General features: G+C 57.5%; 48 protein-coding genes and 1 tRNA gene. 24 read left to right on the top strand and 25 right to left on the bottom strand.

Annotated elements, in window-relative coordinates; all coding sequences use genetic code 11:
* Window positions 1–140 precede the first annotated feature (140 nt).
* The 4 genes from ACTG4M_RS07230 to ACTG4M_RS07215 all read right to left on the bottom strand — a co-directional run bounded on the left by ACTG4M_RS07230 (window position 141) and on the right by ACTG4M_RS07215 (window position 3,611).
* Window positions 141–1,442, bottom strand: a complete 1,302-nt coding sequence (locus ACTG4M_RS07230) for a HupE/UreJ family protein (protein ID WP_439122976.1) — start codon at window positions 1,440–1,442, stop codon at window positions 141–143.
* A 91-nt stretch (window positions 1,443–1,533) separates the two neighbouring features.
* Window positions 1,534–2,055 (bottom strand): gamma carbonic anhydrase family protein, encoded by a 522-nt coding sequence (locus ACTG4M_RS07225; RefSeq protein ID WP_439122975.1) that lies wholly within the window; start codon window positions 2,053–2,055, stop codon window positions 1,534–1,536.
* Window positions 2,052–2,693, bottom strand: coding sequence for a guanylate kinase (gene gmk / locus ACTG4M_RS07220; protein WP_439122974.1), 642 nt, complete (start codon window positions 2,691–2,693; stop codon window positions 2,052–2,054). Before gmk ends, ACTG4M_RS07225 begins: the two co-directional genes overlap by 4 nt.
* Window positions 2,694–2,696: 3 nt before the next feature.
* On the bottom strand, window positions 2,697–3,611 hold the full coding sequence (locus ACTG4M_RS07215) for a YicC/YloC family endoribonuclease (protein ID WP_439122973.1): 915 nt from the start codon (window positions 3,609–3,611) through the stop codon (window positions 2,697–2,699).
* A 156-nt stretch (window positions 3,612–3,767) separates the two neighbouring features.
* On the opposite strand from ACTG4M_RS07215, the gene ACTG4M_RS07210 reads away from it, so the two are divergent.
* Window positions 3,768–4,349, top strand: coding sequence for a PAS domain-containing protein (locus ACTG4M_RS07210; RefSeq protein ID WP_439122972.1), 582 nt, complete (start codon window positions 3,768–3,770; stop codon window positions 4,347–4,349).
* 50 nt (window positions 4,350–4,399) lie between these two features.
* Here the strand turns inward: ACTG4M_RS07210 and ACTG4M_RS07205 are convergent, their stop codons facing one another.
* Entirely contained in the window at window positions 4,400–5,770 is a 1,371-nt protein-coding gene (locus ACTG4M_RS07205; protein ID WP_439122971.1) for a class II 3-deoxy-7-phosphoheptulonate synthase, read from the bottom strand.
* A 169-nt stretch (window positions 5,771–5,939) separates the two neighbouring features.
* Between ACTG4M_RS07205 and ACTG4M_RS07200 the strand changes: the two genes are divergently transcribed.
* The 3 genes from ACTG4M_RS07200 (at window position 5,940) to ACTG4M_RS07190 (ending at window position 9,242) form a co-directional block, all read left to right on the top strand.
* Window positions 5,940–6,944, top strand: coding sequence for a GlxA family transcriptional regulator (locus tag ACTG4M_RS07200; protein WP_439122970.1), 1,005 nt, complete (start codon window positions 5,940–5,942; stop codon window positions 6,942–6,944).
* A 204-nt stretch (window positions 6,945–7,148) separates the two neighbouring features.
* A complete protein-coding gene (locus ACTG4M_RS07195; RefSeq protein WP_439122969.1) occupies window positions 7,149–8,324 on the top strand; it encodes an ammonium transporter in 1,176 nt (391 codons plus the stop codon).
* 288 nt (window positions 8,325–8,612) lie between these two features.
* Window positions 8,613–9,242: a Hint domain-containing protein gene (locus tag ACTG4M_RS07190; RefSeq protein WP_439122968.1), complete on the top strand. Its 630-nt coding sequence runs from the start codon at window positions 8,613–8,615 to the stop codon at window positions 9,240–9,242.
* A 51-nt stretch (window positions 9,243–9,293) separates the two neighbouring features.
* Here ACTG4M_RS07190 and ACTG4M_RS07185 read toward each other — a convergent pair whose 3' ends face one another.
* Window positions 9,294–10,418, bottom strand: a complete 1,125-nt coding sequence (locus ACTG4M_RS07185; RefSeq protein WP_439122967.1) for a PQQ-dependent sugar dehydrogenase — start codon at window positions 10,416–10,418, stop codon at window positions 9,294–9,296.
* Between the two features lie 256 nt (window positions 10,419–10,674).
* Here ACTG4M_RS07185 and ACTG4M_RS07180 point away from each other — a divergent pair, with 256 nt between their 5' ends.
* The 9 genes from ACTG4M_RS07180 (at window position 10,675) to ACTG4M_RS07140 (ending at window position 20,482) form a co-directional block, all read left to right on the top strand.
* Window positions 10,675–11,871 (top strand): ABC transporter substrate-binding protein, encoded by a 1,197-nt coding sequence (locus ACTG4M_RS07180; RefSeq protein ID WP_439122966.1) that lies wholly within the window; start codon window positions 10,675–10,677, stop codon window positions 11,869–11,871.
* A gap of 96 nt (window positions 11,872–11,967) precedes the next feature.
* Window positions 11,968–12,744, top strand: coding sequence for an ABC transporter ATP-binding protein (locus ACTG4M_RS07175; RefSeq protein ID WP_439122965.1), 777 nt, complete (start codon window positions 11,968–11,970; stop codon window positions 12,742–12,744).
* Window positions 12,744–13,574: an ABC transporter ATP-binding protein gene (locus tag ACTG4M_RS07170; RefSeq protein ID WP_439122964.1), complete on the top strand. Its 831-nt coding sequence runs from the start codon at window positions 12,744–12,746 to the stop codon at window positions 13,572–13,574. The genes ACTG4M_RS07175 and ACTG4M_RS07170 overlap by 1 nt, the downstream gene beginning before the upstream one ends.
* 1 nt (window position 13,575) lies before the next feature.
* Entirely contained in the window at window positions 13,576–13,944 is a 369-nt protein-coding gene (locus tag ACTG4M_RS07165; RefSeq protein WP_439122963.1) for a hypothetical protein, read from the top strand.
* Window positions 13,944–14,954, top strand: coding sequence for a branched-chain amino acid ABC transporter permease (locus tag ACTG4M_RS07160; protein WP_439122962.1), 1,011 nt, complete (start codon window positions 13,944–13,946; stop codon window positions 14,952–14,954). The genes ACTG4M_RS07165 and ACTG4M_RS07160 overlap by 1 nt, the downstream gene beginning before the upstream one ends.
* Complete coding sequence (locus tag ACTG4M_RS07155; RefSeq protein WP_439122961.1) at window positions 14,951–16,240, top strand: branched-chain amino acid ABC transporter permease; 1,290 nt, start codon at window positions 14,951–14,953, stop codon at window positions 16,238–16,240. The genes ACTG4M_RS07160 and ACTG4M_RS07155 overlap by 4 nt, the downstream gene beginning before the upstream one ends.
* A 122-nt stretch (window positions 16,241–16,362) precedes the next feature.
* Window positions 16,363–17,046 carry a response regulator gene (locus tag ACTG4M_RS07150; protein WP_439122960.1) on the top strand — a complete coding sequence of 228 codons (684 nt, stop codon included), beginning with the start codon at window positions 16,363–16,365 and terminating at the stop codon, window positions 17,044–17,046.
* Window positions 17,047–17,088: 42 nt separating this feature from the next.
* The gene (locus ACTG4M_RS07145) at window positions 17,089–18,285 is read left to right on the top strand and encodes an FIST N-terminal domain-containing protein (protein WP_439122959.1); all 1,197 of its coding nucleotides are present in this window, start codon (window positions 17,089–17,091) and stop codon (window positions 18,283–18,285) included.
* Window positions 18,272–20,482 carry a PAS-domain containing protein gene (locus ACTG4M_RS07140; protein WP_439122958.1) on the top strand — a complete coding sequence of 737 codons (2,211 nt, stop codon included), beginning with the start codon at window positions 18,272–18,274 and terminating at the stop codon, window positions 20,480–20,482. The genes ACTG4M_RS07145 and ACTG4M_RS07140 overlap by 14 nt, the downstream gene beginning before the upstream one ends.
* 2 nt (window positions 20,483–20,484) lie before the next feature.
* Here the strand turns inward: ACTG4M_RS07140 and ACTG4M_RS07135 are convergent, their stop codons facing one another.
* Together ACTG4M_RS07135 and ACTG4M_RS07130 are read right to left on the bottom strand one after the other, a co-directional pair.
* Complete coding sequence (locus ACTG4M_RS07135) at window positions 20,485–20,847, bottom strand: acyl-CoA thioesterase (protein WP_439122957.1); 363 nt, start codon at window positions 20,845–20,847, stop codon at window positions 20,485–20,487.
* Between the two features lie 249 nt (window positions 20,848–21,096).
* A complete protein-coding gene (locus ACTG4M_RS07130; protein WP_439122956.1) occupies window positions 21,097–22,395 on the bottom strand; it encodes an ATP-binding protein in 1,299 nt (432 codons plus the stop codon).
* Between the two features lie 93 nt (window positions 22,396–22,488).
* On the opposite strand from ACTG4M_RS07130, the gene ACTG4M_RS07125 reads away from it, so the two are divergent.
* The 3 genes from ACTG4M_RS07125 (at window position 22,489) to ACTG4M_RS07115 (ending at window position 25,855) form a co-directional block, all read left to right on the top strand.
* Window positions 22,489–23,400: an MBL fold metallo-hydrolase gene (locus ACTG4M_RS07125; protein ID WP_439122978.1), complete on the top strand. Its 912-nt coding sequence runs from the start codon at window positions 22,489–22,491 to the stop codon at window positions 23,398–23,400.
* Window positions 23,401–23,470: 70 nt separating this feature from the next.
* Window positions 23,471–23,545, top strand: a tRNA-Asn gene (locus ACTG4M_RS07120).
* Window positions 23,546–23,809: 264 nt separating this feature from the next.
* The gene (locus ACTG4M_RS07115; RefSeq protein ID WP_439122955.1) at window positions 23,810–25,855 is read left to right on the top strand and encodes an FAD-dependent oxidoreductase; all 2,046 of its coding nucleotides are present in this window, start codon (window positions 23,810–23,812) and stop codon (window positions 25,853–25,855) included.
* Between the two features lie 16 nt (window positions 25,856–25,871).
* Here the strand turns inward: ACTG4M_RS07115 and ACTG4M_RS07110 are convergent, their stop codons facing one another.
* From ACTG4M_RS07110 to ACTG4M_RS07065, 10 genes are all read right to left on the bottom strand, one after another.
* Window positions 25,872–26,822 carry a LysR family transcriptional regulator gene (locus tag ACTG4M_RS07110; RefSeq protein WP_439122954.1) on the bottom strand — a complete coding sequence of 317 codons (951 nt, stop codon included), beginning with the start codon at window positions 26,820–26,822 and terminating at the stop codon, window positions 25,872–25,874.
* Between the two features lie 3 nt (window positions 26,823–26,825).
* Window positions 26,826–27,476 carry an aspartate/glutamate racemase family protein gene (locus tag ACTG4M_RS07105; protein WP_439122953.1) on the bottom strand — a complete coding sequence of 217 codons (651 nt, stop codon included), beginning with the start codon at window positions 27,474–27,476 and terminating at the stop codon, window positions 26,826–26,828.
* Window positions 27,473–28,921: a dihydropyrimidinase gene (gene hydA, locus ACTG4M_RS07100; RefSeq protein ID WP_439122952.1), complete on the bottom strand. Its 1,449-nt coding sequence runs from the start codon at window positions 28,919–28,921 to the stop codon at window positions 27,473–27,475. Before hydA ends, ACTG4M_RS07105 begins: the two co-directional genes overlap by 4 nt.
* Before the next feature lie 30 nt (window positions 28,922–28,951).
* Entirely contained in the window at window positions 28,952–29,887 is a 936-nt protein-coding gene (locus ACTG4M_RS07095) for a dihydrodipicolinate synthase family protein (RefSeq protein WP_439122951.1), read from the bottom strand.
* On the bottom strand, window positions 29,884–30,528 hold the full coding sequence (locus ACTG4M_RS07090) for a flavin reductase family protein (RefSeq protein WP_439122950.1): 645 nt from the start codon (window positions 30,526–30,528) through the stop codon (window positions 29,884–29,886). Before ACTG4M_RS07090 ends, ACTG4M_RS07095 begins: the two co-directional genes overlap by 4 nt.
* A complete protein-coding gene (locus tag ACTG4M_RS07085) occupies window positions 30,525–31,454 on the bottom strand; it encodes an N-carbamoyl-D-amino-acid hydrolase (RefSeq protein ID WP_439122949.1) in 930 nt (309 codons plus the stop codon). Before ACTG4M_RS07085 ends, ACTG4M_RS07090 begins: the two co-directional genes overlap by 4 nt.
* A gap of 19 nt (window positions 31,455–31,473) precedes the next feature.
* Window positions 31,474–32,139 (bottom strand): amino acid ABC transporter permease, encoded by a 666-nt coding sequence (locus ACTG4M_RS07080; protein WP_439122948.1) that lies wholly within the window; start codon window positions 32,137–32,139, stop codon window positions 31,474–31,476.
* Window positions 32,140–32,142: 3 nt separating this feature from the next.
* The gene (locus tag ACTG4M_RS07075) at window positions 32,143–32,826 is read right to left on the bottom strand and encodes an amino acid ABC transporter permease (protein ID WP_439122947.1); all 684 of its coding nucleotides are present in this window, start codon (window positions 32,824–32,826) and stop codon (window positions 32,143–32,145) included.
* A gap of 1 nt (window position 32,827) precedes the next feature.
* Window positions 32,828–33,574, bottom strand: a complete 747-nt coding sequence (locus ACTG4M_RS07070; protein ID WP_439122946.1) for an amino acid ABC transporter ATP-binding protein — start codon at window positions 33,572–33,574, stop codon at window positions 32,828–32,830.
* Window positions 33,575–33,652: 78 nt separating this feature from the next.
* The gene (locus tag ACTG4M_RS07065; protein ID WP_439122945.1) at window positions 33,653–34,486 is read right to left on the bottom strand and encodes a transporter substrate-binding domain-containing protein; all 834 of its coding nucleotides are present in this window, start codon (window positions 34,484–34,486) and stop codon (window positions 33,653–33,655) included.
* A gap of 347 nt (window positions 34,487–34,833) precedes the next feature.
* Here ACTG4M_RS07065 and aroQ point away from each other — a divergent pair, with 347 nt between their 5' ends.
* Window positions 34,834–35,271, top strand: a complete 438-nt coding sequence (gene aroQ, locus ACTG4M_RS07060) for a type II 3-dehydroquinate dehydratase (protein ID WP_439122944.1) — start codon at window positions 34,834–34,836, stop codon at window positions 35,269–35,271.
* 3 nt (window positions 35,272–35,274) lie between these two features.
* Here aroQ and ACTG4M_RS07055 read toward each other — a convergent pair whose 3' ends face one another.
* A complete protein-coding gene (locus ACTG4M_RS07055) occupies window positions 35,275–36,387 on the bottom strand; it encodes a Ppx/GppA phosphatase family protein (RefSeq protein WP_439122943.1) in 1,113 nt (370 codons plus the stop codon).
* A 273-nt stretch (window positions 36,388–36,660) separates the two neighbouring features.
* Here ACTG4M_RS07055 and ACTG4M_RS07050 point away from each other — a divergent pair, with 273 nt between their 5' ends.
* From ACTG4M_RS07050 to ACTG4M_RS07035, 4 genes are read left to right on the top strand one after another with little or no spacing between them, the layout of a single operon-like run.
* Window positions 36,661–36,957 carry a virulence factor gene (locus ACTG4M_RS07050; protein ID WP_439122942.1) on the top strand — a complete coding sequence of 99 codons (297 nt, stop codon included), beginning with the start codon at window positions 36,661–36,663 and terminating at the stop codon, window positions 36,955–36,957.
* A 27-nt stretch (window positions 36,958–36,984) separates the two neighbouring features.
* On the top strand, window positions 36,985–37,920 hold the full coding sequence (locus ACTG4M_RS07045; RefSeq protein WP_439122941.1) for a methylenetetrahydrofolate reductase: 936 nt from the start codon (window positions 36,985–36,987) through the stop codon (window positions 37,918–37,920).
* 10 nt (window positions 37,921–37,930) lie between these two features.
* Window positions 37,931–38,590, top strand: a complete 660-nt coding sequence (locus tag ACTG4M_RS07040; protein ID WP_439122940.1) for an HAD family hydrolase — start codon at window positions 37,931–37,933, stop codon at window positions 38,588–38,590.
* Window positions 38,587–39,669, top strand: coding sequence for a methyltetrahydrofolate cobalamin methyltransferase (locus ACTG4M_RS07035; RefSeq protein WP_439122939.1), 1,083 nt, complete (start codon window positions 38,587–38,589; stop codon window positions 39,667–39,669). Before ACTG4M_RS07040 ends, ACTG4M_RS07035 begins: the two co-directional genes overlap by 4 nt.
* Before the next feature lie 231 nt (window positions 39,670–39,900).
* On the opposite strand, the gene ACTG4M_RS07030 is transcribed toward ACTG4M_RS07035, so the two are convergent.
* The 4 genes from ACTG4M_RS07030 to ACTG4M_RS07015 are packed head-to-tail and all read right to left on the bottom strand — an operon-like array spanning window position 39,901 to window position 42,372.
* Window positions 39,901–40,725 carry an ATP-binding protein gene (locus tag ACTG4M_RS07030; RefSeq protein WP_439122977.1) on the bottom strand — a complete coding sequence of 275 codons (825 nt, stop codon included), beginning with the start codon at window positions 40,723–40,725 and terminating at the stop codon, window positions 39,901–39,903.
* Between the two features lie 8 nt (window positions 40,726–40,733).
* Window positions 40,734–41,687: a twin-arginine translocase subunit TatC gene (tatC, locus tag ACTG4M_RS07025; protein ID WP_439122938.1), complete on the bottom strand. Its 954-nt coding sequence runs from the start codon at window positions 41,685–41,687 to the stop codon at window positions 40,734–40,736.
* A 1-nt stretch (window position 41,688) separates the two neighbouring features.
* Window positions 41,689–42,141 (bottom strand): Sec-independent protein translocase protein TatB, encoded by a 453-nt coding sequence (tatB, locus tag ACTG4M_RS07020; RefSeq protein ID WP_439122937.1) that lies wholly within the window; start codon window positions 42,139–42,141, stop codon window positions 41,689–41,691.
* 6 nt (window positions 42,142–42,147) lie between these two features.
* Window positions 42,148–42,372 (bottom strand): twin-arginine translocase TatA/TatE family subunit, encoded by a 225-nt coding sequence (locus tag ACTG4M_RS07015; RefSeq protein WP_439122936.1) that lies wholly within the window; start codon window positions 42,370–42,372, stop codon window positions 42,148–42,150.
* Between the two features lie 175 nt (window positions 42,373–42,547).
* Between ACTG4M_RS07015 and ACTG4M_RS07010 the strand changes: the two genes are divergently transcribed.
* Window positions 42,548–43,213: a helix-turn-helix transcriptional regulator gene (locus ACTG4M_RS07010; protein ID WP_439122935.1), complete on the top strand. Its 666-nt coding sequence runs from the start codon at window positions 42,548–42,550 to the stop codon at window positions 43,211–43,213.
* Between the two features lie 56 nt (window positions 43,214–43,269).
* Window positions 43,270–46,470 (top strand): 2Fe-2S iron-sulfur cluster-binding protein, encoded by a 3,201-nt coding sequence (locus ACTG4M_RS07005; RefSeq protein ID WP_439122934.1) that lies wholly within the window; start codon window positions 43,270–43,272, stop codon window positions 46,468–46,470.
* Between the two features lie 67 nt (window positions 46,471–46,537).
* Here ACTG4M_RS07005 and ACTG4M_RS07000 read toward each other — a convergent pair whose 3' ends face one another.
* Window positions 46,538–46,789, bottom strand: a complete 252-nt coding sequence (locus ACTG4M_RS07000) for a hypothetical protein (protein ID WP_439122933.1) — start codon at window positions 46,787–46,789, stop codon at window positions 46,538–46,540.
* 224 nt (window positions 46,790–47,013) lie between these two features.
* Between ACTG4M_RS07000 and ACTG4M_RS06995 the strand changes: the two genes are divergently transcribed.
* Window positions 47,014–47,472: an RNA polymerase sigma factor gene (locus ACTG4M_RS06995; protein WP_439122932.1), complete on the top strand. Its 459-nt coding sequence runs from the start codon at window positions 47,014–47,016 to the stop codon at window positions 47,470–47,472.
* 221 nt (window positions 47,473–47,693) lie between these two features.
* Here ACTG4M_RS06995 and ACTG4M_RS06990 read toward each other — a convergent pair.
* The coding region (locus tag ACTG4M_RS06990) for a TSCPD domain-containing protein (protein ID WP_439122931.1) at window positions 47,694–48,896 on the bottom strand (1,203 nt) is incomplete at its 5' end.

Genomic DNA, 48,896 nt, shown 5'->3' with positions numbered 1-48,896 from the left:
GGGGGTATCAGCCAGATGGCCAACCGGTGGACGTTTGAGGATGTCTCCCCCAAAGGCCCGACCCCGCCTGTGGTGTCAGTGGCGCGCGTATAGCGGGGGTTTGCGGAAGGTGCAAGTCCGTTTGGATACGTCGGATGCGCTTACAAAAATACCCGTTCGACAAACCAATACGCGCCTACCAAAGCGATGGCCGCCGACGCAGGAACGGCGACATAGCGGCGGTAGGCATCAAGTTGGTCGACCAAGGTGGCGGACACGGCACATAGCACTGACAGTACAGCCAGCGGCCAGAAGAAGATCATCGCGGACGCGCCCATCACGTCCTGGAAGGCGGGCGTGTTCATTGCGATCCCAAGCCCCACAAAAACCACGGCCAGCATTCCGTAGATACCCTGCGCCGGGGCTACGTCTGCGTCACCTCGATCTACGCGAATGGCGTACCAGACCAGAATGAACGCAATCGCGATCACGGTCAGTTGGCCGAACTCCACGCCAATGTTGAAGCCGATCAGCGCGGGCACCACCTGCCCGTCCGGCAAGCCGAATTCTCCCAGAACGCTGGCAAAGCCCAGCCCATGCAACAGACCAAAGCCAAAGATCACGAACGGTCGCCAGCGCTGCAATTTGTCTGACACGATGTTTTCGACCGCGACATAGACAATCGACGCAGCGATCAACGGTTCAACGATGCTGCCAGGCACAGTCACGATCCCAAGAACCGCCATTGCAAGCGTGATCGTATGTGCGAGCGTAAAGGCCGACACCTGCCATAGTAGCGGCGCCATGCGTGTGGAGAGGAAAAACAGGCCCAGAACGAACAGGATGTGATCCAGACCTTTGGGCAGAATGTGGTCGAAACCAACCGGGATGTAGGCGCCAAACGTAGTCCAGCCGCTTGCTTCGTCACCACCGCCAATCTGGATGTCGCCGCTGGTCTGACCTCCTTCAAGGTAGCCGGTATAGGGTTCTTCGACGCCCTGCTGCCGAAGCACCAGCGCACCATATGCAGCAGGCCATGTGAGCGAGATTGCGTCCGCATCTTGAGGCAATGCACCGGTCATTTGGAGGACGGTGTCGCGTGGCAGATCTGTGTTGCCCACTTCCGCCACGTCGATACTGGTCACGGACAAAGGCAAACTTGCACCACCCGCTGTCACTTCCAGGCTTTCGGTAAAGCTCGGCATGCGCGGTTCAAGTTCTGCCGTCATCGCATCAGGTTCCAGCGCGCGGATGCGGTCCACCTCGTCTGATGCATCAAGCGCATCTGTGTTTTCGATCCCCTCAAGGCTAACGTCCGCGACAATCGCTTCTCCGTTGAGCGTCAAGGTCAGCAGCACCTGCCCATCCACCACCTCAAGATCACCAATCGCCGGACGCACCTCATGGGCAGAGGCAGCAATCGCAACGAACATCAAACAAAGACTGGCCCAAAGCACTTTCATTACGCACATCCTTTAACTAATTGACGCAACACTGATGCAGTCACGCGCAGCTTCAAGTAAAAGTTTCAAGAAAACCGACGGTTTGGACTGTTTAAATCGTCTGCAGCCCGGCACGGAAGCGCCGCATATTGGTCTGATAACCCAGCGCGCTTTTACGCAGACCGTCTATGACAGCTTCGTCGAGGTCACGCACGACCTTTCCAGGTATTCCCATGACCAACGACCCATCGGGGATCTCTTTCCCTTCGGTGATCAAGGCCCCTGCCCCAATCAGGCAGTTCTTGCCGATCTTTGCACCATTCAGGACGGTCGCACCCATACCGATCAGGGAATTGTCGCCGATGGTGCAGCCGTGCAGCATCACCTTATGCCCAATGGTGCAGCCCGCACCAATGGGCAGCGGATAGCCCATGTCAGTGTGCAGCACGCAGTTTTCCTGAATATTACTGCCCGCCCCGACGGTGATCGTTTCGTTGTCACCACGCAGCGTCGAACAGAACCAGACACTGGCGGCCTTCTCGACCACTATGCGCCCAATGAGGTTCGCATCAGGTGCGATCCACGTATCTTCTGCGATGTCTGGGGCGATCCCGTCCAGAGCGTATAGTGTCATGTCAAATCCTCGAATTCCTGCTGCAATTTGCGCACATGATCGACCAGCCCTGGTTGCTGCAATCGACGCAGACGCGTGGCTGTGACAATGGTTTGCAGATCGGCAAAGGTCTGGTCCAGATCATCGTTGACGAGAACGTAGTCATAGCTGCCCCAATGGCTGATCTCGTCCCAGCTTTTGAGCATGCGTTTGCCAATGGTTTCGGGGCTGTCCTGCCCCCGGCTTTCCAGACGGCGGCGCAATTCTTCAATTGACGGCGGCAAGATAAAAATCGATAGCGTATGCGGTCCAAGTGACGAATTCACAATCTGCTGCGCACCTTGCCAGTCAATGTCGAACAGCACGTCATTGCCCGCGTCGATGGCCGATTGAACAGGCTTTCGCGGGCTGCCGTAAAAATTGCCGAACACATGCGCATGTTCGAGCATATCGCCATCATTTACATCGCGCTTGAACGTGTCTTCGCTCAGGAAATGATAATGCTCGCCGTCCACCTCACCGGGGCGCGGGGCGCGGGTGGTGGCTGAGACCGAAAAACTCAGGCTCGTGTCCCAATCCAACAGCCGCCGCGACAAGGTGCTTTTGCCTGCGCCCGAGGGCGAAGACAGGATGATCAGTAATCCGCGCCGATTGATCATGGGTTACTCCACATTCTGAACTTGTTCGCGCATCTGTTCGATCACCGTCTTCAACTCCAGCCCAACGGCAGTTAGCGGCGCTGATTGTGCCTTAGAACACAGTGTATTGGCCTCGCGATTGAATTCCTGCATCAGGAAATCCAACTTGCGTCCGACCGCGCCATCCGTCCCAAGCAGGACGCGCGCAGCATCGACATGTGTGCGGAGGCGATCAATTTCCTCGGTCACGTCTGCCTTGACCGCGATAAGGGCCAGTTCCTGCGCCACGCGTTGTTCATCGACGCTGTCCTGCGCCTCCATCACTCGTGCCATTGCAGCGCGCATCCGATCGGCCTGTTCGTCTTTGCGAGCTTCTGCCACATCGGTGGCGCGAGTCACCAGTTCCGCGATCTGATCAACCTGCCCGGTCAACACGCCGACCATCGCGGCACCTTCGCTTTGGCGCGACACGATAAAGCTCTCTAAGACAGCGTCGAAATCGGCCAGCAGTTTAGTGCGCACCTCGGCAGGGTCAGTCTGGTGTTGTGCCACATCCATGACACCACGCACGGTTATCAGGTCGGCAGCTGAGGACGCAGTCAGGGACAGCCCCCGTGTCATTGCTTCGGCCTCGATCCGCATCATGGCTGTCAGCACACGATCAAGCTGGGCTTCGTTCAGTTCCTGCACCGTTTCCACCCCAGAAGAATGAAGCCGCAGCGATACCGTCACACTGCCCCGTCCAAGGCGTTTGGTCAGCAGACCGCGCAAGGCTTGTTCCAAGCCATCGATCCAGTCAGGCACCCGCACCCGGATATCAAGACCACGCGCATTCACACTGCGGACATCCCAGGACCAGGCTAACCCCATCGCTTCGCCCTGCCCCGAGGCAAAGCCCGTCATGGATTGGCGCATCGCTTTCCCCCCGCTCACCCGCATTCGGGCCTTGGGTTACGCTGTGCGCCTGAATGATGCAAGCCGCAGCCCGCGTCATGGACACCACTGAAGGTATTAACCATTTGTTAAGATCCACGTCCAAATTGCGGCGCCATCGTGCTACCTCCCTCTTGGGTGAGAGCGATGGGACGACACGGAATGCACATCACATCATTGACGCAAGAAGCGCTGAAACATCACGGTGCGCGGGCGCTGGGTATTCTTGGGACATACTGGACGGGGCTGGCCACCCAGGGCGATGCGCCGCTTTGGTCCGACATCGATCCGGCACATATCCAGGACGCGCTGGAATATGCCTTTATGGCGGATCGCGTCGGGCGCACACACGCCCGCTTGCGCATCGCCGGAGGAACGATCAGCGCCGAACTGGGCCAGGATTGTCATGGTTTACCGCTGTCGATGCTGCTCATGCCCGGAGCCCGCCACGAGTTCGGGGCTGCACTTGCTACCTGCTTCGACACCCGCACCGCTCTTGATTTAACCCTATCCAAACGACGCAATTCGACCAACCCACCGATCCCAGCGCGTATGGTATTGTACCCTTTGAGAAATGACAGTGACGCGGTCACCCGGTTGTTGGGCGGGTTGGCCGCATTTGGCGACACTGGGTCAAGTCCGTGTCAGTTTGACCTGACCGACATCCGTGGCACGCCGCTCACCCGGAAAGGGCATCGTCCCACGTACAAAGATCACCTGAGACTTGTTGTGAACAATACATAAAAAAAAAGGGCGGCCCCGCAGAGCCGCCCTGTCCAAACCTATTGATCCTATTAGCCGGCCTTGGCAGCCTGCTGCGCCTCGCGACGCGCGGTCAGCTCTTCGGCCACCAAGAACGCCAGTTCCAGCGATTGGGACGCATTCAGGCGCGGGTCGCAAGCTGTGTGGTAGCGGTCGCTCAGGTTTTCTTCGCTCACCGCCCGGACACCTCCGGTGCATTCGGTCACATCTTGACCGGTCATCTCGAAATGCACGCCACCGGGAACGGTGTTTTCGGCGTTGTGGATAGCAAAGAAGTCTTTGACCTCCCGCAGCACAGACTCGAACGGACGGGTCTTGTAGCCAGTGGACGATTTAATCGTGTTGCCGTGCATAGGGTCACACACCCACGTAACGTTTGCACCTTCCTCGGCCACGGCCTTGATCAGGCGTGGCAGATGTTCACCCACTTTGCCTGCCCCAAACCGTGCGATCAGCGTCAGCTTGCCCGCCTCGTTCTCGGGGTTCAGCTTGGACATCAGCACCTTGAGATCTTCGGCGGTTGTCGTTGGACCACATTTAAGACCCACCGGGTTCAGAACACCGCGTGCGAATTCGACATGCGCGCCGTCCGGCTGACGGGTACGGTCGCCGATCCAAATCATGTGACCAGACCCTGCAAGCCACTTGCCCGAAGTCGAATCCTGACGCGTCAGCGCTTCTTCATATTCAAGCAGGAGCGATTCATGGCTGGTGTAGAAATCCACGGTCGCGAGCGTGTGCGCCCGGTCACTATCGACCCCAGCCGCCCGCATAAAGTCGAGCGTATCGCTGATGCGGTTCGCCATGTCGCGGTACTTGGCCGCTTTTTCACCTTCGGTAAAACCAAGCGTCCACTGGTGGACCTGATGCACGTCGGCATAGCCGCCTGTCGAAAAGGCCCGTAGCAAGTTCAGCGTCGCTGCCGCCTGCGTGTAGGCCTGCAACATCTTGGCCGGATCAGGAATGCGCGCCTCTGCCGTGAACGGCAAGTCGTTGATGATATCGCCACGGTAGCTAGGCAATTCCACACCATCGACTGTTTCAGTTGGTGCCGAACGCGGCTTGGCAAATTGGCCAGCCATACGGCCGACTTTGACCACCGGCACCTTGGCACCAAAGGTCAGAACCATCGCCATTTGCAGCATCACCTTGAACGTGTCGCGAATGCCATTTGCACTGAACTGGTCGAACGCCTCGGCACAGTCGCCGCCCTGAAGCAGAAACGCCTCGCCGCGCGATGCTGCACCCAGCTCTTTTTTGAGCTTGCGCGCTTCGCCTGCAAAAACCAGCGGCGGATACTTGGAAAGCTGCGCCTCGACGGCCTCCAGCTTTGCTTCATCCGTATAGTCAGGCATCTGTACCCGCGGTTTCGCGCGCCAGCCTGATTTTTGCCACTCGGTCATCGTCTCTACTCCGGTCAATCCAAGTAAGTTAGCGTTAGCGGGCCCGCTATACAGAAACGACCCCGGTCTGACCAGTAAGGAATTGCTTTCGGACGCTTGACCCGGCGCGCCACTTCTGACCTTGTGACCGGCAACGTGCCGCAGAGCACATGCGAAGGTCAGATTCCCAATGTTACCGACACGACAGACCGTTGAACTCGATCATGTTCCAAGCCGCCCTCGCCGGTTTGTCTTTGTACTATTGCCTGAATTCACGATGCTGTGCTTTGCGGCAGCGGTCGAATCCTTGCGCATCGCGAACCGTATGGCAAACCGCAAGCTGTACGATTGGACCATCATCGGCGAAGGCGGCGAAGAAGTGACCTGTTCGGCAGGTGTGTCGTTCAAACTAGATTCGGATCTGGTCGAATTGGTGCGCGATGATGTGGCCCTGCTCTGTGGCGGTATTGACGTGCAAAAGGGCACCACCAAACGCGTCGTCAATTGGCTACGCCGCGAAGCACGGCGCGGATTGTCGATCGGCGGTCTGTGCACTGCCGCCTATTCACTGGCCACTGCTGGACTATTGGACGGCAAACGCGCAACGATCCATTGGGAAAACCAGGACAGCTTTACCGAGGAATTCCCTGAAGTGACGCTGACCAAATCCATCTTTGTTGTCGATGGCAGCCGCATCACGACGGCGGGCGGCACCGCATCGGTGGATCTGATGCTCAAGATCATCGCTGACGATCATGGCGAAGAACTGGCCGGGGCCGTTGCCGACCAGTTGATCTACAACTCCATCCGCACCGATCAGGACACACAACGCCTCTCTGTGCCGACGCGCATCGGCGTACGGCATCCCAAGCTGTCCAAGGTCATCCAGATGATGGAACAGCATATCGAAGAACCGATCAGCCCGTCGGTGCTGGCACAACAAGTCGGCATGTCGACCCGCCAGCTAGAACGGTTGTTCCGCCGCTATCTGAACCGCAGCCCCAAGCGGTACTACATGGAATTACGGCTGCAAAAAGCGCGAAACCTTCTGATGCAGACCGATATGAGTGTGATTAACGTGGCGCTGGCTTGTGGCTTTGCGTCGCCGTCGCATTTTTCGAAATGTTACCGAGCGCATTACGAAACCACGCCATACCGCGAACGCGGAGCGCACGCATCGCGCTTGTCGGTGTAAAACAAAAATCTTAAAAACCTCTACTAGACGCTCCATTTATTGGAGGATCTATTGCGCTGGCGAATGATCAACCAGCGCGGAAACAAGACATTCGAGAATCTTGTGGATAACTCTGCCCCTACGTCAATTTACCACTATTCTTAGGCACGGACGCGCCATACCATACCACATCTAGGTGTGCATTAATAAGTATGGGAGGTACGAATGGATCACATCGATACCGTGTGGATTCTGATCGCAACTGCGCTTGTGTTCTTCATGACAATACCGGGCCTGACGCTGTTTTATGGCGGAATGGTGCGAGCGCGAAACGTCGTCAATATGTTCATGCAGTGCTTTGCAACCGCCTGTCTGATGGTGGTGCTATGGTATGTGGCGGGCTATTCGATCGCCTATGGCAACGGGAATGGCTATTGGGGCGGTCTTGGTAAGATGTTTCTGAACGGCGTCACCCTCCAGACAACCGTCGGCACGCTGCCTGAAATCCTGTTCTTTGCGTTCCAGATGACTTTCGCGATCATCACGCCGGTCATCATTTTGGGCGCCTGCGCCGAGCGTGTGAAATTCGGCTTTGTGCTGCTGTTTTCGGGCCTCTGGATGCTGCTGGTCTACGCACCCGTCGCGCACTGGGTCTGGGGTGGAGGCTTCTTGTCCGATGGCGGCATCTTTGGCGAGCTTGGCGTACGTGACTTTGCCGGCGGACTGGTGGTGCATGAAACCGCAGGGATCGCCGGATTGGTTCTGGCCATCGTGATCGGGCCCCGCCTGAACACAAACAGCAACCCTCACAGCCCTGGCCTCGTGATGATTGGAGCAGCGATGCTTTGGGTGGGCTGGCTTGGCTTCAACGGCGGATCAAGCCTGTCCGCAGATCCAACAGCCGCAATGGCCCTGACCGTGACTTTGATCGCCGGTGCCGCATCATCGCTGTCATGGCTGGCTTGGGAGTATATCAAGTTCGGCAAGTTCACTCTTGTCGGGATGGTCACGGGAACGTTGTCCGGATTGGCGTCGATCACCCCCGCAGCCGGATTTGTCGATCCAAGCTATGCGCTGCTGATCGGAGCGATTGCCGGGATGATGTGTCAGGAAGCCGTCTATTTGCTGCGCAAATTCGGCGTCGACGACACGCTTGATGTGTTTGCCGTACACGGAGTCGGCGGCATCTACGGATCAATGATGATTGCACCTTTGGGTATCACCCACTGGAGTGCGCAAATGGGCGGTATTGCCATCATTGGCGCATACACGATCTGCGTCACCCTTGTGCTGATCTTCTTCTGCAAAGGTGTCATCGGAATCCGTGTGTCTGAAGAGCATGAAAACTCCGGCCTCGACAAAGTACTGCATGGCCAGCGCGGATATGAACTTTTGACCTGACCCTAGGTTGGACAGCACACTGAAGGGGATGATCGCCGCAGAGGCGATCATCAACGTCTGTCCATCAGCGGTCCCTCGCGCGACCATCAACGTGGAGCCGAGGCACAAACAAAAACTCACCGGGACTAACGCGTTCGCCTGACACGTCCGTTCGGCAGCTTTGGCCTCATGTCTCGGTTTCCAGAAAATTAATGGATGCGATGCGCGGGCCATAGAACCGCTAACAATCTGCGCGACCTCGTCGTTACATAATAGGACACCTCTTGATGTAAAAACGAAGTGTGACCCATGGCGACAATTTATGACCTGATCGAGGTCACAAACATCAGCGCCAACACGACCTATTCTGCAGTTCAAGGCAATTACATTGGCGTCGTGGATGGCATGGTGTCGACCGCACTTGACGACGGTGAATTCGATCAAGGCGATGTCGTCACGATCGGTGGCACGGACTACACCATTGATCTCATTCAGGAGCCATCCAACAGCGGTCGGTTTACTCTCACAGATGGCACCAACCTAAGCTTCAATCCGCAATCCGAAACAAATCTTGATGCGGTCTTCCTGACTGTGTCCGACGGAGTGAATACGCGGTATTTTATCATCGCGAACGACAGCTACGGCGACATGTCGATCGACGAGATTCGCACGGGCAGTCTGACGGATGTCGGGGGTAGTGACGCCGCCATTATTTCGACAACGAACAATTCAGTGTCCGTTGTGTGCTTCGCCAATGGAACACTTATTGAATGCGCAGATGGCCGGATTGCTCCGGTTGAAACGCTTAAGGTTGGAGATGCGGTTAAAACGCTTGATCATGACCCTCAAAAGATTTCGTCGACCGGGTTTCGTTCTGTCGGTTCTGCGCAAATGTTTGCAAATTTGTCGCGAGAGGACCGGGCTATTCAAACCCTCTGAAAAGACCAATTTTATCCAATCACGTCCAATTGTGGATGCGGTGTTATGATCTTAAGATCCCGGGATAGACATCCGATACAACGCGCCATTACCGATACTCAGGAACCACAAATCACCACTTGGCCCTTGCCGGATATCGCGAACACGCTGGGTACTTTCGCCTTGGATCTGTTCCGCCTCGCGCAGGGGAGATCCTTCAAGCCGCGCGATGTAATCAAACTTCAACGAACCAACGAACATATCACCATTCCAACTGCCGATTGACCCGTTGTCGTAAAAGGCCATGCCTGATGGGGCAATCGACGGATCCCAGAACTTCTCGGGCTGCTGCATGCCGTCTTTGGTGGTGCCTTCGCCAATTGACCGACCAGAGTAGTGCTTTCCGTACGAAATCACAGGCCAGCCGAAATTGGCCCCTTTGGCGATGCGGTTCACCTCATCGCCACCACGCGCACCGTGTTCGTTGACCCATAGCTGTCCCCGAGCATCGATGGCTGCGCCTTGCGGGTTGCGGTGACCATATGACCAGATTTCGGGCTGCACGCCTGGCGTCTGCGCGAAAGGGTTATCAGCGGGCACATCCCCGTCCTTGGTGATCCGCAGAACTGACCCGTTGTGCAGGCTGCGGTCTTGGGCTGAAGGACGATCGCCGCGATCCCCAACAGTCACAAACAACGTACCATCAGGTGCCTCGACAATACGAGAGCCGAAATGCCGCCCACCGCTGGACCCCGGTTCGATTTCGAAAATTGTTTGATGGTTCGACAAGGAAGTGCCGTCTGCATCCAGCGTGGCCTTGGTCACGGCCGTCCCGCTGCCGCGTCCCTGACGTTTGGCATGGGTGAAAAACAGGGTCCGGCTTTGGGCAAAGTCGCGCGGCACCAAAACGTCGAGCAAACCACCCTGCCCGTCTACAGTTACCTGTGGCGGGTTGCGCAGCGTGACGGCGCTTTGGCCCGGAGTGATCAGCAGGACGTCGCCTTCTCGTTCAGTCAGCACAATTTTACCATCTGGTAAAAAACCAAACCCCCAAGGCGTATCCAGCCCAGTCACAACCGCCGAGACCTGCACCGCACCTGCGCTGGTCTGGAGCGTTTCGGACGTAACCTGGGCAGCCAATGGCGCGGCGGATACGACAAAAGTCAAAGACAATGTCAGGCGGCGTAACAAGTCCATGTAGATATCTCCGAATAAAGGATGATGATTTGAAATATGTGTGCACCTGCCCCAACGGCAAGCGTGCTTACGTAGTCGTGAGGGCACAAAACGGTGACGAAAAACTTTGCCTGAGAGGCAGCGCCACTTCCTAAGCTATTGAAAATAAATCACTAGATACAAATGCACCGCAATGCGATGGGTCTTTTCTTTTGCACGGCATCTGAATATCGTCATCGCCAGAACATCACGATGTTCCAACACGGGAGTGAAAAATATGAAAAAGTTTCTGACAGCCACTGCGGCTGGTGCGTTGATGGCGGGTTCGGCTTTTGCAGCCGGGCATTCCAACGAAATCAAGATGGGGATCATCCTTGGCTTTACCGGCCCGATTGAATCCCTGACACCGGCCATGGCGGCTGGTGCCGAGATGGCGATGGCCGAAGTCACCGAAAGCGGCAAGCTGCTTGACGGGGCCACAGTGACACCGGTCCGCGCGGATTCAACTTGCGTCGACAGCGCAGCCGCCACAGCCGCAGCCGAGCGTCTGATTACCAGCGATGGTATCAAGGGTATGATGGGCCCCGATTGTTCCGGTGTAACCGGCGCGGTTCTGGCCAACGTGTCGGTGCCAAACGGCATGGTCATGATCTCGCCCTCCGCGACATCGCCTGCTCTTTCGGCTGCCGAAGACAATGGCCTGTTCTTCCGCACAGCCCCATCTGACGCGCGTCAGGGTGAAGTGCTCGCCGGCATCATGGTCGACAAGGGCATCACAAGTGCTGCGGTCACCTATACAAACAACGACTACGGCAAAGGTTTTGCCGACGCGTTCCAAGCCGCCTACGAGGCCGCTGGTGGTTCGGTGACCCTGTCGGCACCGCATGAAGACGGCAAGGCAGATTACTCTGCCGAAGTCGGCGCGCTGGCTTCTGCTGGTGGTGATGCGCTGGTCGTACTGGGTTATGTGGACCAAGGCGGCGCGGGCGTCATCCAAGGTGCGCTCGACACAGGCGCCTTTGACATGTTCGCTATGGGCGACGGCATGATCGGCGACTCGTTGGTTGAACGTTTTGGCGACGATATTGCGGGTATGATCGGGACAGCCCCCGGTTCAGATAATGCTGGTGCGGCATTGTTCGCCGAGATGGCAACGGCGGCAGGCATCGATGGAACATCGGTTTATTCCGGTGAATCCTATGACGCAGCTGCACTGATGCTGCTGTCAATGGCCGTGGCCGGATCAATGGAACCGGCTGATTACCAGTCACACATCTTTGACGTGGCCAATGCGCCGGGCGAACAAATCCTTCCGGGCGAATTGGACAAGGCGTTGGAAATCATCGCCGGTGGCGGTGACATCGACTACCAAGGCGCAACCGGCGTCGAACTGGTCGAACCGGGTGAAGCCGCAGGTTCTTATGCGGAATTCACGGTCGAGGACGGTGCGCTGAAAGTTGTTGGCTACCGCTGATCGGTTGCGCAACCAAACAATCAAGCGGCGCGGGAATTTTCTCGCGCCGTTTCACTATCAAGAGCGGCCAAAAACACACCGCCACAGGGATATACGATGATCGAGGTGAAAAACCTTCACCGCCATTTTGGCGGCTTTCGCGCAGTTGACGGTGCGACGCTCGAGATCGAGACCGGATCGATCACCGGTCTTGTTGGGCCAAACGGAGCAGGAAAAACCACACTTTTCAATGTGGTGGCGGGCGTTCTTCCACCAACCTCAGGTCACGTCTTCATGGGTGGCGAAGACATCACCGGCCTTGCGCCACACACGCTGTTTCATAAAGGTCTGCTACGCACATTTCAGATCGCGCATGAGTTCAGCTCTATGTCTTGTCGCGAAAACCTGATGATGGTGCCGGGCAACCAAACCGGTGAGACGCTCTGGAATACATGGTTCGGACGCAAGCGCATCGCCAATGAAGAACGCGCACTGCGGGCAAAGGCGGACGAGGTTCTGGAATTTCTGACCATCGAACATCTTTCCGATCACAAGGCCGGTCAGGTCTCGGGCGGTCAGAAAAAGCTGTTAGAGCTTGGCCGTACCATGATGGTGGATGCACGCATCGTCTTTTTGGACGAAGTCGGTGCCGGGGTGAACCGAACCCTTCTCAATACCATTGGTGACGCGATCATCCGCCTGAACAAGGAACGCGGCTACACGTTCTGCATGATTGAGCATGACATGGATTTTATCGGTCGGCTCTGCGACCCGGTGATTGTTATGGCCGAAGGCAAAGTCCTGTCGAAAGGCACAATTGACGAGATCAAGGCAGACGAGCGCGTGATTGAGGCCTATCTGGGAACCGGGCTCAAGAACAAGGAAGCGGTGTGATGAGCAGCACCCCGTATCAGGACGATCGCGGGAACAAAGACGCGTCAGTTACCAATTCGCATGGTCAGGGGACGCTGACCGCGTCGGGCACGCAGCCGAATCCGATGCCCGGGAAAGACGGTCCTTTCCTGATTGGTGAGAACATGACAGGTGGCTACGGCAAAGCTGGCCCGGACATTTTGCACGATTGCACCATCGCGGTGGAGCGTGGTGAGATCGCTGTGATCGTCGGCCCCAATGGTGCGGGCAAGTCGACGGCGATGAAGGCAGTGTTCGGCATGCTCGATCTGCGCAAGGGTCGCGTGTTGCTGGACGGTCAGGACATTACGGAACTGACTCCACAAGCGCGAGTGCGCCACGGGATGGGGTTTGTACCCCAGACCTCGAATATTTTCACATCGATGTCGGTTGAAGAAAACCTCGAGATGGGCGCGTTCATTCGCCAAGACGATTACCGCACCACGATGGAGCAGGTCTTCGAACTGTTCCCGATTCTGCGCGAAAAACGCAATCAGCCCGCTGGAGAGTTGTCTGGTGGTCAGCGCCAGCAGGTCGCCGTCGGCCGCGCTCTGATGACCCAGCCAAAGGTGCTGATGCTGGATGAACCAACAGCGGGGGTGTCACCCATCGTTATGGACGAGCTGTTTGACAGGATTATTGAAGTGGCGCGCACAGGCATTTCAATCCTGATGGTTGAACAGAACGCCCGCCAAGCGCTTGAGATCGCGGATAAAGGCTATGTTTTGGTCCAAGGCGCGAATGGCTATTCCGGCACTGGCAAAGATCTTTTGGCCGACCCGGACGTGCGCCGGTCGTTCCTGGGAGGATGACATGAAATTTGCCAAATCGAAGACACTGCTAGCGGCTTGTCTCTTTGTGTCGTCAAACCCTGCTGCCGCGATGGAAACAGTATGCCGCTTTAACACCGAGTGCTTTGAGGGTGAAGACTGCACGTCGACCGAATATGATGTGACAATCACGGCGGATCCGGAAGCCGAGAGCGGGTTAGTCCTGCAAACAGGCTCGGAGACCTTGCGCGGAACCGGCATTCGGAAAGACGGTCCCGGACACACAATCTTTGTCGGCGACACCGCTCTGCACGTGATCTCGGCGTCAGACAACGGCACGGCGCGGTACACGGTTCATCTCGAAGGACCGATGACCATCACCTATCAGGGGACCTGCGAGGTCATGGAATAATGGACGTACTGAACGGCATCGTGGCTTTGGCCAATTTTGTCCTGATCCCGGCGATTGCCTATGGCAGTCAGTTGGCGCTCGGCGCGCTAGGGGTGACGTTGATCTACGGAATCCTGCGGTTCTCCAACTTTGCCCATGGCGATACAATGGCGGTGGGCACCATGTTTGCGGTGCTAACCACATGGGGTTTGCAGGCGATGGGGGTCAGCCTTGGTCCCCTCCCAACAGCTTTGCTGGCGATCCCATTTGGCATCGCGGGTGCGACAGCGCTGGTGCTTTTGACCGACAAGTACGTCTACAAGTTCTACCGCGCGCAGAAAGCCAAACCGGTGATCCTTGTAATTGTGTCTATGGGTGTGATGTTCATCTATAACGGCTTTACGCGCATCATCATCGGGCCAGACGACCACCGCTTTGCCGATGGAGAACGTTTCGTGATTTCGGCCCGCGAGTTCAAAGAATTGACGGGGTTGGCCGAGGGTTTGGCGTTGCGCACAAGTCAAGTGATCACGGTGATCACGGCCGTTGTCGTAGTGGCGGTGCTATTTTGGTTCTTGAACAAGACACGCACGGGTAAGTCCATGCGCGCCTTTTCCGACAACGAAGATCTGGCACTATTGTCGGGCATCAATCCCGAACGGGTGGTGTTTGTGACTTGGCTGATCGTCGCGTCCCTGGCCACAGTGGCGGGTGTGCTTTACGGGCTGGACAAATCGTTCAAGGCTTTCACTTATTTCCAGCTGCTCTTGCCAATCTTTGCGGCGGCCATCGTCGGTGGTTTGGGCAACCCTTTGGGCGCCATCGCCGGGGGCTTTGTCATCGCGTTTTCCGAGGTCGGGATCACCTATGCGTGGAAAAAAGTACTGGTCTATCTCATGCCCCCTGCCCTCGAACCTGACGGATTGGTGCAGATCCTGAGCACAGAATACAAGTTCGCGGTCAGCTTCGTGATCCTTGTGATTGTGCTTTTGTTCCGGCCGACCGGTCTGTTCCGGGGGAAATCGCTATGAGAACTGTTCTGCTTTTCGCGGCTGTGGCCTGTCTCATTCTGGGCACCGGATTTCTGCAAAGCTGGAACTCGGCATTGCTGATCCTGAACATGGGATTGATCAGCGCGGTAATGGCGCTGGGCGTGAACCTGCAATGGGGTCTGGCGGGACTGTTCAACGTCGGTGTGATGGGGTTCGTTGCGCTTGGCGGACTTGCAGTTGTACTGATTTCCATGCCGCCTGTGGGCGCTGCTTGGCAGGCTGGCGGCGGGAGTATCCTGCTGGGCCTCGTGCTTGGCGCTGCGACTATTGTGGCGGCGGTGCTGGTCTGGTCGCGCACTAGCGGCAAGCTGCGCGGCTGGGGCACGGCGGCGGTTCTGCTTGTGGGAATGGTGGTCTACCGCATGGTGCTGGACCCCGCCGTTCACGCGGTTGAGTCGGTGGACCCTGCGTTGGCGGGCTATTTGGGCGGGCTGGGCCTGCCGGTGTTGCTGGCCTGGCCTATTGGTGGCGTGCTGGCCGCTGGTGCAGCCTATGTAATCGGCAAAACGGCGCTGGGTTTGCGGTCGGACTATCTCGCCATCGCAACGCTTGGCATCGCCGAAATCGTAATTGCGATCTTAAAGAACGAAGATTGGCTGGCCCGCGGGGTTAAGAACGTGATCGGCCTGCCCCGCCCTGTGCCGTATGAGGTCGATCTGCAAAATGACCCAGCCTTTGTTGAGCGCGCAGCTGAGTTCGGGCTGGACGGAACGACTGCGTCCACGTTGTACGTTAAACTGGAATACGGGCTATTGTTTGCCGCTGTTCTGATCGTGCTGCTGGTCCTGTCGCAATTGGCGCTGAACAGCCCGTGGGGCCGTATGATGCGCGCGATCCGTGACAATGAGACCGCGGCGCGGGCTATGGGCAAAGATGTCACTGCGCGGCACTTGCAAGTGTTCATTCTTGGCTCGGCCATCTGCGGGGTTGCGGGGGCCATGATGACGACGCTGGATGGGCAGCTGACACCGGGCAGCTATCAGCCCTTGCGGTATACGTTCCTCATTTGGGTGATGGTGATTGTTGGCGGGTCTGGTAACAACCTTGGCGCAGTTCTGGGCGGTTTTCTGATCTGGTTCCTTTGGGTGCAGGTCGAACCGATGGGACAATTGATTATGTCATTGATCACTGCAGGTATGGCGGATGGTTCATGGCTTAAGGCGCATCTTATGGACAGCGTGCAACATATGCGTTTGCTGACCATGGGGATTATCCTGCTTCTGGTGCTCAGGTTGAACCCAAAAGGGCTCTTACCAGAGCGCTGAAGCCAGGCACGCCGGTATGAGACCTTTCGGCAAGTGACGGCGCAGAGCAAAACACCTAATCTGGAGGGACATGGCAGGTGTGCGCCGCGTCTGCCGAACGAACGACAGAAGAAAGCAGAGCAATGCGAGACATACCGACAGCCGCGCTGACCGCATTGGTGGTGGATGACCACCCGTTGTTCTGTGACGCGCTCATGCTGACACTTCGATCAATTGCGGATTTCGCGGAGATCCAGACAGCGGGCACACTCGATGCCTCTCTGGAAAAGGTAAATGCCGAAGATGAATTTGACCTGATCCTGCTTGATCTCAACCTGCCAGATGTGAACGGTCTGGACGGTCTTGTGCGGCTGCGCACAGCGACACCGAAATCGACCATCCTGATCGTGTCCTCGATGGCAGACAATCGGATGATCAGCCATGCTCTCAAGGCTGGGGCCAACGGCTTTGTGCCCAAGCATTCGCAGCGCGCAGTGTTCCGCAAAGCGTTTGATGCGGTGCGTCAAGGACAGTCTTTTGTACCTGATGGCTACATCGACCCGCAGGGACAGGACAACAATCGTGATGCCCCGGAAGAAGCGTTGTCGCGACTTGCTTCGCTCACAAACCAACAGGCGCGCATCCTGAACCTGATCTGCGAAGGCAAGCTGAATAAGCAAATCGCGTTTGATCTGTCGATTGCCGAAACCACGGTCAAAGCTCATGTCACGGCGATCATGCGCAAGCTGGGTGTTCACAGTCGGACCCAAGCCGTTTTGATCGCACAAGAAGCACGCTTTAACCGAGTCTTGCCAAGCGACGTCTGATCCTCCTATCATCCCTGATAGCCAACACTTGGGAACCAAAGAGTGGAAGGAAGCAGGGTTTTTCCTGAGACCATACGTTCTGAGACCGCCGAAGAGGTTATCGCAGTGGCGCAAGTGCGCTGTGATGATCCCGACTCTGCAGACCAAATAGCCGAACAACTTGGATTGGGACCATTCGAGCTTGTTTGTCTGTTTGTGTCTCCAGAGGCAGACTTTGATGCATTGGTCGCTGCAACTGCACACCGGTTTGGTGATGCGGATGTAGTGGCATGCACAACTGCCGGAGAAATTGGCCGTGGTGGCTATGAGGACGATCAGATCATTGCTGTGGCCTTTCGCAAAGATCACTTTAAAACTGCATCCTACGCTATTGTTGATCTTGATAAAATCGACGAACAGTCTGTTGCTGATACGTTGATCGACGCGCGTTTGACGCTGACCCAAGCAACACCTGGCTGGACATCGGAATTTGCGTTTCTCATGGTCGATGGCTTGAGCTTGCGCGAGGAACAATTGACCGCGTTCCTATCAGCCGGTCTTGGGCCGACTCCCCTGTTTGGTGGATCGTCTGGGGATGGCACACGGTTTGGACAGACATGGCTCGCACGCAATGGTGTCGTCATGAAGAACGCTGCAATCGTCGTGGTGGCGCGATGTGACAGGCCGGTGCGTGTGTTCAGCCTTGATCATCTTGTTCCAACCGACAAACGCATGGTGGTGACATCGGCCTCCCCGGACATACGGGTTGTGCATGAAATCAACGCTGAACCTGCAGCGCTTGAATATGCGCGGCTTCTAGGACTCGATCCACAGCAGTTGGATCAGTTTACCTTCGCCGAGCATCCTGTTGTTGTCAGGCTAGGCGATGCGCACCACGTGCGGGCGATCCAACAGGTCAAAGAGAACCACGATCTGGTGTTCTTTTCGGCCATCAACGAAGGCATGGTCCTGACGCTGGCCACACATGACGACATTGTCGCCCATCTGGATCGTGGGCTGACCGATTTGGCGAAACATGGTAAGCCCGAGTTCATTTTGGGCTGCGACTGCATCTTGCGCCGGATCGAAGCGGGCCGCATGCAAAAAACGCGTGCGGTTTCAGACGTGCTAAGCGCACACAACGTGGTTGGGTTTTCAACCTATGGCGAACAGATCGGCGCGCTGCATGTGAACCAGACGCTGACCGGCGTGGCGATTTATCCCCCTTTGACCGACGAGGCGACCCGTGTCCCTGATTGACCCCGGCGACAGTCTAGAACGCCAGAACGAAAAGCTGCTCAAGATTGCGGACAGTTTGATGCGGCGGGTGGAATACGGGACATCGCAGTCAGGCGCGGCCTACGCCCAGTTCGAACGTGCGGCACTGCTTGAGAAACGCGTCCGCGAACGCACGCTTGAACTTGAACGCACGCTTGACCTGCTGCATGACGCGAACGCGCAGCTTGGCCGCGCGAACGCAGAAACCGAAGCTGCACGCCGCAACCTTGCCGATGCGATCGAGACGATCTCGGAAGGGTTCGCCCTTTTTGACCCGGATGATGATCTGGTCATGTGTAATTCGCGCTTTTGCCGGGATTTCCGCGATACAGCAGGAGACCTTAAGCCCGGTTTGGCCTTTGACAGCTATGTGGACCGTGTTAGCCGATCTGCCTATTTACACCTGCCCGAGCACCAAGACCGCAATACGTGGTCAAAACTGCGCCGTCAGCGCCACAAAGACCGGCGTGTGATGTTCAATGTGCAACTGACGCAGGACCGCTGGTTACAAGTGTCAGAGCACCGCACGGCAAATGGTGGCACGGTGGTGCTTCAGACCGATATCACTGACATCATGCGCCTCGAGCGGCAGGAACAGGCCAAGCTGCGGGACAAACAAACGCGGATGATCCGCGCGACCCTGGATCACCTGAACCAAGGCGTGTGTATCTTCGACGAAAACGCGCGCCTGGCCGGATGGAACCAAAAGCTGGGCAGTCTGCTGGCGATCCCAGCACGGAGACTGCGGATCGGGGCATCGTTTATTGGATTGCTGGATGATCTGGACGACGAATTCCAGTTCACCCGCGGGATCGACCGCGCGTCTTTCCGACGCTGGGCCTTGGCAGATGGCTTGCGACAGCCCGTGTCTTTTGAAGTGCAGCGCGGCGACAGTATTGTGTTGCACATCTTTGGCCGCGCTATGCCAGACCGGGGCTTCGTGATTTCGTGCACCGATGTGACAGCAGAACGTGAAGCTGCGCAAAAACTATACGAACTGAACGAAATCCTTGAACAGCGCGTGATGGAACGCACGCTTGAGCTTGAAGACGCACTCAGCGCTGCGGAACGGGCCAACGCATCAAAATCGCGGTTTGTGGCAGCAGCCAGCCACGACCTGTTGCAGCCGTTGTCCGCTGCGAAACTGTTTATGGCGTCGCTGTCGGACAAGATTGAAACACCCAACGAACAGGCTGTGCTTGAAAAAGCTGAAACCGCCTTGGGTGCCGCTGAACAGATCATCGACGCCCTGCTGAACATTTCAAAGCTGGAAACGGACGGATTGAGTTTCGACATTCGCCCGGTCGCTCTACGCGAAATCTTTGACCCGCTGCGCGATGAGATGGAAATGATGGCTGCGCAAAAGGGCCTGACTTTACGTATTGTGGACAGCTCGCATGTGGTCGAATCCGATCCCTCGTATTTGCGCCGGATCGTCCAAAACCTGCTGACCAACGCGATCCGCTATACAGACACAGGCCGTATTGTGGTCGGGGCCCGCCGCAACGGCGATTCCGCGCGGATCGAGGTTTGGGACACCGGGCCTGGCATTGCCGAAGAGGATCAAAATTCGATCTTTGAAGAGTTCCGCCGTTTGGACACGAAGGCCAGCAACAATGACGGGCTGGGTTTGGGCTTGGCCATCGTGGAACGCGCCTGTGCGCGACTGGGCCATCCGCTTGGGCTTTGGTCGGAAGTCGGGCGCGGGTCGTGCTTTATGTTGAACGTCCCGCTGGCACGACATGCTCAGCCAAACGCTCCGGCAAAGTCGCGCAATGCGTCGTCGATGAGCTTGCTCAAATCTGGTTTGATCGTTCTCTTGGTCGAAAACGACCCACAACTCCGGCGCGCAATGTCAATTTTAATCGAAAGCTGGGGCGTCAGCGTCATTGAAAGCGAAGACGCCGAAAGCGCACTTGATCTGATGGAAGACCTGCAAATTACTCCAGATGCATTATTGCTGGACTACCAACTTGGCGACGGCGCAACGGGAACCGAACTGTACGAGGAGCTGACCCGCCGTCTGGGCCGCCTGCCCTGCGCCATCGTATCAGCTGAGCGGTCGGCCTATCTGCGGCAGGAAACCAAAAGGCTAGAGGTTGAATTGCTGCTCAAACCTCTGGACCGGACCAAAATGATCGAATTCCTTTATGCCGCCGCGCGCGAACTTGCGATCTAGGCTTACTCGGCCACTTGCCTTCCGGTCTCGGCCTCTGGTGACACCAGATAGTCTTTTACGCGTTCCGCAATCGTGTCAGGCCAGCGGCGGGTGCGCAGAGCCACTGCTTCGGACAGAACCAACGTACCCGTGACGGACACGCGCGTCTCAGCGCCGGTTGTTGCGCTGAGTTCAAGCCACATGCTGCTACGTCGCAGTTCACGCACAGACAGCCGCCATTTCAGACGGTCACCCAAACGGCTTGGTGCGGGGAATTCAGCCGTGATATTCACAAAGGGCAAGGACAGCCCATCGCTTCCCTGAATTTGGCTCATCGGCCAATCCAGCGCCTCGTCCAGCCAGTTTTCGATAACGGTGTGTACCATGTCAAAGTACCGGGGCAAGAAAACGATGCCCGAGGTTTCGCAATCGCGAAGCATTACGTCATGAACATATTTATATGCCGGCATCCCGGATCGTCCTGTACAAGTCGTCTTTTTGTGTCCTTACCAGCGGATGGCCCGCTCGGTATTCCATTGTATTCCAGAACAACCATGAACATTTCAACTTATTTTGTTAAGCTCGCCCATCATATTGGCACGACAAAAGTCGTAGATGCGCCTGCAGAATGCCGATCACCGAGCGATCACAATATCCGCACGGAGCCCGCCCATCTTGTCACTTTCACCAAGGCGCAGCACGCCGCCATGCGCACGAGCAATGTCTGCTGCGATGGCGAGGCCAAGGCCTACGCCTGATCCCTTGTCTTGGTTGCGCGCAGGATCAAGCCGTACAAATGGGCGCACAGCTGCGTCCCGTTGATCAGCGGCAATGCCCGGGCCATCGTCTTCGATCCGAATGCGTAGGGATTTTTCCGTCAAAGCAACCGATACTTCACAGCAAGAGCCATAGCGTTCCGCGTTACCAATCAGGTTCTCGATCGCGCGCCGCATTGCCATCGTCCGTAGCATCACATCACCCTCACCGACCGTTTCGACCAGTTCAACTGGCGTGCCTGCGCGTGCGCAGTCGTCAACCACCCCTTGAACAAAATCGGGGAAAGCCGTGACGACAGGCTGCGCACTGTCAGCATTGCCCCGCGCGAAATCGAGAAACGCGTCGATCAACTTTTGCATATCGTCAATATCGCGCTCGAGCGGTTCACGATCTTCATCCGACAGCATCGAAACTGCCAGACGCAAACGTGTCAGTGGGGTGCGCAGATCATGGCTGATCCCCGATAGCATCATCGTGCGTTGCTCGATCTGTCGCTCGATCCGGGCGCGCATGTCGAGAAACGCATGCCCAGCAGACCGCACCTCGACCGCACCTGAGGGCGAATAGGGCACGTTGCGGCCCCGACCAAACGCCTCGGCCGCGCCAGCAAGCCGGGTGATGGGTCGCAATTGATTGCGTAAGTAAAGATAGGCGATCAGCGTCATCAACGCGCCGAACACCACCATATTGACCAGCAACTGGTGCGGGTTCGCCGCCGATGCCCGTTCGCGAGCGAATTCGATCTTTTTGAGAGGCTCACCGTCACGTGCAACCCAGACATAGACTGTCCAATCGTCCACCAGATGGGCACGTTCGAACCCTGCAATATGGGATCGCAGCGTACGGATCAAAACGATGCCCGAAAAATCGTACCAGCGGCGCAAATCTTCGGTTGGCATGTCCCCTAACGAAGTCGGCAGGAAATCAAGGCTCAGCGATTGCGCAACAGCCGGGTCATCCACCCATCGCGGATCAAGCGCAGTGTTGATCTGCCGCGAAATCTCACGGCTCATTTGTTCAGTCACGCCTTCAAAATGGCGCTGGATGAACACCACAGACACAACGAGTTGCAATGTGACCACCGGCAAAACGAGGATCAAGGCAGCACGCCCGTAAAGCCCGCGTGGCATATAGCGTTTGAGCCAGTCAAATGTCATGCAGCCACGCTACTCCACACTCTGGGAAAACGGAATGTCCCTGCGCGACAGGGATTGCATTTCCCCGCAAGCGCTGTTGCTGTTGCCGGTATGATGCAAGATCCCCAACCCGATTTCCGCCCGGCGCCCGGTGTTGCCGAGACCATGGCCCCCGGTTTACGCCGGGTTCTGGCGCCGAACCCGTCTCCAATGACGTTTCGGGGAACCAACACCTATGTGCTGGGCGACAGCGATTTGGCGATCATCGACCCAGGCCCACAGAATGAATCACACCTTCACGCCATTCTGCAAGCTATTGGTAATAATAATGTATCCGCGATATTGGTCACGCACGCCCATATCGATCATTCCCCTTTGGCCAAGGCATTGTCCCAAAAAGTCGATGCGCCCGTGTATGCGTTCTCTGATGCATCCGGCGGACGTAGCGTGGTGATGCAACAACTTGCCAAATCCGGTTTGATTGGTGGCGGCGAAGGAGTTGATGAGAGCTTTGTTCCCGACATCTGTCTTGCCGATGGTGATGAGGTTTCCAGCACGGATTGGTCCCTGCGCGCCATCCACACACCGGGGCATTTCGGCAATCACCTAAGCTTTGCGTGGAATAAAACACTGTTCTGCGGCGATCTTGTGATGGGATGGGCCAGTTCATTGGTATCGCCCCCGGATGGTGACCTAACCGACTTCATGGCCTCATGTCGGCGTCTGCGGGCCAAGGACTGGTCAGTTTTCCATGCCGGCCACGGCGCCCCTATTTCCGCCCCGTCCGAACGGCTCGACTGGTTGATCGCGCACCGTATGTCACGGGAATCTGCAGTGCTTGAAGCACTCAACGATGGCCCCGCGACCAGCGCCACCCTCGCTGCTCGTATCTACACCGAAACTCCGGCAGCTCTTTTGCCAGCTGCCACACGTAACGTTTTGGCGCATCTTTTTGATTTACATATGAAAAATCAAGTCAAGCCAATTGGAAATCTGCACGCAGACGCCCAATTCAAACTGATCTGACACCGAACGCATTTTTTTCACAAAACCCTCTGGACGCGCCCCACCACTGTTGCTACACCCCACGTCGTGGTCCGGCGTAGCTCAGCGGTAGAGCAGTTGACTGTTAATCAATTGGTCGTAGGTTCGATCCCTACCGCCGGAGCCAAAACTTCCTAGAAAACAATCGCTTAGATTGGTCTGCGTCCGCGGATTGTGGAAGATTTGGTATATTCCTTGTTGGGAGCACGTCCCCGTTCAAACAGCACGTCGACCGCCAGGGATTGCGTCGTCGACAGGCGGTTCAAAACGTGCGTTTGGCCGGATATCCGATGCCGGGATCGCAAAACTATGCGCATCTATTGACGGCGTATCCCTTTGACATGGATGCACATTTAGGTCACCGCTTGGTCATCACCTTGCGGAGCCTCCCATGTCGAATAATCCTCTGTTGCAGCCATATCAGCTTAAACATCTGACCCTGCGCAACCGCATCATGACCACCAGCCACGAACCCGCCTACCCCGAGGATGGCATGCCCAAAGAACGCTACGCCGCGTATCATGCCGAACGCGCCAAAGCGGGGGTTGCATTGGCGATGACCGCCGGGTCGGCGGCTGTGTCCAAAGACAGCCCGCCAGTGTTCAACAACATCCTTGCCTACAAAGACGAGGTGGTGCCGTGGATCCGACAACTGACTGACGCCTGTCACGATCACGGGTGCGCGGTGATGATTCAGCTTACCCATCTCGGCCGTCGCACCGCGTGGAACAAGGGCGATTGGCTGCCGTCGGTGTCATCGTCAAGACACCGCGAACCAGCGCACCGGGCGTTTCCCAAACTGGCCGAAGACTGGGACATCGAACGCATCATCTCTGACTTCGCCGACGCCACGGAACGGATGAAAGCTGGCGGCATGGATGGGATCGAATTGCAGGTATACGGTCACCTACTCGACCAGTTCTGGTCACCGCTGACCAATGATCTGGACGGGCCTTACGGGGGCCAGACGCTCGACAGCCGAATGAAGCTGCTCATGGACGTGCTCACAGGCATCCGTAAACGAGTCGGCGGCGAGTTTCTGATTGGCCTCCGCTACACCGCCGACGAGGCCGAGGCGGGCGGGATCACTCCAGATGACGGGATCGAGATCTCGAAACGGCTGGCGGCCACCGGCATGGTTGATTTTCTGAACGTGATCCGGGGGCGCATTCATACCGATCCGGCGATGACCGACGTGATCCCCGTGCAAGGCATGAAAAACGCGCCGCACCTGGATTTCGCGGGGGCGGTCAAAGCGGCGACCGGCATGCCGACTTTCCATGCCTCCAAAATCCCTGATGTGGCAACCGCCCGTCATGCGGTGCAGGCCGGGTTGCTTGACATGGTCGGCATGACCAGAGCGCACATGGCCGATCCACATATCGTAAAAAAGATCATCGAAGGTCGCGAGGATGACATTCGCCCCTGTGTCGGCGCCACCTACTGTCTTGACCGCATCTATGCGGCGGGTGAAGCGCTGTGCATCCACAATCCGGCCACGGGCCGCGAACTGACTATGCCGCACGACATAACGCCTGCTGCAACACGCAAAAAGGTAGTGATCGTGGGTGCGGGACCAGCCGGGTTGGAGGCCGCGCGCGTCGCAGCAGAGCGCGGCCACGCAGTGACCGTGTTTGAGGCGCAACCCGATCCCGGTGGTCAGGTCCGCCTGACAGCCCAAAACCCACGCCGTCGCGAGATGATCAGCATCATCGACTGGCGTATGGCGCAATGTGCGGCGCGGGACGTGGAATTCCGTTTCAACACCTGGGCCGATGTGACCGATGTGATCGCGCTGAACCCGGACGTGGTGATCGTCGCCACCGGCGGGCTGCCCAACACCGAGCTTTTCGAACAAGGCCGCGACCAAGAACTTGTCGTGACCACGTGGGACATCATTGCGGGCGACGTCAAACCAGCTCAAAATATTTTGATCTATGACGAAAGCGGCGATCATCCCGGACTGATGGCTGCCGAGGTTGCCGCCAATTCGGGCAGCACCGTTGAGGTAATGACCCCGGATCGCACCTTTGCACCAGATATCATGGCAATGAATCTCGTGCCTTATATGCGCGCACTTCAGGACAAGGACGTGACGTTCACTGTCACCAGACGCCTTCGGGACGTGCAGCGTGAGGGCAACATGCTCAAGGCGGTGATCGGTACCGATTACAGCGACCACACATATGAAAAGACCTACGATCAGGTGGTTGTAAACTACGGGACCATGCCGCTCGATGATCTGTATTTCGACCTGAAACCGCTGTCGTCCAATAGCGGCGCAGTGGATTACGACGCGTTGATCGAAGGACGTGCGCAAAGCTTGAAGCTGGATCAAGCTGGCACGTTTCAATTGTTCCGCATCGGCGATGCGGTGAGCGCGCGCAACACACATGCGGCGATCTACGACGCGCTGAGGCTGGTCAGGGATATCTGAGAGGCACCCAACCTTTTCAGGTCGAGAACCTCTGCCCCCGGTCCCCCCAGCCTTCGGCGCTGTAGTGCACGAGCGCGGCTTCCAAAGCGTCAACCAAGCCGGACGCGAGCCGGGACAAAGGTGTATCCGGTCGCGTCAAAAGACAGGCCCCTACGCGGATCTCCGGCACAAACGGACGCACAACCAAGCTATGATCAGCCATCGACAGCGCGGTAAAGCGGTCCACTATGGCAACGCCCATCCCGACACTGCCCAAAACAGCGGATGTGTGGCAATATCGGACAATAACGCGCGGTAGATAGGGCACTCCATGGGCCTGAAACGCATAGCGAAGAAGCACGCCAAGGCGGGACACCTGATCAAGTCCGATATGCCCATGTGTGGCGCAGTCTTTGGGTGTAATCACCTCGGCCTGTGCCAACGGATGGTCGGACGGCACCATCGCGACCATCTGTTCGGATTGCAGTACCCGCACATCGACGGCCTGATGGCTTTCCATACCTAACACAAGCCCCAAGTCGGCAGAGCCAACCTCGACCTCTTCGATCACATGCTCCATCCGGCGGACGTCGTATTCTACCGTCACACCGGGTCGGTCTGCCAAATAGCTGCGCAGAACCTTGGGGATCACCGAATGCCCCAAGGGCGGTGTGGCCATGATCCGCAGATTGCCCGCAGTTCCATTGCGCAGATCCTGCACATGGGTTTCCACCGACCGCAGTTGCAGCAACACAGGCTCGACCCGCGCAAACAGGCTGCGGGCCTCTTCGGTGGGTTGAAGCCGCTGGCTGCGTCGCTCGAAAAGGCTGAACCCCAGTTGCTTTTCAAGTTGTTTGATGGACAGAGACACAGCCGGTTGGCTGACACCAAGGTCTTCGGCGGCATCCACGGTTGTGCGGTGCAACATCACCGACCCGAACACTTCAAGCAATCGCAACGACAGATCGTTCTTGCGGGTGACGCGCATCCCTCAGCCTGCAAACAGCGCGCCAAGCGCCATGGCCACAGCTGCCTGTGTAGGGTCGATCACCGGAATCCCGAGCTTGGCCTCAAGCCCAGGTCGGTGCCGCGCCATGCCCGCACACCCAAGAATGATGGCCCCTGCCCCCTGCTCTTTCAGCGTAGTTCCAACCTCGACCAGCCGTTCGAAAGTCCGTTCGCCGCGCGCGCTTTCATCGACACTCATGTTCAGCGGAATTTCACACGCCAACCGGTCGAGCACTTGCATCCGCGCCATCGTGCGGCGGTGACGCTGAACCGACGCTTCGGCAATCGCGATCACACCGAACCGGTCGGCCCGCGCCATCGCGGTAAGAACGCCGCTTTCCTGAATGCCAAACACGGGCTGCGGCACGACAGAGCGACAGGCATCAAGCCCCGGATCAGAGTAGCACGCGATCACAAAGGCCCCGGCGTCGGGACGTGATTGCACCAGTTTCGCCAGTGGCAAGACAACACTGTCAGAGTCGAGCTGGCTTTCGACGCCAAAAGGCCCTTCGGCCAACGTCAAACATTCAATGTCCGGTCCACCCGGAAGATCAAACGCCGCAAGCGCATCCTTGAGCCCATCCGTCACCGCCTGATTGGAGTTCGGGTTGATGACCACGATGGGCGCGCTCATGTCAGGATCTCCGCACCGAAATTGGTGGTTGGGTCAGTCTCAGGCAACCGCGTCCCGGTCAGCCCAGACAGATCACTGCGACCGCGTTTGACAAACGCCCCATCGCCCGGTTTTGCGACCAGTTTCCCTTGATCTACCACGCGCTGTCCGCGCGTGAGGACGGTGACTGGCCAGCCAGTAACCTCCATCCCTTCAAACGGGTTGTAGTCCATCGCATCATGCATTGCGCCCGCGATACGAGTTTCGGTCGGATCCCAGATAGCGATGTCGGCATCCGCGCCAATGGCCAAAGTGCCCTTTGTCGGGTGCATCCCATAAAGACGCGCGGCATTGGTCGAGGACAAAGCAACGAATTGATTAAGATTGATTCTGCCCTTCACAACCCCTTCGGAAAACAGCAGCGGCAAGCGCATCTCAATCCCTGGCATGCCGTTGGCAATCTTGCGGAAATCAACATCGCGCCCGTTGGCGAACTTGCCGCTGTCATCAAAGCGGTATGGCGCGTGATCCGAAGACACGACACTGAACGTGCCACCCGCGATATGCCGCCAAAGCACATCTTGCGTATGACTGTCGCGCAAAGGCGGCGAGCAGATGTATTTCGCGCCTTCCTTACCCGGACGGTCGATATCATCACGAGTCAGGAACAGGTATTGCGGGCAGGTTTCGCCGAACACGTAAGCACCGTCAGCGCGCGCTTCGGCGACCAGTGACGCGCCTTTGGGCGTGGACACATGCACGATCATCAGTGGCGCATTGGTCAACTTGGACAAGCTGATCGCCCGGTTGATCGCCTCTTCCTCGGCCAAAGCCGGGCGCGCGGGCGCGTGAAACTTTGGATCAGTATAGCCCTTTTCGGCCAAGGCCGTTGCCATCCACGTCAACATGTCGTGGTTTTCAGCGTGCACCATGGTCAACCCACCGTGACGGCGCGCAACGGTCAGGATGTCCAGAAACTGCGCATCGCTGACACGGGTGGCATAGGTCATAAACACCTTGAACGACGTGATGCCCCGGTCAAACACTTCAGGCAATTCAGCCAGCACATCCGGGTTCGGGTCCGTCAGGATCAGGTGATAGGAATAGTCGATGACCGATTTTGGCGCGGCGCGGCCATCATACGTGGCCAGCGTGTCTGCCACGCTTTGCCCGGTTTTCTGTGCGGCAAAGGGAACAAAACATGAATTGCCCCCAAACGCAGCCGAGATCGAGCCGGTTTCGTAGTCATCCGAGGTCATCAGCCCCATGCCGCTTTCCTGCGCGATATGGCAGTGCGCTTCGATCCCGCCCGGCAAAACCAGCTTGTCGGTGGCATCGATCATGTCATCGCCCGTCAGGTCATAGCCCAATGTGACGATCTTGCCGTCGCGGATACCAATATCGGCGCGAAAGGTTTCAGATGCGGTGGCCAATGTGCCGCCCTTGATCACCAGATCATGGTGCATGGTGTTCTCCTGTTGTCTGCGCCAACGGGCTTATCCCAGCGCCGCCAGTTTCCGGTCCAGCCTGTTCATCAGCCGTGTCAGTTCGTCATGATCTGCCTGTGTCATCGACGGTCCAGGCGCGCGCACCTTTGGCGCGGCCAGCACGCCGCGCCGGTGTAAAATTTCCTTACGAATTGCGAGGCCAATCCCCAGCTGCTGTTCATAGCGCACCATGGGCAGATAAGCATCGAACAGGTCTTCCGCGCCCTCCACATCTCCAGCTTTGTGCCGCGCCACCACCTGAACCAGCATCTCGGGATAGGCAAAGCCTGTCATCGCGCCATCCGCACCACGCTGCAGTTCCTGCGGCAGGAACAAGGCCGCGTTGCCCGTCAGGATCGACAAACGCGGCGTATCGGTGGTTCCTGTTTCCGCCCGCACCCGCGACAGCTTGTTAAGCCCCGGCCAATCTTCGTGTTTAAGCATGACAATCTGATCATGATCCCGGGTCAGATCGAGGATCGTCTCGACACTGAACTGCACGCCTGTGGTTTGTGGGTAATCCTGCAGGCAAACCGGCACATCCGACCCAAGCGCCGCGCAGACCTGCGCGAAATAACCCTTGAGTTTGACCTCGGTCGCAAGCCCCGGCATCGGAGCGACCATAACACCTGCGGCGCCTGCATCCATCACGCTGTGCGACAGCCGCGCCATATTATCGAGCCCCGCACCGGACACGCCGACCACAACAGGCACCCGGCCCGCGACACGTTCCAGAATATGCTTGGCAAAGGTTGCCGATTCCTCGCCAGACAGCTTGGGCGCTTCGCCCATGATGCCAAGGATGGTCATACCCGACACACCACAGTCGAGGTAGAAATCAACCATCCGGTCGGTGCTGTCCAAATCCAGCGCACCGTCGCTTGAAAACGGTGTCGCGGCGATGATGAACACGCCTTCAGACTGCCTGTCGATCCGTTGTGTCATGTGTCGTCCTCCCTTGTGGTGTTGGATCGATACGGCTCTGGTATGCTGTGCCGTTCGATATCTTCCAACCGAGCATATCGGTCCGCGAAAAGCCGCGCGACCGGATAATCATCTGCCCAATCGACATACATAGTGTTTGCGTCCACCAATCCGTCACGAGTTGCCAGGCCAACAGCACGACCCAAGAGGATCGACCGCTCTGCGCTAAGCGACAGCGCCATCATACGTTCGCATTCAATCGCAACCGGCGCATCCGCGAGCCGCGGAGGTTTGACACGACCCGACGGGGCCAGTTTCAGACCAAGCGCAGAGGGTTCGCTTTCCCCCGGATCATAGGACGCTGCCGTGCCCACCATATCCGCGACCAGAGCGGGCGTTGCCAGATTGACCACAAATTCCCCCGTCGCGTCGATGTTACGCGTGGTGTCCTTGGGGCTGCCATCGGGTTTGTGCTGCAAACCCAGAATGATCAGCGCCGGGTCTTGGCCGAACACGTTGAAAAACGAATAGGGTGCTGCATTGACAATACCTTGGGCATCCATTGTCGTCACCCATGCCACAGGCCGCGGAATGACAAGCGCCGACAGCAGCTTGTAGCGATCCTGCGCGCTGATGCTGTCCAGATCCAAAAGGTCGGTCATGCGTCGGGCAACACAACGCCAGTTTGCGTGCCAATCCGCTGATAATGCTCGATCCGGCGATGACGGCCAAAGTCAAAGATTGTGCTTTTGCCGAAATTGCACGCGTCCATATCGCAGGCATGCACGATCAGTTCATCGTTTTCACTCTCGGCGCGCGCCATGACATAGCCGTTTGGATCAACGATGATCGACCCGCCCATAAGCGGATGGCCATCTTCGTCGCCGGCCTTGGCAACACCCACAACCCAAGTGGCATTTTGATAGGCCCCGGCGGTCATCGACAGGTCAGAATGATAAAGCCGCTTATCCAAACCTTCGTCCGACATCTGGCTGTTCACCGACGGCGTATTGTAACCAAGCATGACCAACTCAACGCCCTGCAAACCCATCTCGCGGTACACTTCGGGCCAGCGGCGATCGTTGCAGATGCACATCCCCATCATCGCATCCATGTTGCGCCAGACGGGAAAGCCCAAATCGCCAGGTTCGAAATAGCGCTTTTCCAAGTGCTGAAAGGCGCGTTCAGTGTCGAATTCCGAATGCCCCGGCAAATGCACCTTGCGGTATTTGCCGATGATATTCGCGTCGCGGTCTGTCAGGATAGACGTGTTGAAGTGATGGCCGTCCGGCGTCTTTTCAGCATAACCAAAACTGATCGCCATGTTTGCCGCCTTAGCCGCATCGAACAGCCGGCGGGTGGCGTCATTCGGCATTTCGCTTTCGAACCATGTATCGACCTCGGCTTGGTCTTCCATATACCAGCGTGGAAAGAATGTGGTCAGCGCCAGTTCAGGAAAAACCACCAGATCGCACCCTGCGCCTTTGGCCTGATGCAACAGCGCGAGCATGCGATCCACAACCGCTTTGCGCGTATCGGCCTTTTGGATTGCACCCAGCTGCGCGCCTCCGATCACGATTTCCCGCATAGTGACTCTCCTTGGTTGATCATGCGTTCAAACTTCTGCCAAAGCGGCTGACGACGCGCACCAGCGGCCAAAGCAGCACCAGATAGACAAGAGCTGCCAGCACGATGGGCGAGGCGTTATAGGTGATTGACCGCGCCATATCGGCGGCATGGAGCATTTCGCCCAGCGACACGACCGACGCGAGCGATGTGAGCTTGATGACCTCAATTGTGTTGGACAAGAGATCGGGCAACACGTTGCGCACCGCTTGAGGTAAAACGACATAGGTCAGTGTCTGCGGAGCTGTCAGGCCAGTGGACCGTGCCGCCTCACTTTGACCGTAGCCGACGGACTGAATGCCAGCTCTGAAGATTTCACCATAATAGGCTGAGTTATTGAGAAAAAAGGCGATCACAACTGCCATGAATGGCGACAATTGAAGCCCGGCAAAAGGCAATCCGGCATAGACAAAGATCAATAACACCAGCGGCGGGATGGCGCGAAAGAAATCCACCAACGCGATCACCGGCCACCTGATCCAGCGTGTTTTCGAGGCTGATCCCAGCGCGGCCAGCAATCCGCCAACCAATCCCATCGGAATCACTGCAAGACAGATAAGCAGCGTCATCCCCAAGCCCTGCAGGATCATCGGCCACGCGGCCATCATGATCTCGACGTTGAAGAATTGTTCGATCATCTGGTCCATGCCCTACGCCTTCCGCCATGCAAAGCGGCTTTCCAGCCAACGGGCCAGAATGACGAGAGGCAGGAACAGCAGGACATACGCGATGGCTGCAAGCATCAATGGTGACGCATTACCGGAAAAGCTTTGGGCCGTGGTTGCCTGATTTAGGATGTCAGGAACCCCTATCACAGTACCAAGCGCGGTCATCTTGGTGATGGCAATCGCGCGATTTGTCATCGGCGGGATGGCAACACGGAGTGCTTGCGGCATCACCACCCAGATCAGCGTCCCGGTAAAGCCGAGCCCGGTGGACCGGGCCGCCTCCCACTGGCCGCGATCAACCGAGGTGATCCCCGCCCATACAATCTCTTCTGCGAAAGCCCCGAGTGTCAGGGTCAACACCAGAAAAAGAACGACGAAACTGGATAGGAACAAGCCCGCGTTGGGCAAACCAAAGAACGCAATCAGGATCAGAACCAACGGCGGAATGGCGCGGAAGACATCCGCGAAGATCACGATGAGAGCCGACAGCAGTCGAATGCGGTAGGCGCGCAGCATGGCCAAAGCAGTGCCAAGCCCGATCCCAACGACCACGATAAGCAACGACAATTGCACCGTGACCCAGACCCCCGCTAGAATGTCAGGGGTATAGCGCGCCAGCACTTCGGGATTGAAAAACGTATCGAGGAAGCGCTCCCACTGGGTCATGTCAGTGATCCGAAACCCGCGACAGGAACGCCTTGGTGCGGTCGTGTTGGGGCGCACCGAAGATTTGTTCGGGCGGTCCTTGCTCGACGATCTGGCCGTCGTCCATAAAAATCACGCGATCCGCCGCATCGCGGGCGAACTTCATTTCGTGACTAACCACCAGCATTGTCATGCCCGCGGTGCGCATATCGCGCATCACTTCTAGCACGTCTCCGACCAGTTCGGGATCAAGCGCTGAGGTGGGTTCGTCGAACAGCATCACTTTCGGTTCAAGCGCCAAGGCCCGCGCGATTGCCACGCGTTGTTGCTGACCGCCGGACAGTTCTGCTGGGGCATTGGTCGCCTTGTCTGCCAACCCAACCTGTGCGAGCGCCTCCATCCCACGCGCCTCGGCATCGGGGCGAGACATGCCCTGCACCTTGCGCAGCGCAAGCGTAACGTTGTTGAGCGCGCTAAGATGCGGGTACAGATTGAACGACTGAAACACCATGCCGATCCGCTGCCGGATCGCGTTGATGTTCACCCCGCGGCCAGTCACCGCGTCGCCTTCAAGCAGGATGTCACCCGAGTCAGGTTCCTCAAGACGATTGCAGCATCGAAGCATGGTCGATTTGCCCGAACCGGACGGACCGAGAACAAACACCAATTCGCTGTGCGACACAGTAAGATCGATGCCTTTCAACGCTTCGAACGTGCCAAAATTCTTGCGCAGGGCACGCACATCAAGCGATGGGGTCGGTTTGGTCATGTAAGTCCAGTCAATTGGTTAGGCATAGATGTGGCGCAAGGGACCAAACCCTTGCGCCTTGGTCAATTCAAGAGCGACCTAGCAAGACGGTGTATGGCCGTCATCGACATAGCCTTCATAGCCGGGCTCACCGAAACCGGACACAGGTGTCACCGCAGCCGATCCATCGGCCGGCACACTACCGAACCACTTTTCATGCAATTCTGCGATGGTGCCATCGATCTTCATGCACTCGATCACCGGTTCGATCGTCGCGCGCAGTTCCGCATCATCCTTTCGGAACGGCATGCCCCAGACCTTACCCGTCGAAAACAGGTAGCTTGGCTTGACGTTCGGGTTCTTTTGCGCGGCCCACGCTGACACGGTGCTGCCCGCGACATTGGCATAGGCCCGGCCCGATACAACGGCCTGAACGGCATCGGTGTTCGTGCCATAGCTTTCGACGGTCCAGCCGATTTCTTCGGCCAGTTCCCGCGCCCAGCTGTCATAGACTGAGCCCTTGTTGACCGCGATCACCTTACCTTCGAATTCCTTCATATCCGTGATCTCTGGGGCATCATTGCCGACCAAGAACAGGAAGTCTGTGTTCAGGTAACCTTCGGAAAACAGGAGGTTGCTTGCACGTTCTTCGGTGATCGTCGTCGGGGCGACTACGAAATCATAGGTGCCCGCTTGCAGACCAGGCAGAATGCCCGAAAACTGTGTGGCGACGATGTCCATCTCAACGCCAAGCCGTTCGCCGATCAGGTTGGCCAGATCGACATTGAACCCTTCAATACCTCCTCCGAGTTTGGGCATTGCGTGAGGTGCGAACGTGCCGTCCAGCGCGACAGTGTATTTGTCCTGTGCGACCGCGGCGCCCGTCAGTAACAGTGATGCAGCAAGCGTCGCTGCGGTGGTAAAACGTGTCATGATCCTAATCCCCTGTAGCATTTTGCGACTGCCTAAAGCGTTGAGCAGAGGCGACAGTGAATCAATGTTAAATTATGAGTTTTTGATGAAATTTTGCATAACTTAATAATTTTAGCTTATTTCAAAACCAACCAACGCCTGCGGAACAAGCATCCGCTTGAAACACCGCCCAAAACATCCACACGTCCAAACCCAGCCATTTTCGCCGCTATTTCGCAGCGCCCAAGACACGACTCGGCCCCGCAGCTTGTCACAGGTGCAACACCGGGCACGTGTCAGTCGGCAGCCCGGGTTGCACCAATCCGGACAAGCTGCCACAGCTTGCGCATCTTTTTCGGAGCATAACAATGTCCAAGACCGTCTTCCTCATCAATGGTCCCAACCTGAACCTGCTGGGCAAGCGGCAGCCCGAAATTTACGGGGCCGACACATTGGATGATGTGTCCAATCGGTGTGACGCCTTGGCCAAACCAGCGGATATCGTGCTGGAGTCGATGCAGTCTAACCATGAGGGCCAGATCATCGACTGGATCCATCAGGCCCGGGACGAGGCCGCAGCGATCATTATCAATCCGGGTGCGTTCACCCACACGTCGGTTGCGATTTTTGACGCCTTGAGTGCCTTTGACGGTCTGGTATTCGAAGTCCACATCTCGAATGTTCACAAACGTGAGGCGTTCCGCCATCATTCCTACGTATCTGCACGTGCGGAAGGCGTGATCGCCGGATTCGGGATCGAAGGCTATGAACTGGCGCTGCGTCGGGTGATCAGCCTGCTAGGCTGATCCCTAGAACGGCCCGTCTTCGAGTACGCCATCCGCTGACATCTGTGCATACAGCAACCCTTCACGCAGACCGCGGTCCGCAACAGACAGACGATCCGTAGGCCAGCATCGCAGCAACGCCTGCAGAATAGCGGACCCTGACATGATCAGCGCCTGACGGTCCAACCCAATGCGCGGATCAGCAAGGCGGCCTTCAGGCCCAAGCTGCAGATAGCCCGAGATCACCTTTTCGATCTGGTCCGATGTCATGCGCAGCCCGTCCACCTTGGTCCGGTCATACCGTTTCAGCCCCAAATGGCTCGCCGCCACTGTGGTCACCGTGCCGCTGGTGCCAACGATCTGAAAACCCTCGCGGGTTTGTTCGTCTTTGTAGGGAGCAAATTCAGCAAGGTTTTCTTCGAAATACCAGCTCATCAACGCATAGCGTGCGCTGTCGCTTTCCACGTCCGAAAACTGATCGCGCAGGGTCGCGACGCCCAAAGGCACACTGATCCAGTCCACCACGCGCGCGGCTGGAAACGGGCTGTCCTTGGTGTGAAACCCGGCGTGTAGCCGCATGATGGCCCGCGGTCGTTCGAACGCTGGCACTGCTGTAAGGTCAATCCAGACCAACTCGGTTGAGCCGCCCCCAATATCGACAACAAGCAATTGGTCGGTTTTGGTGCTGACAAGCGGCGCACAGGAAATGACGGCAAGCCGCGCCTCTTCTTCAGGCTGGATGATCTCGAGCGTGAGCCCGGTTTCGCGTTTGACCTGACGGATAAAATCGCGCGCATTGTGCGCCCTCCGGCATGCCTCTGTCGCAACCAACCGCATCCGCGTCACCTCGTGGCGGCGGATCTTCTGCTGGCACACACGCAGCGCGGAAATCGTCCGGTTCATCGATGCGCGGCTAAGCCGACCTGATTTTTCCAGACCGGCCCCAAGCTGAACAGATTTTGAAAAGCTGTCGACAACATGAAATTGGTTGCCCTTTGGCTGGGCAATCAACATACGACAACTGTTTGTGCCCAGATCCAGCGCGGCATAAAGCTCGGATGGATCGGGCCGTGACGGCGCGGGGCTCTCTACCGGTTTCGGGAATGCGCCCGCACCTTTGGGACGCTTTGGCGCCATGACTTCGCGCCTTCCGAATATGTAAGTTGACCCAACCCTAAGCCCGCTTTCGAACTATCGCAAGTTTCGTGATGCGTCCGGTGGTGCCGATTATGTTATGAAGCGGTCTCATGCAAAGCCTGAGAATTATTGCGACGGGATTGCATCGCTTTCCCGAACTCAGTGCCCTATTGTGATGCCGGGTCGCAGATAGAAGCGGACAAGTCGAAAATCGCCCTTATGGCGCGGACGACGTCAATTACGAAGACGCAAGTTACACAAAGGAATCACGGCATGCCGGATGTCACAATTGTCTACTGGCGGGATATTCCGGCGCAGGTGATCGTGGGCAAAGGCCGTCGCGGCGCGAAAGCCCAATTGCCAGAGCGCTTTGAACAAGCCATTGACCGAGCCGCAATGAAAATTGGCGCATCCGATACAGACAGCTATCTTGCAGAATGGCGCAAGGCCGCCCCGTATTCGCTGGATGGAGACCCGGAAAAGGTCTGTTCGGCCGAATTGGCCCGCATCGATGCGGAATACGACAAAGAGCGCCTCAAGGCGCTGATTGATAACGAAGGTTGGGCGTAAGCCCCCATGACCCTGAGGGAGGCCATCATGGCATTGTTGAATTTCCGCAAGCGTGAAACATCCGACACCGGCGCGTCGCCTGAAATGGAAGCCTTTCTCAAGGGCTACTCCATCGAAGTAATGCCGCGTACCGCCGAAAAGGTGGAAGATTTCCGCGCACTGCTGGCCCCTGGCACCCGCGTCTACATCGCCCATATCGAAGGCACCCCGATCGAAGACATGGTCGCAACGGCCAAACGCCTGACGGACGATGGCTACCCGGTGATGCCGCACTTTCCTGCGCGCATCATCAAGGACGAAGCAACCCTCGCTGACTGGATTGCGCGCTATCAGGGTGAGGCGGGCGTCGATCAGGCTTTGCTTCTGGCCGGTGGTGTGGCCGACCCGCATGGCGACTTCCACTGCTCGATGCAGCTGATGGAAACCGGTCTGTTCGACAAGGCGGGCTTCAAGCGCCTGCATGTCGCCGGACACCCTGAAGGCAACAAAGACATCGACCCCAACGGCGGCATGAAAAACGTTGAAGATGCACTGCGCTGGAAGCAGGCATTTTCCGAACGCACCGATGCCAAGATGGCACTGGCAACCCAATTTGCGTTCGACGCCGATCCGATCATCAAATGGGTCGACGACCTGTCGGCAGCTGGCATTACCCTGCCCGTGCATATCGGCATTGCCGGCCCTGCCAAGCTGCAAACCCTGATCAAGTTCGCAATCGCCTGCGGTGTTGGCCCATCCCTCAAGGTTCTGCAGAAGCGCGCGATGGATGTGTCCAAGCTGCTTTTGCCGTACGAGCCGACAGACGTTTTGACCAAACTGGCAGCGCACAAAGCCGCGAACCCCGATTTCAACATCGAACAGGTGCATTTCTTCCCGCTTGGTGGGATCAAAACCAATGCCAACTGGGCGATTGAAAACGGCGGTGCCGGAACAGCCCCTGCCGCAACCGCCGCTGCAAGCTGAACGTAAAACAATGCCAGCCCTGCTTTTTGATCTCGACGGCACCATGCTGAATTCGGACCCTATCCACGAGGCCGTCTTTGCAAAACTTTGGACGGACCGTGGTCTGCCCGTGCCAGAAGGCTTCTATATGGAGCAGGTGCACGGCCGACTGAATGTCGATGTCTTCGCTGATCACCTGCCCGACGAACCCGATCCGCAAGGTCTCAGCGAATGGAAAGAGGCCGAGTTTCGCGACCGTCTGCCATCGCCTTACCCGGCCACACCGGGTCTTGCGGCTTTTCTGGATCTCGCACAGGCGCAGGACTGGCAGATAGCGGTTGTGACCAACGCGATGCGCCTGAATGCCGAAGCTATGCTGCGCGCCATTGGCCTGCGTGACCGATTTGAAGTGATTGTGATCGGCGAAGAATGTGAGCATGGCAAACCACACCCAATGCCGTATCTGAACGCGATGGACGCTTTGGGTGAAACCCCATCCTCGTGCATCGCATTTGAAGACAGCCCCTCCGGCATGCGCGCGGCTGCGGCCTCTGGCGCATACAGCATCGGAATCCGCTCTGCATTGGACGACGCCAAACTGCGCGCCGCAGGGGCTGATATGACCGTCGAAGATTTCACAGACCCAGCGCTGCCAGGCATTCTGGCCCGCATTCAAGGAGAAGCTGCATGACCCGCACGATTGTCGAGTCCAAGACCAAAACCGCTATTATCGGATTCGATCAGCCCTTCTGCGTGATTGGCGAACGGATCAACCCGACGGGCCGCAAGATTCTGAATGAGGAACTGGAGCGCGGTGATTTCAGCCGTGTCGAAGCCGACGCACTGGCACAGGTTGCAGCAGGTGCCAATATACTCGACATCAACTCGGGCGCAGTATTCTCGAAAAAGATGGCAGAAGATCCGCGCTATGCCGACAACAACTTTGTCGAACCGACGCTGATGAAGGAACTGGTCGAACGCGTGCAGGCGATCACCGATTGTCCCCTGTGCATCGACTCGTCCGTGCCAGGTGCTTTGGAAAACGGTCTTGCCGCCGCCGAAGGTCGCCCGCTTCTGAACTCGGTCACGGGCGAAGAAGAACGGCTGGAGCTGGTGCTGCCCTTGGTCAAGAAATACAATGTTCCAGTGGTGGCGATTTCCAACGACGACACAGGCATCTCTGAAGACCCCGACGTGCGCTTTGCTGTCGCCAAAAAGATCGTCGAACGGGCCGCAGATTTTGGCATTCCGGCGCATGACATCGTGGTTGATCCGCTCGTCATGCCGATTGGTGCAATGGGCACCGCTGGCCTGCAGGTCTTTACGCTTGTCCGTCGTCTGCGCGAAGAACTGGGCGTGAACACGACGTGTGGTGCATCGAATATCAGCTTTGGCCTGCCAAACCGTCACGGCATCAACAACGCCTTTCTTCCGATGGCGATGGGCGCTGGAATGACATCCGCGATCATGAACCCGGTGGCCCTTCCCGTTGGCCCCACCAAACTGGCGGAGAAGAAGGCTGAGGTCGAAGCTGCAGGGATCGTGCTGCCTGAAGATATGGATGACGAAACCTTCTGCGTTCTGTTTGGCCTAGGCTCGACAAAGGCGCGGCCGGGCAAGGAAATGGAGGCAATTCGCGCCGCCAACTTCCTGACCAATAACGACGATGCGGGCGGCGCTTGGATTGAATTTAACAAACAAGCGCCCAAAGCCGGACATGAGGGCCGTGGCCGCGCGGGCCGCGTTGGTGGACGTCGCCGCCGAGCTTGAGAGCGGTTTGGCTTTGGTGAAGAACCGCGCCTTTTCAGTGGCGCGGTTCTTTCATCTTGCCTTTGGAACTGGGGATGTTCGATGGCTTTGCCAAATCGCCAGACGCTGTAACCAACGAAATTCGCAATTTCTTAAGATCTTGGCATCAGAATCTTCGTACGAAGATTCTTAGCCGTGCCCATAAAATTCTGGGCATCCCAAAGACGGTCGTTAATGCCGAAAACCTCTACCCTAAATCGGCACGCCCCGTCGACCAGCCAAATCGTTGAAATACTGCCACGCGACCCGGCCCGAACGTGAACCGCGCGTGGCCTGCCACTCTATGGCCTCGGCACGCAGCGAGTCGTCGTCGATCTCAACCCCGTAAGCATCGCAGTAGCCTCTGATCATCGCCAGATAATCATCCTGATTGCACGGATGAAAGCCCAGCCACAAACCAAAGCGGTCCGAAAGTGAGACCTTCTCTTCAACCGCCTCGGAGGGGTTGATCGCGGACCCACGTTCGTTCTCGATCATGTCGCGCGGCATCAGGTGACGACGATTGGATGTGGCATAAAACACAACATTGTCCGGACGACCCTCAACACCGCCATCCAAAACCGCCTTGAGCGATTTGTAGTGCTGGTCATCGTGGCTAAAGCTCAGATCATCGCAAAACAATAAAAACCTGTGATCAGATGCCCGCAACAGGTTGAGCAAACGCGCCACACTCGGCAAATCCTCGCGCTGAAGCTCGACCAGTTTGACAGGCAGGCTTTCCGCAAGAATCGCGGCGTGTACCGCCTTTACAAGGCTCGACTTACCCATCCCTCGCGCGCCCCAAAGCAGCGCGTTGTTCGCAGGCAAGCCTTGCGCAAATTGGCGGGTGTTGGTCAGCAACGTGTCACGACTGCGATCCACGCCGATCAAAAGATCGACAGGCACGCGACTGACATTGGGAACGGGTTGCAAATGATCCGGGTCAACATGCCAGACAAAAGCATCTGCAGCCTCGAAATCCGGTGCAGGCTGCGGCGCAGGGGCCAGCCGTTCGAGCGCGGCGGCAATCCGCTCCATCGGGTCCGTCACTTCTTCGCGTCCTCGTCGAATTCCTTCATCAGGGGATCGTCATCCATGTCCTCTGCAGGATCATCCTCAAACCAAAGCCCTTGTGCGCGCAGTTCTTTCTCGCGCTTCTTTTCGACAGAGCGGACCAGAATGATCGACACTTCATAGAGACCGTACACAACTGTGAAGAGGATCAACTGCGTCACCACATCCGGCGGTGTCACAAGAGCGGCCAGAACAAGGATCGCCACCATCGCGTATTTACGCACGCTGCCCAACCCCGCAGCTGACACCAACCCGGCCTTGCCCATCAGCGTCAACAGCACGGGTAGCTGAAAACAAAGACCGAATGCCATGATGAACACCAGTGACGTTTGCAGGCTTTCGTTGACCTTACCAAAGAAGGTAATCTTCAGACCTTGATCCGCCACTGGGGCAGCAACCGTCGCGTCTACATCGACGGCTCCAGACAGGACGTTCGCAAACAGCGACGGAGCGTCTGTGAAGCCAAGGAAGAACGCCATCGCCAGCGGAGTAACCACGAAATGCGCAAACGCTGCGCCCGCGAGAAACATCACCGGTGATGCGATGATGAACGGCAAAAAGGCCGACTTTTCAGACCGGTACAAGCCCGGCGCGATGAACCGCCACATCTGATGCGCAATTACCGGAAACGCCAGTGCAAATCCGAACACCAGACCGATGCGAAACAAAACGAACAGGTATTCCTGTGGGCTGGTGTATTGCAGCGTCGGGGCCGGATCACCCAGGGCACGCAGCGTTTCCTCGATGGGAACCAACAGGAACCGCAGAACATGTTCGGCTAGAAAGTCACCCTGAAAAGGGATGAACAGGACGCAAATACCGACAAAAAGCGCAAGCACCGACCGGATGAGGCGGGTGCGCAATTCGGCAAGGTGTTCGATCAGCGGCGCGCTGCTGTCCTCAAGATCATCGTCGCGGGCACTCATTTCAGGCGTCCTTTTCCGGCGCGGCTTCTGCTTTCAACGCCGCTTCCATTTCCTCGGCCTTTTTCTGTGCCTCATCTGCTTCGCGTTTCTTGCGATCCGCAGCCGCGCGGGCGGCGCTGGCTTCGATCTTTTGTTTGGCGGCCTGGCGTTCGGCAGACAACTTGCCCGTATTGCTTTCAGGGTCGAGGCTGGTCATCGACTTTGCCGCGTCTTTCACACCATCCATCGCGCTGCCAACCGGGTTGGTCGCAGACTTGAAGGTCTTTTGCATGTCACGCACACCGGACTCGTCCGCTGCATCATTCATTGCACGTGAAAAATCACGGGCCATACCACGGGCCTTGCCCATGAAGTTGCCCACTTTTCGAAAGAGCACTGGCAGATCTTTGGGACCAACGACGATCAACGCCACAACCCCGATCACCAATAGCTCGGCAAAGCCAAGATCGAACATATGCGTTTAGACCTTGTCTTTGTCTTTCTCGTCCTCGGGCGTCACGTCCTTGGCACTTTCGGCACTCTGTTCTTCAAGCTCTTGCTTGCCCTCATCCACGCCCTTTTTGAAAGCCGTGATGCCTTTACCGACTTCGCCCATCAGCGACGAAATCTTACCACGCCCAAACAGCACCAGCACCACGACGGCGATGAGCAGAAGGCCCGGCAGACCGATATTTCCGATACCCATGAAGTGTCTCCTAACCGGCAGGCAGATGCCTGCGTTGCATTCCATTGCGATTATGTAATGACTCACGCCGCCTTGCGAAAGCATGAAAACACGTCCATTCAGGGCGTTTTTGTCAAGAGCTTGTCAGTTGACAGATTTTTGTCAGTATCAATGCGATGCAGCACGAAAGAATCACATGAAACGCAGCGACCGTCTTTATGCCCTTATGCAGCGTCTCAAAGACGGACATCTGCACACCGCCGAAGCAATGGCGCAGGATTTGGGCGTTTCAGTTAGAACCATTTACCGCGACATGGACACACTCGCAGCCTCTGGCGTTCCTTTCGAAGGCGCCCGAGGCTCGGGCTATACCGCTCAGGCGATGATCACACTGCCGCCATTGAACCTGACCCAAACCGAACTTGAAGCGTTGCACGTTGGGTTGGCTGCAGTCGGGTCCGCAGAAAGCGATGAACTGTCGGCCGCCGCCCGCGCCCTGGCCGAAAAGGTCGATGCGGTTCTGCCCGAAGACGTGGGCACGCCTGTCGGAAAATTCGGCTTTGCCACCTACCCTTTTGCCGAGGCCGCGCAGGGTTTTCGCCACATGCCTGCGTTCCGCAAAGCGATCCGTGCGCGTCAAAAATTGCGCCTGCGTCTTGAAGGCGAAGACACCATGCACACCGTCCGTCCACTTCACCTTGATTACTGGGGGCGCGTCTGGACCTGCGTGGTGTGGGATGAAACCGATGCCAGCTTTGTCACCTTCCGCATCGACCGCGTGGCGGACCTCACGCCGCTGCCCGGGCTGTTCGTGGATGAGGCTGGCAAAACCCTTAAGGATTTTCATGCCTTGCAGTCCTGAGCGTAGAATGCTGCACTCGGCTGGGTGCGCCGATGCGTACCCAAGGGGAGGACATCATGGGACTTCGGTTCTTTTCGGACAAAAATCGGCCGGTTCATCTGGGTTCATTTCCGCTTGAACGGGCCGCGCGCGGGCCGATGCCGGATGCCGCAACCATTCCGGCGCATCCCGGTCTGAGCTTCCTGCGCCCTGAAGACCCGGCCTCGGTCGTCAATGCAATGGCCGATTATCAGGCAATGATGGACGCAATCCGCGACGGGTTTGTAAACAAGGCTCGATCCGCCATACCAGATGACACAGCAGAGCGCGCCAACCACATGAAAGCGTTTGGCTATTTCTCGGATGCCACGATGGTTGGGATCGGCCCGCTGTTGTCCCAAGCCCATCTGTCACAGCCGCGCCATAACCCAGATATCGACCGCCTGTCCAATGATCTGAAGACACGCCAGACAAAGACATTGGCGTCCGGCATCGACCTGATTATGGCCGATCTCAAGGAATCAATGGAGGCACCCCCCAGTACTATCGACGGCCATCACACCGCGTTGGTGGTTCTCTACGAAATCCCCCGGGACCCAAAAAGCGGTGAGACCGGGACCGAGTGGATTGCTAACGCGCAGGATCATCGCGCCTGCTTACGGGCGACAGAAACCGCCGTGGTCATCGCCAACTACATCCGTCTGCTGGGATGGGATGCCAAGGCGCACACCGCCACCAGCACCGATGTCGACCTCAACGCCTGCACGGTCGCCGCCGGTCTGGCTTTTCCCAAGGACGGACGGCTGGAAAACCCATGGTTGCGGGATCGCTTTGGCGTGTCGGTGGTGACCACCAACCTCGACCTTGCCCATGACGCACCACTGGCTGTTGAACAACCCAAGGCCCTGACCCAAGGATTGGCTTGGAAACTTGGCACGACATCTGCCCGGTCGGGCCTGAACACCAACCCTTTTGACGACCGCCGCTATGTCGATGGCCCGCACGCATTCGAAACTCTCAAGCGGGTGGACACGCCAACCACTTATATCGACGAAGCGAACGTGGCACGCGTCCCTAAACGCACCGACATGTTCGCCCGTGCGCAGTTCGGCGACATGGGAAAAAAGCTACAAGACGGCGCCAAGGGGGGATACTACGCGCGCAAAGCCGCGCCGTCATCCGCTCAGCGCCGGATGCTTGGGGCGTTTGTTCTGCTCCAAGACGGCCCCCTCACGGCTGATCCGATCAAACCCGACCCGAAAACCAATGCTGATGCGATCAAGGCCACAGCCTATTGGCTGGGCGTCGATGCCATCGGGATCAGCCGTTGCCCGGATTGGACATGGTACAGTCACGACGCGCGCGGCGACGTGATCGACCCACCGCATGATCAGGCCATCAGTATTATCATCGACCAGGGCTACGAGACGATGGATGGCGCATCCGGCGACGACTGGATCAGCGTGGCGCAATCCATGCGCGCCTATTTGCGGTTCTCATTACTTGGCGGAGTGCTCGCCAAACAGATCCGCAACCTGGGTTATTCCGCCAAGGCACATACGGTACTGGATGGCGAAGTGCTCCAACCGCCGCTTCTTCTGCTGTCCGGTCTGGGCGAAGTCAGCCGCATCGGTGAGGTGATCCTGAACCCGTTCCTTGGCCCCCGGCTGAAATCCGGCGTCGTCACCACCGACATGCCGCTCGCACATGACAAACCCATCGACTTTGGCCTGCAAACCTTCTGCGAAAGCTGCAACAAATGTGCGCGCGAATGTCCGTCCGGAGCGATCACGGCCGGACCAAAGCTGATGTTCAATGGCTACGAGATCTGGAAATCCGACAGCCAGAAATGTGCCACCTACCGCATCACTACCGAAGGCGGCGCGATGTGCGGGCGGTGCATGAAGACGTGCCCTTGGAACCTCGAAGGGCTGTTTGCCGAAAAACCGTTCCGATGGGCCGCCATGAACCTGCCCAAAGCCGCCCCAGTCTTGGCCAAGCTGGACGATGCGGCGGGTCGGGGTGGGTTAAACCCAATCAAGAAATGGTGGTGGGATCTGGAGTTGCAGGAAAACGGCAGCTACGCGCCCACCAATCACCCAGTGAACGCGCGTGACCTACAGAAAGACCTTGATCTGAAATACGAGGATCAGACACTCGCCGTCTATCCCGCGCCGTTAGCCCCGCACCCTTACCCGTACCCTGATCCGATGGATCGCGAAGCGGGGATTGAGGCATATACCGCGATGGTCAGTGCAGATGAGCACAAAGCGCGGCTTGCCAAAGGCGACACATCCCACGTGCACCGTCGCAAAGACAGTGCAGAAAGCCCGGTTGTGCCTGTGGTGGTTAGCAAGGTCGAGAAAATGTCGCCGTCAGTCACCAAGTACGAATTCCGCAGCGTCGATGGATCGGACCTGCCGGAATGGTCGGCTGGAGGGCATCTGGATCTGGTCGTCGCCCCGGAATTCCTGCGGCAATACTCGATGTCCGGCGACCCAGCCGATCGGTCCGTCTACCAGATCGGGGTGCTACGCGAAGATCAAGGGCGCGGTGGATCAGCGCTCTTGCACCGAATCTTTGCCGAAGGCCGCAGAGTGTTCGTGTCTCGCCCGATCAACCACTTCCCCTTGATCGAAGACGCAACCTTCACATGGCTTATGGGAGGCGGCATTGGCGTCACGCCGATGATTGCGATGGCGCATCGCCTACACGCGCTGGGGCGACCCTTCGCGCTGCACTATTCCCTGAAAACCCGCGCTCAGGCTGGGTATCTTGACGATCTGGCGAATGTTCCATGGGCTGACAAAGTGCATATACATGTTAGCGACGAAGGCACCCGTGCTGATCTCGTGACGCTGTTGCCGGACTATGCCGAAGGTCAGCATATCTATACATGTGGACCTGATCTTTACATGAACTCAGTGATGGAAGTCGCTGATCAGAAAGGGTTTCCAGAAGACGCAAAGCATCTGGAATACTTTGCCGTGCCAGAATTGCCGGAATATGAAAACCATCCATTTACGCTCAAACTCAAAGACGGTCGCAGCTTTGAAGTACCGGCGGACAAAACCGCCACGGATGTGTTGAACGAAAACGGCGTGACAGTGGATGTGAAATGCTCGGACGGGATTTGCGGCGTCTGCAAAGTGCGTATCCTCAGTGGCAAGGTCGAACACCGGGATTTTGTGCTGTCAAAAGCACAACGCGAGGACCAGATCATTCTCTGCCAATCCCGCGCAGCAGAGCCGGATGGCGAGATTACCGTCGACCTGTAAGCATCTGAAACTCGTAATATACTTTGATCACGCGGCCCAAACATGGGCCGCGCGACATGCCCACGTCTTAGCTGTCGGCTTCGGGCATCAGCCCTTCGGTCTGTGCCACGGTCAGTTCATCAGCATTGATGAGCCCGTCGCCATCGGCATCCACCGCGAGGAACGTATCCGTCGTCACTTCGGGAAGGATCGCCTGCACCTCTTCCAGTGACAGCATGCCATCTTCGTTGCTGTCCGCTGCCATATAATCGGCGGCCATCGCGGCCATCGGCAGGGTGACAAGGCTTGCAGCGATCAGTCGGGTCAGTGTCAGTTTCATATCGGTCTCCATTGTGGTCCTATGAACGAAGCGCCGCGGTTGCGACCTTCACACTGTATGAGGGCGAAACAGGCCATCGCGTCCCAGTCCCAACCCGCTGTGGCGCAGACCTGCTCAAACCCGCCCGTCCAATGCGCAAGCCACCGCCAAAAACTGGCCACGTTCCGCCATCAGCGGAAACCCCCGGGATGGTCGGGGGTTTTCCCACTGTCATACCTGTGAACATGGACACACATCACCTTCCCCGGCTGCACGCCCGCGCCCGCCGTCTGACACGCAGCCCACAGGATGCCGAAGATCTTTGCCACGAGGTCTGTCTGGCCATTCTCGAACGCGAAGCCACCGGGGGCCGGATCGACCGGCCTTTGCCATACATGATGACCGCCCTGCGTCATGCTGCCGCCAACCGCGCCAGATCGGTCGCCCACGAAACTCTGATGGAGATCGATTTTGAACCTCAGGTCGAAGACGCCACACTCGCCTGCTTGTGCGCCGAGGTGCTGACCAAACTCGACACCCTACCCAAATCCGACCGAGCCTTATTGCAGCGCGTGGCATTCGAGGGCGTGACGCCCTCGGAACTGGCCGAAGAAATGGGTGTCCCAGTCGGGACCATCATGTCCCGACTTGCCCGCGCTCGGACACGGTTGCGTAACGTCCTTGGGATCACGTCAGTGTTCTGACGCTTGGTTTCAGGGCACTGCGCGCAACCCGGGCAGCCCCCGCCTGACCCCACGGGTGCGGGGCTGTCCTCATCTTGCACCAGACAAAAAAAGGGGGCCGCAGTGGCCCCCTTCAGAGTTTCGCTCGTCAAGCTCTCAAGTTGTACACCGCTCGGAATAATCTTGCCTGCGGCCCGACGCGCGTCAGAGGCGGGCGCACCCGCCTCGTGACTGGTTAGGGCTTAGCTACAGCCGCTTGTGCCACCGCAGGTGTTGCACTTCATGCAGGTGCCGTTGCGCACCAGCGTGTAGTTGCCGCAATCGCCGCAGGCTTCGCCTTCATAACCCTGCATCTTTGCGCGGGTGACGGCTGTCATCGCAGGGGCGGTCGTTGTGGACGACACCGCAACCGTTGCCACTCCACCTGTTTCCGGCACCAGCGTGTTCAATGCGGCCACCGCATCAGAGCCACCGCCAAAGGCCACGGCCCCGGTTTGACCACCCTGCAGCACGATCAGTTCCTGCGGCAGTCGCTTGCGCAGGTAACCCGTGGAGCTGATCTGCTTGAGCACTTCCAGCGACCGCGACGCGGCGGTTTCCGAGATTTCCTTGACGTTGGACACGCCCTCTTCTTCGCCACGGCCCAAATCGTCGAAGGTCGCGCCTTCGGGCTTCACATGGGCCAGATCAGTGCGGTCGAGATAGGACACGGCCAGTTCGCGGAAGATGTAGTCAAGGATCGAGGTCGCGTTCTTGATGCTGTCATTGCCCTGCACCATGCCCGCCGGTTCGAACTTGGTGAAGGTAAAGGCATCAACGAACTCTTCCAGCGGCACACCGTATTGAAGACCGACCGACACCGCGATGGCAAAATTATTCATCATGGCGCGGAAGCCAGCGCCTTCCTTGTGCATATCGATGAAGATCTCACCAAGACTTCCGTCCTGATATTCACCTGTGCGCAGATAGACCTTGTGCCCGCCGACAACCGCTTTCTGTGTATAGCCCTTGCGGCGCTCGGGCATCTTTTCGCGGTGAGACTTCTGGATTTCCTTGATGACCACCTTTTCGACGATCTTCTCGGCCAGCACTTGCGCCTTTTCGGGAATAGAACCGCTTTCAAGGATTTCAGCCGCGTCTTCGTCATCCTCGACCAGCGCCGCTGCCAAAGGCTGCGACAGCTTGGAGCCATCGCGGTAAAGTGCGTTGGCCTTTGTGCCCAAGGACCAGCTTAGCTCATACGCCTTTTGGCAATCTTCGATGGTCGCATCATTCGGCATGTTAATCGTCTTCGAGATCGCACCCGAGATGAACGACTGCGCCGCCGCCATCATGGTGATGTGCGATTGTACCGACAGGAAGCGCTTTCCCTTCTTGCCGCATGGGTTGGCGCAATCAAAGACCGGATAGTGTTCGGCCTTGAGGTGTGGCGCGCCTTCCAACGT

The organism is Marivita sp. (genome assembly GCF_965656765.1).
GTDB lineage: Bacteria > Pseudomonadota > Alphaproteobacteria > Rhodobacterales > Rhodobacteraceae > Marivita.
Note: the sequence above shows the minus strand (reverse complement) of the source record. Positions and strands in the feature narration are given on the sequence as shown.

What these genes read in the sequence shown, in the direction of transcription:
- ACTG4M_RS07185 (WP_439122967.1), bottom strand. Translation starts at nt 10,418, where the DNA reads ATGGACTTGTTACGCCGCCTGACATTGTCTTTGACTTTTGTCGTATCC.
- ACTG4M_RS07150 (WP_439122960.1), top strand. Translation starts at nt 16,363, where the DNA reads ATGCGAGACATACCGACAGCCGCGCTGACCGCATTGGTGGTGGATGAC.
- ACTG4M_RS07230 (WP_439122976.1), bottom strand. Translation starts at nt 1,442, where the DNA reads ATGAAAGTGCTTTGGGCCAGTCTTTGTTTGATGTTCGTTGCGATTGCT.
- ACTG4M_RS07165 (WP_439122963.1), top strand. Translation starts at nt 13,576, where the DNA reads ATGAAATTTGCCAAATCGAAGACACTGCTAGCGGCTTGTCTCTTTGTG.
- ACTG4M_RS07180 (WP_439122966.1), top strand. Translation starts at nt 10,675, where the DNA reads ATGAAAAAGTTTCTGACAGCCACTGCGGCTGGTGCGTTGATGGCGGGT.
- ACTG4M_RS07065 (WP_439122945.1), bottom strand. Translation starts at nt 34,486, where the DNA reads ATGACACGTTTTACCACCGCAGCGACGCTTGCTGCATCACTGTTACTG.
- ACTG4M_RS07110 (WP_439122954.1), bottom strand. Translation starts at nt 26,822, where the DNA reads ATGCGCGTCACCCGCAAGAACGATCTGTCGTTGCGATTGCTTGAAGTG.
- hydA (WP_439122952.1), bottom strand. Translation starts at nt 28,921, where the DNA reads ATGCACCATGATCTGGTGATCAAGGGCGGCACATTGGCCACCGCATCT.
- ACTG4M_RS07200 (WP_439122970.1), top strand. Translation starts at nt 5,940, where the DNA reads ATGTTACCGACACGACAGACCGTTGAACTCGATCATGTTCCAAGCCGC.
- ACTG4M_RS07210 (WP_439122972.1), top strand. Translation starts at nt 3,768, where the DNA reads ATGCACATCACATCATTGACGCAAGAAGCGCTGAAACATCACGGTGCG.
- ACTG4M_RS07105 (WP_439122953.1), bottom strand. Translation starts at nt 27,476, where the DNA reads ATGAGCGCGCCCATCGTGGTCATCAACCCGAACTCCAATCAGGCGGTG.
- ACTG4M_RS07015 (WP_439122936.1), bottom strand. Translation starts at nt 42,372, where the DNA reads ATGGGTATCGGAAATATCGGTCTGCCGGGCCTTCTGCTCATCGCCGTC.
- ACTG4M_RS07035 (WP_439122939.1), top strand. Translation starts at nt 38,587, where the DNA reads ATGACCCGCACGATTGTCGAGTCCAAGACCAAAACCGCTATTATCGGA.
- ACTG4M_RS07080 (WP_439122948.1), bottom strand. Translation starts at nt 32,139, where the DNA reads ATGGACCAGATGATCGAACAATTCTTCAACGTCGAGATCATGATGGCC.
- tatB (WP_439122937.1), bottom strand. Translation starts at nt 42,141, where the DNA reads ATGTTCGATCTTGGCTTTGCCGAGCTATTGGTGATCGGGGTTGTGGCG.
- ACTG4M_RS07190 (WP_439122968.1), top strand. Translation starts at nt 8,613, where the DNA reads ATGGCGACAATTTATGACCTGATCGAGGTCACAAACATCAGCGCCAAC.
- ACTG4M_RS07195 (WP_439122969.1), top strand. Translation starts at nt 7,149, where the DNA reads ATGGATCACATCGATACCGTGTGGATTCTGATCGCAACTGCGCTTGTG.
- ACTG4M_RS07050 (WP_439122942.1), top strand. Translation starts at nt 36,661, where the DNA reads ATGCCGGATGTCACAATTGTCTACTGGCGGGATATTCCGGCGCAGGTG.
- ACTG4M_RS07045 (WP_439122941.1), top strand. Translation starts at nt 36,985, where the DNA reads ATGGCATTGTTGAATTTCCGCAAGCGTGAAACATCCGACACCGGCGCG.
- ACTG4M_RS07040 (WP_439122940.1), top strand. Translation starts at nt 37,931, where the DNA reads ATGCCAGCCCTGCTTTTTGATCTCGACGGCACCATGCTGAATTCGGAC.
- ACTG4M_RS07130 (WP_439122956.1), bottom strand. Translation starts at nt 22,395, where the DNA reads ATGACATTTGACTGGCTCAAACGCTATATGCCACGCGGGCTTTACGGG.
- ACTG4M_RS07085 (WP_439122949.1), bottom strand. Translation starts at nt 31,454, where the DNA reads ATGCGGGAAATCGTGATCGGAGGCGCGCAGCTGGGTGCAATCCAAAAG.
- aroQ (WP_439122944.1), top strand. Translation starts at nt 34,834, where the DNA reads ATGTCCAAGACCGTCTTCCTCATCAATGGTCCCAACCTGAACCTGCTG.
- ACTG4M_RS07055 (WP_439122943.1), bottom strand. Translation starts at nt 36,387, where the DNA reads ATGGCGCCAAAGCGTCCCAAAGGTGCGGGCGCATTCCCGAAACCGGTA.
- ACTG4M_RS07225 (WP_439122975.1), bottom strand. Translation starts at nt 2,055, where the DNA reads ATGACACTATACGCTCTGGACGGGATCGCCCCAGACATCGCAGAAGAT.
- ACTG4M_RS07005 (WP_439122934.1), top strand. Translation starts at nt 43,270, where the DNA reads ATGGGACTTCGGTTCTTTTCGGACAAAAATCGGCCGGTTCATCTGGGT.
- ACTG4M_RS06995 (WP_439122932.1), top strand. Translation starts at nt 47,014, where the DNA reads ATGGACACACATCACCTTCCCCGGCTGCACGCCCGCGCCCGCCGTCTG.
- ACTG4M_RS07215 (WP_439122973.1), bottom strand. Translation starts at nt 3,611, where the DNA reads ATGCGGGTGAGCGGGGGGAAAGCGATGCGCCAATCCATGACGGGCTTT.
- ACTG4M_RS07175 (WP_439122965.1), top strand. Translation starts at nt 11,968, where the DNA reads ATGATCGAGGTGAAAAACCTTCACCGCCATTTTGGCGGCTTTCGCGCA.
- ACTG4M_RS07125 (WP_439122978.1), top strand. Translation starts at nt 22,489, where the DNA reads ATGCAAGATCCCCAACCCGATTTCCGCCCGGCGCCCGGTGTTGCCGAG.
- gmk (WP_439122974.1), bottom strand. Translation starts at nt 2,693, where the DNA reads ATGATCAATCGGCGCGGATTACTGATCATCCTGTCTTCGCCCTCGGGC.
- ACTG4M_RS07160 (WP_439122962.1), top strand. Translation starts at nt 13,944, where the DNA reads ATGGACGTACTGAACGGCATCGTGGCTTTGGCCAATTTTGTCCTGATC.
- ACTG4M_RS07135 (WP_439122957.1), bottom strand. Translation starts at nt 20,847, where the DNA reads ATGGTACACACCGTTATCGAAAACTGGCTGGACGAGGCGCTGGATTGG.
- ACTG4M_RS07090 (WP_439122950.1), bottom strand. Translation starts at nt 30,528, where the DNA reads ATGACCGACCTTTTGGATCTGGACAGCATCAGCGCGCAGGATCGCTAC.
- ACTG4M_RS07000 (WP_439122933.1), bottom strand. Translation starts at nt 46,789, where the DNA reads ATGAAACTGACACTGACCCGACTGATCGCTGCAAGCCTTGTCACCCTG.
- ACTG4M_RS07095 (WP_439122951.1), bottom strand. Translation starts at nt 29,887, where the DNA reads ATGACACAACGGATCGACAGGCAGTCTGAAGGCGTGTTCATCATCGCC.
- ACTG4M_RS07155 (WP_439122961.1), top strand. Translation starts at nt 14,951, where the DNA reads ATGAGAACTGTTCTGCTTTTCGCGGCTGTGGCCTGTCTCATTCTGGGC.
- ACTG4M_RS07115 (WP_439122955.1), top strand. Translation starts at nt 23,810, where the DNA reads ATGTCGAATAATCCTCTGTTGCAGCCATATCAGCTTAAACATCTGACC.
- ACTG4M_RS07030 (WP_439122977.1), bottom strand. Translation starts at nt 40,725, where the DNA reads ATGGAGCGGATTGCCGCCGCGCTCGAACGGCTGGCCCCTGCGCCGCAG.
- ACTG4M_RS07075 (WP_439122947.1), bottom strand. Translation starts at nt 32,826, where the DNA reads ATGACCCAGTGGGAGCGCTTCCTCGATACGTTTTTCAATCCCGAAGTG.
- ACTG4M_RS07010 (WP_439122935.1), top strand. Translation starts at nt 42,548, where the DNA reads ATGAAACGCAGCGACCGTCTTTATGCCCTTATGCAGCGTCTCAAAGAC.
- ACTG4M_RS07070 (WP_439122946.1), bottom strand. Translation starts at nt 33,574, where the DNA reads ATGACCAAACCGACCCCATCGCTTGATGTGCGTGCCCTGCGCAAGAAT.
- tatC (WP_439122938.1), bottom strand. Translation starts at nt 41,687, where the DNA reads ATGAGTGCCCGCGACGATGATCTTGAGGACAGCAGCGCGCCGCTGATC.
- ACTG4M_RS07205 (WP_439122971.1), bottom strand. Translation starts at nt 5,770, where the DNA reads ATGACCGAGTGGCAAAAATCAGGCTGGCGCGCGAAACCGCGGGTACAG.
- ACTG4M_RS07170 (WP_439122964.1), top strand. Translation starts at nt 12,744, where the DNA reads ATGAGCAGCACCCCGTATCAGGACGATCGCGGGAACAAAGACGCGTCA.